This window comes from Curtobacterium sp. MCLR17_043 (assembly GCF_003224215.1).
GTDB lineage: Bacteria > Actinomycetota > Actinomycetes > Actinomycetales > Microbacteriaceae > Curtobacterium > Curtobacterium flaccumfaciens.
This window is the reverse complement of the sequence record NZ_QKLH01000015.1, coordinates 1-55,076: the sequence shown is the minus strand read 5'-3', so window position 1 is coordinate 55,076 and position 55,076 is coordinate 1. Positions and strand designations below refer to the sequence as shown.

58 protein-coding genes and 1 riboswitch (1 of these 59 running past the window's edge) are annotated in these 55,076 nt (G+C 72.0%); of the genes, 30 read left to right on the top strand and 28 right to left on the bottom strand.

Translation table 11 applies throughout. The features are described from left to right. Positions 1–2,165: the 5' portion of a DEAD/DEAH box helicase gene (locus tag DEJ03_RS14335; protein WP_146237738.1), read on the bottom strand. The gene continues 1,258 nt to the left of window position 1, outside the view; 2,165 of the gene's 3,423 nt are visible here — the first part of the coding sequence; it begins with the start codon at positions 2,163–2,165; the stop codon falls past the left edge of the window. Positions 2,166–2,601: 436 nt separating this feature from the next. On the opposite strand from DEJ03_RS14335, the gene DEJ03_RS14325 reads away from it, so the two are divergent. Beyond that, entirely contained in the window at positions 2,602–3,603 is a 1,002-nt protein-coding gene (locus DEJ03_RS14325) for an AraC family transcriptional regulator (protein ID WP_110865116.1), read from the top strand. 43 nt (positions 3,604–3,646) lie between these two features. Here the strand turns inward: DEJ03_RS14325 and DEJ03_RS14320 are convergent, their stop codons facing one another. After that, the gene (locus tag DEJ03_RS14320) at positions 3,647–5,059 is read right to left on the bottom strand and encodes an amino acid permease (protein WP_110865115.1); all 1,413 of its coding nucleotides are present in this window, start codon (positions 5,057–5,059) and stop codon (positions 3,647–3,649) included. Between the two features lie 76 nt (positions 5,060–5,135). On the opposite strand from DEJ03_RS14320, the gene DEJ03_RS14315 reads away from it, so the two are divergent. Then, positions 5,136–5,636 carry a DUF427 domain-containing protein gene (locus DEJ03_RS14315; protein ID WP_110865114.1) on the top strand — a complete coding sequence of 167 codons (501 nt, stop codon included), beginning with the start codon at positions 5,136–5,138 and terminating at the stop codon, positions 5,634–5,636. Between the two features lie 93 nt (positions 5,637–5,729). On the opposite strand, the gene DEJ03_RS14310 is transcribed toward DEJ03_RS14315, so the two are convergent. Continuing rightward, positions 5,730–6,062, bottom strand: a complete 333-nt coding sequence (locus DEJ03_RS14310; protein WP_111233944.1) for a hypothetical protein — start codon at positions 6,060–6,062, stop codon at positions 5,730–5,732. Between the two features lie 90 nt (positions 6,063–6,152). On the opposite strand from DEJ03_RS14310, the gene DEJ03_RS14305 reads away from it, so the two are divergent. The 3 genes from DEJ03_RS14305 to DEJ03_RS14295 all read left to right on the top strand — a co-directional run bounded on the left by DEJ03_RS14305 (position 6,153) and on the right by DEJ03_RS14295 (position 7,546). Then, positions 6,153–6,533, top strand: coding sequence for a hypothetical protein (locus DEJ03_RS14305; protein WP_110865112.1), 381 nt, complete (start codon positions 6,153–6,155; stop codon positions 6,531–6,533). Beyond that, a complete protein-coding gene (locus tag DEJ03_RS14300; RefSeq protein WP_220034143.1) occupies positions 6,533–7,015 on the top strand; it encodes a DUF6264 family protein in 483 nt (160 codons plus the stop codon). The genes DEJ03_RS14305 and DEJ03_RS14300 overlap by 1 nt, the downstream gene beginning before the upstream one ends. Before the next feature lie 96 nt (positions 7,016–7,111). Further along, positions 7,112–7,546, top strand: coding sequence for a hypothetical protein (locus DEJ03_RS14295; protein ID WP_110865111.1), 435 nt, complete (start codon positions 7,112–7,114; stop codon positions 7,544–7,546). A 4-nt stretch (positions 7,547–7,550) separates the two neighbouring features. On the opposite strand, the gene DEJ03_RS14290 is transcribed toward DEJ03_RS14295, so the two are convergent. Together DEJ03_RS14290 and DEJ03_RS14285 are read right to left on the bottom strand one after the other, a co-directional pair. Next, on the bottom strand, positions 7,551–8,171 hold the full coding sequence (locus tag DEJ03_RS14290; RefSeq protein WP_110865110.1) for a hypothetical protein: 621 nt from the start codon (positions 8,169–8,171) through the stop codon (positions 7,551–7,553). Between the two features lie 373 nt (positions 8,172–8,544). Beyond that, positions 8,545–9,999, bottom strand: a complete 1,455-nt coding sequence (locus tag DEJ03_RS14285) for an APC family permease (RefSeq protein WP_071404196.1) — start codon at positions 9,997–9,999, stop codon at positions 8,545–8,547. A gap of 97 nt (positions 10,000–10,096) precedes the next feature. On the opposite strand from DEJ03_RS14285, the gene DEJ03_RS14280 reads away from it, so the two are divergent. Beyond that, entirely contained in the window at positions 10,097–10,525 is a 429-nt protein-coding gene (locus DEJ03_RS14280; RefSeq protein WP_110865109.1) for a DUF6892 domain-containing protein, read from the top strand. Between the two features lie 37 nt (positions 10,526–10,562). Here DEJ03_RS14280 and DEJ03_RS14275 read toward each other — a convergent pair whose 3' ends face one another. Both DEJ03_RS14275 and DEJ03_RS14270 read right to left on the bottom strand, forming a co-directional pair. Continuing rightward, positions 10,563–11,174, bottom strand: coding sequence for a uracil-DNA glycosylase (locus DEJ03_RS14275; protein WP_110865108.1), 612 nt, complete (start codon positions 11,172–11,174; stop codon positions 10,563–10,565). Beyond that, complete coding sequence (locus DEJ03_RS14270) at positions 11,171–12,373, bottom strand: glycosyltransferase (protein ID WP_110865107.1); 1,203 nt, start codon at positions 12,371–12,373, stop codon at positions 11,171–11,173. The genes DEJ03_RS14275 and DEJ03_RS14270 overlap by 4 nt, the downstream gene beginning before the upstream one ends. A 110-nt stretch (positions 12,374–12,483) precedes the next feature. Between DEJ03_RS14270 and DEJ03_RS18055 the strand changes: the two genes are divergently transcribed. Both DEJ03_RS18055 and DEJ03_RS14265 read left to right on the top strand, forming a co-directional pair. Then, complete coding sequence (locus tag DEJ03_RS18055; RefSeq protein ID WP_146245006.1) at positions 12,484–12,675, top strand: antitoxin VbhA family protein; 192 nt, start codon at positions 12,484–12,486, stop codon at positions 12,673–12,675. Beyond that, the gene (locus DEJ03_RS14265; RefSeq protein WP_181422736.1) at positions 12,672–13,271 is read left to right on the top strand and encodes a Fic family protein; all 600 of its coding nucleotides are present in this window, start codon (positions 12,672–12,674) and stop codon (positions 13,269–13,271) included. The genes DEJ03_RS18055 and DEJ03_RS14265 overlap by 4 nt, the downstream gene beginning before the upstream one ends. A gap of 14 nt (positions 13,272–13,285) precedes the next feature. Here the strand turns inward: DEJ03_RS14265 and DEJ03_RS14260 are convergent, their stop codons facing one another. Next, positions 13,286–13,765, bottom strand: coding sequence for a hypothetical protein (locus tag DEJ03_RS14260; RefSeq protein ID WP_375342296.1), 480 nt, complete (start codon positions 13,763–13,765; stop codon positions 13,286–13,288). On the opposite strand from DEJ03_RS14260, the gene DEJ03_RS18260 reads away from it, so the two are divergent. The 3 genes from DEJ03_RS18260 (at position 13,746) to ligD (ending at position 16,076) form a co-directional block, all read left to right on the top strand. After that, entirely contained in the window at positions 13,746–13,919 is a 174-nt protein-coding gene (locus DEJ03_RS18260; RefSeq protein WP_181422735.1) for a hypothetical protein, read from the top strand. The genes DEJ03_RS14260 and DEJ03_RS18260 overlap by 20 nt on opposite strands. 316 nt (positions 13,920–14,235) lie before the next feature. Then, the gene (locus tag DEJ03_RS14255) at positions 14,236–14,919 is read left to right on the top strand and encodes a G5 domain-containing protein (RefSeq protein WP_110865104.1); all 684 of its coding nucleotides are present in this window, start codon (positions 14,236–14,238) and stop codon (positions 14,917–14,919) included. Positions 14,920–15,053: 134 nt separating this feature from the next. After that, positions 15,054–16,076, top strand: coding sequence for a non-homologous end-joining DNA ligase (gene ligD / locus DEJ03_RS14250; RefSeq protein WP_110865103.1), 1,023 nt, complete (start codon positions 15,054–15,056; stop codon positions 16,074–16,076). Between the two features lie 35 nt (positions 16,077–16,111). Here ligD and DEJ03_RS18045 read toward each other — a convergent pair whose 3' ends face one another. The 3 genes from DEJ03_RS18045 to DEJ03_RS14240 form a co-directional block, all read right to left on the bottom strand. Further along, on the bottom strand, positions 16,112–16,255 hold the full coding sequence (locus DEJ03_RS18045) for a hypothetical protein (protein WP_155896788.1): 144 nt from the start codon (positions 16,253–16,255) through the stop codon (positions 16,112–16,114). After that, positions 16,252–16,413, bottom strand: a complete 162-nt coding sequence (locus DEJ03_RS18040; RefSeq protein ID WP_163343780.1) for a hypothetical protein — start codon at positions 16,411–16,413, stop codon at positions 16,252–16,254. Before DEJ03_RS18040 ends, DEJ03_RS18045 begins: the two co-directional genes overlap by 4 nt. Positions 16,414–16,556: 143 nt before the next feature. Then, positions 16,557–17,600, bottom strand: coding sequence for an ATP-dependent DNA ligase (locus DEJ03_RS14240; protein WP_110865101.1), 1,044 nt, complete (start codon positions 17,598–17,600; stop codon positions 16,557–16,559). 157 nt (positions 17,601–17,757) lie between these two features. Here DEJ03_RS14240 and DEJ03_RS14235 point away from each other — a divergent pair, with 157 nt between their 5' ends. Then, a complete protein-coding gene (locus tag DEJ03_RS14235; protein ID WP_181422733.1) occupies positions 17,758–18,801 on the top strand; it encodes an MBL fold metallo-hydrolase in 1,044 nt (347 codons plus the stop codon). A 21-nt stretch (positions 18,802–18,822) separates the two neighbouring features. On the opposite strand, the gene DEJ03_RS14230 is transcribed toward DEJ03_RS14235, so the two are convergent. The 4 genes from DEJ03_RS14230 to DEJ03_RS14215 form a co-directional block, all read right to left on the bottom strand. After that, positions 18,823–19,455 (bottom strand): FMN-dependent NADH-azoreductase, encoded by a 633-nt coding sequence (locus DEJ03_RS14230; RefSeq protein WP_110865099.1) that lies wholly within the window; start codon positions 19,453–19,455, stop codon positions 18,823–18,825. 141 nt (positions 19,456–19,596) lie between these two features. Further along, positions 19,597–21,198 (bottom strand): putative Ig domain-containing protein, encoded by a 1,602-nt coding sequence (locus DEJ03_RS14225; RefSeq protein WP_110865098.1) that lies wholly within the window; start codon positions 21,196–21,198, stop codon positions 19,597–19,599. Positions 21,199–21,451: 253 nt separating this feature from the next. Further along, positions 21,452–23,302: a hypothetical protein gene (locus DEJ03_RS14220; protein WP_110865097.1), complete on the bottom strand. Its 1,851-nt coding sequence runs from the start codon at positions 23,300–23,302 to the stop codon at positions 21,452–21,454. Between the two features lie 178 nt (positions 23,303–23,480). Next, complete coding sequence (locus DEJ03_RS14215; RefSeq protein ID WP_110865096.1) at positions 23,481–24,383, bottom strand: LysR substrate-binding domain-containing protein; 903 nt, start codon at positions 24,381–24,383, stop codon at positions 23,481–23,483. 105 nt (positions 24,384–24,488) lie between these two features. Between DEJ03_RS14215 and DEJ03_RS14210 the strand changes: the two genes are divergently transcribed. Then, positions 24,489–27,971, top strand: a complete 3,483-nt coding sequence (locus DEJ03_RS14210; protein WP_110865095.1) for a bifunctional proline dehydrogenase/L-glutamate gamma-semialdehyde dehydrogenase — start codon at positions 24,489–24,491, stop codon at positions 27,969–27,971. 141 nt (positions 27,972–28,112) lie between these two features. Next, on the top strand, positions 28,113–29,447 hold the full coding sequence (locus DEJ03_RS14205) for a hypothetical protein (protein WP_110865094.1): 1,335 nt from the start codon (positions 28,113–28,115) through the stop codon (positions 29,445–29,447). A gap of 243 nt (positions 29,448–29,690) precedes the next feature. On the opposite strand, the gene DEJ03_RS14200 is transcribed toward DEJ03_RS14205, so the two are convergent. Both DEJ03_RS14200 and DEJ03_RS14195 read right to left on the bottom strand, forming a co-directional pair. Next, positions 29,691–30,134, bottom strand: coding sequence for a thioesterase family protein (locus DEJ03_RS14200; RefSeq protein WP_110865093.1), 444 nt, complete (start codon positions 30,132–30,134; stop codon positions 29,691–29,693). Next, on the bottom strand, positions 30,131–30,739 hold the full coding sequence (locus DEJ03_RS14195) for a QsdR family transcriptional regulator (RefSeq protein ID WP_071247243.1): 609 nt from the start codon (positions 30,737–30,739) through the stop codon (positions 30,131–30,133). Before DEJ03_RS14195 ends, DEJ03_RS14200 begins: the two co-directional genes overlap by 4 nt. A gap of 59 nt (positions 30,740–30,798) precedes the next feature. Between DEJ03_RS14195 and DEJ03_RS14190 the strand changes: the two genes are divergently transcribed. Beyond that, on the top strand, positions 30,799–31,980 hold the full coding sequence (locus tag DEJ03_RS14190) for an acyl-CoA dehydrogenase family protein (protein WP_110865092.1): 1,182 nt from the start codon (positions 30,799–30,801) through the stop codon (positions 31,978–31,980). 39 nt (positions 31,981–32,019) lie between these two features. Here DEJ03_RS14190 and DEJ03_RS14185 read toward each other — a convergent pair whose 3' ends face one another. Further along, on the bottom strand, positions 32,020–34,098 hold the full coding sequence (locus tag DEJ03_RS14185; protein ID WP_110865091.1) for an alpha/beta fold hydrolase: 2,079 nt from the start codon (positions 34,096–34,098) through the stop codon (positions 32,020–32,022). Further along, positions 34,095–34,991 (bottom strand): patatin-like phospholipase family protein, encoded by an 897-nt coding sequence (locus DEJ03_RS14180; RefSeq protein ID WP_110865090.1) that lies wholly within the window; start codon positions 34,989–34,991, stop codon positions 34,095–34,097. Before DEJ03_RS14180 ends, DEJ03_RS14185 begins: the two co-directional genes overlap by 4 nt. A gap of 113 nt (positions 34,992–35,104) precedes the next feature. Here DEJ03_RS14180 and DEJ03_RS14175 point away from each other — a divergent pair, with 113 nt between their 5' ends. Continuing rightward, the gene (locus DEJ03_RS14175) at positions 35,105–35,914 is read left to right on the top strand and encodes a GAF domain-containing protein (protein ID WP_110865089.1); all 810 of its coding nucleotides are present in this window, start codon (positions 35,105–35,107) and stop codon (positions 35,912–35,914) included. A gap of 41 nt (positions 35,915–35,955) precedes the next feature. Continuing rightward, the gene (locus tag DEJ03_RS14170) at positions 35,956–36,141 is read left to right on the top strand and encodes a hypothetical protein (protein ID WP_027465208.1); all 186 of its coding nucleotides are present in this window, start codon (positions 35,956–35,958) and stop codon (positions 36,139–36,141) included. Between the two features lie 109 nt (positions 36,142–36,250). On the opposite strand, the gene DEJ03_RS14165 is transcribed toward DEJ03_RS14170, so the two are convergent. Together DEJ03_RS14165 and DEJ03_RS14160 are read right to left on the bottom strand one after the other, a co-directional pair. After that, a complete protein-coding gene (locus DEJ03_RS14165; RefSeq protein ID WP_110865088.1) occupies positions 36,251–37,282 on the bottom strand; it encodes an NADPH:quinone reductase in 1,032 nt (343 codons plus the stop codon). 50 nt (positions 37,283–37,332) lie between these two features. Next, positions 37,333–37,695: a helix-turn-helix domain-containing protein gene (locus DEJ03_RS14160; protein WP_071247254.1), complete on the bottom strand. Its 363-nt coding sequence runs from the start codon at positions 37,693–37,695 to the stop codon at positions 37,333–37,335. A gap of 108 nt (positions 37,696–37,803) precedes the next feature. Here DEJ03_RS14160 and DEJ03_RS14155 point away from each other — a divergent pair, with 108 nt between their 5' ends. Beyond that, positions 37,804–38,451 carry an NAD(P)-dependent oxidoreductase gene (locus DEJ03_RS14155; RefSeq protein ID WP_110865087.1) on the top strand — a complete coding sequence of 216 codons (648 nt, stop codon included), beginning with the start codon at positions 37,804–37,806 and terminating at the stop codon, positions 38,449–38,451. Positions 38,452–38,628: 177 nt separating this feature from the next. Here DEJ03_RS14155 and DEJ03_RS14150 read toward each other — a convergent pair whose 3' ends face one another. After that, on the bottom strand, positions 38,629–39,951 hold the full coding sequence (locus DEJ03_RS14150; RefSeq protein ID WP_110865086.1) for an MFS transporter: 1,323 nt from the start codon (positions 39,949–39,951) through the stop codon (positions 38,629–38,631). 136 nt (positions 39,952–40,087) lie between these two features. Here DEJ03_RS14150 and DEJ03_RS14145 point away from each other — a divergent pair, with 136 nt between their 5' ends. Then, positions 40,088–40,945: a LysR substrate-binding domain-containing protein gene (locus tag DEJ03_RS14145; RefSeq protein ID WP_110865085.1), complete on the top strand. Its 858-nt coding sequence runs from the start codon at positions 40,088–40,090 to the stop codon at positions 40,943–40,945. Between the two features lie 169 nt (positions 40,946–41,114). Here the strand turns inward: DEJ03_RS14145 and DEJ03_RS14140 are convergent, their stop codons facing one another. Continuing rightward, positions 41,115–42,362 (bottom strand): hypothetical protein, encoded by a 1,248-nt coding sequence (locus tag DEJ03_RS14140; protein ID WP_146237736.1) that lies wholly within the window; start codon positions 42,360–42,362, stop codon positions 41,115–41,117. A gap of 97 nt (positions 42,363–42,459) precedes the next feature. Here DEJ03_RS14140 and DEJ03_RS14135 point away from each other — a divergent pair, with 97 nt between their 5' ends. Continuing rightward, complete coding sequence (locus DEJ03_RS14135) at positions 42,460–43,428, top strand: aldo/keto reductase (protein WP_110865083.1); 969 nt, start codon at positions 42,460–42,462, stop codon at positions 43,426–43,428. Between the two features lie 148 nt (positions 43,429–43,576). Here DEJ03_RS14135 and DEJ03_RS14130 read toward each other — a convergent pair whose 3' ends face one another. Next, positions 43,577–44,212: an NADPH-dependent F420 reductase gene (locus DEJ03_RS14130; RefSeq protein ID WP_110865082.1), complete on the bottom strand. Its 636-nt coding sequence runs from the start codon at positions 44,210–44,212 to the stop codon at positions 43,577–43,579. A gap of 76 nt (positions 44,213–44,288) precedes the next feature. On the opposite strand from DEJ03_RS14130, the gene DEJ03_RS14125 reads away from it, so the two are divergent. From DEJ03_RS14125 to DEJ03_RS14110, 4 genes are all read left to right on the top strand, one after another. Beyond that, the gene (locus DEJ03_RS14125) at positions 44,289–44,585 is read left to right on the top strand and encodes a GNAT family N-acetyltransferase (protein WP_027465216.1); all 297 of its coding nucleotides are present in this window, start codon (positions 44,289–44,291) and stop codon (positions 44,583–44,585) included. Positions 44,586–44,606: 21 nt separating this feature from the next. Further along, a complete protein-coding gene (locus tag DEJ03_RS14120; protein ID WP_071405394.1) occupies positions 44,607–45,068 on the top strand; it encodes a VOC family protein in 462 nt (153 codons plus the stop codon). An 83-nt stretch (positions 45,069–45,151) separates the two neighbouring features. Next, on the top strand, positions 45,152–45,622 hold the full coding sequence (locus DEJ03_RS14115; protein WP_051596672.1) for a MarR family winged helix-turn-helix transcriptional regulator: 471 nt from the start codon (positions 45,152–45,154) through the stop codon (positions 45,620–45,622). Further along, a complete protein-coding gene (locus tag DEJ03_RS14110) occupies positions 45,619–46,128 on the top strand; it encodes a metallophosphoesterase (RefSeq protein ID WP_110865081.1) in 510 nt (169 codons plus the stop codon). Before DEJ03_RS14115 ends, DEJ03_RS14110 begins: the two co-directional genes overlap by 4 nt. A 103-nt stretch (positions 46,129–46,231) precedes the next feature. Here the strand turns inward: DEJ03_RS14110 and thiD are convergent, their stop codons facing one another. The 3 genes from thiD to thiM all read right to left on the bottom strand — a co-directional run bounded on the left by thiD (position 46,232) and on the right by thiM (position 49,430). After that, positions 46,232–47,824 carry a bifunctional hydroxymethylpyrimidine kinase/phosphomethylpyrimidine kinase gene (gene thiD, locus DEJ03_RS14105; protein ID WP_110865080.1) on the bottom strand — a complete coding sequence of 531 codons (1,593 nt, stop codon included), beginning with the start codon at positions 47,822–47,824 and terminating at the stop codon, positions 46,232–46,234. Then, a complete protein-coding gene (thiE, locus tag DEJ03_RS14100; protein ID WP_258370830.1) occupies positions 47,821–48,570 on the bottom strand; it encodes a thiamine phosphate synthase in 750 nt (249 codons plus the stop codon). The genes thiD and thiE overlap by 4 nt, the downstream gene beginning before the upstream one ends. After that, positions 48,567–49,430, bottom strand: a complete 864-nt coding sequence (thiM, locus tag DEJ03_RS14095) for a hydroxyethylthiazole kinase (protein WP_181422732.1) — start codon at positions 49,428–49,430, stop codon at positions 48,567–48,569. Before thiM ends, thiE begins: the two co-directional genes overlap by 4 nt. Continuing rightward, positions 49,419–49,514, bottom strand: a riboswitch (TPP riboswitch). It overlaps the preceding gene by 12 nt. 68 nt (positions 49,515–49,582) lie before the next feature. Between thiM and DEJ03_RS14090 the strand changes: the two genes are divergently transcribed. The 5 genes from DEJ03_RS14090 to DEJ03_RS14070 all read left to right on the top strand — a co-directional run bounded on the left by DEJ03_RS14090 (position 49,583) and on the right by DEJ03_RS14070 (position 53,990). Then, positions 49,583–50,533: an NUDIX domain-containing protein gene (locus DEJ03_RS14090; protein ID WP_110865079.1), complete on the top strand. Its 951-nt coding sequence runs from the start codon at positions 49,583–49,585 to the stop codon at positions 50,531–50,533. Positions 50,534–50,636: 103 nt separating this feature from the next. Further along, entirely contained in the window at positions 50,637–51,383 is a 747-nt protein-coding gene (locus DEJ03_RS14085) for a phosphotransferase enzyme family protein (protein WP_181422731.1), read from the top strand. Then, positions 51,380–52,456 (top strand): winged helix DNA-binding domain-containing protein, encoded by a 1,077-nt coding sequence (locus DEJ03_RS14080; protein ID WP_110865077.1) that lies wholly within the window; start codon positions 51,380–51,382, stop codon positions 52,454–52,456. The genes DEJ03_RS14085 and DEJ03_RS14080 overlap by 4 nt, the downstream gene beginning before the upstream one ends. Before the next feature lie 113 nt (positions 52,457–52,569). Beyond that, entirely contained in the window at positions 52,570–53,505 is a 936-nt protein-coding gene (locus tag DEJ03_RS14075; RefSeq protein WP_110865076.1) for a DnaJ domain-containing protein, read from the top strand. A 107-nt stretch (positions 53,506–53,612) separates the two neighbouring features. Next, entirely contained in the window at positions 53,613–53,990 is a 378-nt protein-coding gene (locus tag DEJ03_RS14070; RefSeq protein WP_181422730.1) for a hypothetical protein, read from the top strand. On the opposite strand, the gene DEJ03_RS14065 is transcribed toward DEJ03_RS14070, so the two are convergent. Further along, the gene (locus DEJ03_RS14065) at positions 53,984–54,346 is read right to left on the bottom strand and encodes an RNA-binding S4 domain-containing protein (RefSeq protein WP_071405402.1); all 363 of its coding nucleotides are present in this window, start codon (positions 54,344–54,346) and stop codon (positions 53,984–53,986) included. The two genes, DEJ03_RS14070 and DEJ03_RS14065, sit on opposite strands and share 7 nt — an antisense overlap. Before the next feature lie 33 nt (positions 54,347–54,379). Between DEJ03_RS14065 and DEJ03_RS14060 the strand changes: the two genes are divergently transcribed. Further along, entirely contained in the window at positions 54,380–54,637 is a 258-nt protein-coding gene (locus DEJ03_RS14060) for a hypothetical protein (RefSeq protein ID WP_258370829.1), read from the top strand. Positions 54,638–55,076: the final 439 nt, after the last annotated feature.

The window sequence follows — 55,076 nt, the reverse complement described above, 5'->3', positions numbered from 1 at the left end:
GTCGGTGCGACGACCAGGAACGGGGGCGCGTCGGGCTCCGCGGCGCGACGGGCGGCGACCATCGCGAGCACCTGCAGGGTCTTGCCGAGGCCCATGTCGTCGGCGAGCACCCCGCCGATGCCGTGTGTCACCAGGAACGACAGCCACGCGTACCCGGCGTGCTGGTACGGCCGCAGGTCGGCGTGCACGGTGTCCGGCACGGGGACGTCACCCGGGGGAGTCGCCCCGAGCAGCCCCGAGGCGATCGCCTGCCACCGCTCGTCGTGCGAGGTCTCGTCGGCCAGCAGGTCGAACTCGGTCCACAGCCCGGCGTGCAGCGGCGTGACGGCGATCGGCTGGTCGGGCTCCCACTCGTCCAGGTCGCGGGCCTCGTCGATGAGCTCCTTGAGTCGGTCGAACGCGGGGTCGGCCAGCGACAGGTACGAGTTGTCGACGAGCTTGAGCCGTCGCTGCCGACCCGCGAGCGCGGTGAGCAGCGGCGTGAAGGGGATCTGCTTGCCGTTGACGCTCACGATGATGCCGAGGTCGAACCAGTCGTGCTTGTCCGACGGCATCGTCGTGACACGGATGTGCGGCCGCCCGCTCAACCGCTCGTAGTCGAGCCGCTCGCCCTGCACGACCGTGCGGACGCCGAGCGACGGCAGCTCGGGCAGGAACTCGTTCGCGAACACCGCGACGTCGGCCCCGTCGATGGTGCCGTCCTGGAACCAGTCCAGCCCGCCACCGGGTCCGGCAGGGCGGACGGGAGGCCCGGCCTGCGTCGCGTCGTCGTCCGGCGTCGTCGACGTGGTCGGCTCCACCGCCGCGGCCGGGTCCGCGACGGGAGTGTCGTCGGTGCCCGCCGGATCGTCGGCGGCACGGAGCCCGGACAGGTCGGGGAGTGGGCCGTGCAGGGACACCGGGTCCTTCCTGCCGTCGACGTGCCAACGCCAGTGCAGGTGCACGCGGTCGTCGGTGCGCGGGGCGCGGGCCGGCTCGAAGGTCGCGGTGAGCACGAGCTCCGGCGGGGTGCGTTCCGGCAGCTCCACCGAACCGTCGGAGCTGACCAGCCCGAGGGCGCCGCGCAACCGGGGCGACCAGTCGGCCAGGAACTCGTCGACCTCGGCGGTCGGCACGGTGATGCGGCTGCCCTCGACGAGCATGCGGCGCTGGTCCTCGGGCACTGGCGCCGGGGTCGGTGCGACGGCGACCGTGAACTCGGGGCTCTCGCGGAACACGTAGACGCCGTGGTCGCCGATCATCCGCGCTGCTCCGGGCACCACGGGCCGGCCGTCGAGCACGGCACTCGCGCCGATCACCACGGCGTCGTCGTGCCGGGCGACGTCGAGCAGCACCTGGGCCTGCGTCCCGAGCGCCGCACCGCCCTCGCGCTTCCCGGTGACGAACGCGATGTCGAGCGCCGCGGCCTGCTGCAGGAGCGGCCAGAGCAGGGGGCTCCGGAAGTCGTCGAGGTGCAGCCAATCGCTCTCACCCGGCAGGCCCGCGAGCTGCCCGGCGCGGTGCAGGGCGGCGAGCTGCAGGAACCAGGCGTGCTGCTCGGCACCGACGCCGAGCCGGTTCTGCGAGTAGGGGAGCGTGCCCCAGGTCAGCTGCCCGCGCACCCAGTTGCCGGCGTCGCTGCGGGTCACCGGACGGACCCCGAGCCGCACGCTGCGGGACGGCGCCGGCAGGGCGCGGCCGGCGGCACGGGCGCGCGAGGCGAGCTTGGCGGGGACCGCGTCACGCAACTCGAACTGCAGTCCCATCCGGGTGCCCTGCGGGGTGGGCGCGCGCTCGTCGTCACCGGCGAGGCGGGCGAGGTCGTGCCTCCAGTCCGAGGGCGGCGGAGCCGGCGTTTCCGGGCGTGGGCCGGCGTTCGCGGCGAGGGCACGCGCGTTGATGGTGAGGAGCGCGGCCGCGACGTGCTTGCAGTCGCCGCCGAGCGGGCAGCTGCAGGTGCTGCGGACCGGGCGGACGAAGTCGCCGCGCGCCGGGGTGGTGTCGACGCGGAGTTCGTACGGGTCGTCGGCGGTGCCGGACACGGCCGCGGTGACCGTGCCGTCGTCGTCGTGCCAGGTGGCGTCGTCGACCAGGCCGGCGCGGACGACGTCGCGTGCGCGGCCGAAGGTCTGCGGCCCGACGAAGCGGATGACGTCGACGGCGTCGATCATCGGGGCAGCAGGCACGGGACCATCGTGCCAGTCACCACCGACGATCTCAGCCGCCACCCTGTGCGACGAAGATCTGGCAGGACTACCGTCCAACTCGGAGCGCGACGACAGCGGTCCACGGAATCGATTGGAACTTCATGCCGGACCGACTGCGGTGGGTACGCGACTCAGCCGACCACTGGAACGGGTGGATCGACGCCGAGGTCGTGTGCGACATCACCCGGACCGACACGTACACCGTCGATTCCCCGGACCACTCGTTGACCGGCGGGCACTCGTCCTTCGAGAGCGCGGCGGCTCAGGTGCACGGCTGGGTTCGCTGGACCGGCCGTTAGGCCGCAGAGCGCAACCCGGTTGTACGTCCACCCGCTGCTCCCTAGCGTGAGAGAGCAGGCCGGGGGTCACCCGGAGGTGACCACACCGCTCTGCTCCAGGAGAGAGAGGTGTTCCCATGACCGACACGACCGAGTCGCAGGCGCCCGCTCCGGGTTCCGATCCTGCCGCACGCCCCGCTTCGCCGCGTTCGCTCGTCGCCGTGGCCGGCCAGGACACCGACGATGCCATCAGCTCGCTCGCCGGTATGTACGCGGGCAAGGCCTGGTACTCCCGGGCCCTCGACCAGGACTACTGGTTCAAGTACGTCGGTGTCGGTGACGAACGACTGAGCGTCCGCCGTTCCCAGATGCACGGCTACCTGCGCGGCGACGTCGCCACCGAGGGCGAGGTCGTCGTCCAGTGGCTCGAACGCGGCGAGGCCCGCGTCGACGTCGGCCGCGACGAGGTCCGCATGCAGCCCGGCGTCCCCACGCTGTTCCCCGTCGAGCGCCGGTTCGAGATGGAGTACCAGGACTGGGACCAGCGCCTGGTGCACCTGCGCCGGGACCTGGTGCTCGACGTCGCCGCCGAGGACCACCTGGTCGACGGCACCATGGCGTTCGACACCACGACGGCGCCTGACTCCGCAGCCCTCGGCCTGTGGCGGACCGCCGTGTCCGGCGCGCTCCGTGCGCTGCGCGAGGAGGGCGACGAGTCCCTCGCCTGGCACGAGGCGCAGCGTGACGTCGCCCGGGCCCTGTTCCGCATGTACCCGCTGCAGGCCGAACGGTTCCCCGCGGGCTACGGCACCCGCAGCGACGGACGGCTCCGGGCCGCGGTCGAGTTTATCCAGGCGCACGCCCACCAACCGCTCACCGTCGCCGACATCGCGCAGGCGGCCGGGCTGAGCATCCGCGGGATCCAGGAGTCGTTCCAGCGGGCGTTCGAGCGCTCGCCGATGACGTACCTGCGCGAGGTGCGGCTCGGACGGGTGCACGAGGAACTGCGGATCCTCGACCCGCAGGCAACTTCGGTGGCGGACGTCGCCCGGCGGTGGGGCTTCGCGCACATGGGGCGGTTCGCCTCGGTGTACGCGAACCGGTTCGGGGAGTACCCGCGGGAGACGTTGCGGCGTTGAGGGGCGCGGGCGTCGGCTGTGCTCGGCGCTTCCTCGGCCGTGCTCAGCGCTTCGCCGGCTCGGCCAGCTTGCTGTGCTTCCGTGAGTACCCGAAGTACACACCGAGCCCGATCGCGAACCAGATCGCGAACCGCACCCACGTCTCCCACTGCAGGAACGTGACGAGCCACAGCGACGCGATGACGCCGATGATCGGGATGACGGGCATGAACGGCAACCGGAACTGGCGGTCCAGGTCGGGCTGCCGGTAGCGCAGCACCACCACGGCCGAGCACACCACGACGAACGCGAGCAGGATGCCGATGTTCGTGAGCTCGGCGACGACACCGATCGGCAGCACCCCGGCCAGGATCGCCGATGCGATGCCGAGGATCCAGGTCACCCGGGTCGGCACGTGCCGCTTCGGGTCGGTCTTCGCGAACCACTTCGGCATCAGGCCGTCGCGGCTCATCGAGAACCAGACGCGCGAGGCACCGAGCATGAACGTCACGAGCACCGTGACGATGCCGACGATGGCACCGATCGCGATGACGTTGGCGACACCGCCGAGCCCGACGGACGCGAACGCCGACGAGAAGCCCGACGCCGGGTCGATGTCGGTGTACTTCTGCATCCCGGTGAGCACGAGCGTCGCCAGGACGTACAGCACCATCGAGATGCCGAGGGACAGCAGGATCGCCTTCGGCATGTGCTTGCGGGCGTCGGTGGACTCCTCGGCCGCGGTGGACATGGCGTCGTAGCCGAACACGGCGAAGAACACGGTCGCGGCACCGGTCATCACGCCGCCGAAGCCGAACGGGAAGTACGGGGAGTAGTTGGCGCTGTTGATGTGGAACACGCCGAGCACGACGATGAGCACGACGAGCGCCACCTTGATGCCGACGGCGACGAACTCGAACCGGGCGGCGCTCCGGATGCCGCGCGTGAGCACGAACGCGGTGAGCAGGCACAGCGCGATCGCGAAGACGTCGATCACGTGGCCGTCACCGGTGCCCGGGGCGCCGAGCATCCACGCGGGCAGGTCGATGCCGAACTGACCGACCAGGAACCCGACGTAGCCGGAGATGCCGATCGCGACCACCGCCACGATCGCCGTGTACTCGAGCAGCAGGTCCCAGCCGATGAACCACCCGACGATCTCGCCGAGCACCGCGTAGCCGTACGTGTACGCGCTGCCCGCCTTCGGGATGAGCCCCGCGAACTCGGCGTACGACAACGCGGCGGCGGCGCTCGCGACCCCGGCGACCAGGAAGCTGATCAGCACCGCGGGCCCGGCGACGCCGTTCGCGACGGTGCCGGCGAGGGTGAAGATGCCGGCGCCGATGATGCCGCCGATGCCGATCGCGGTGAGCTGCCACAGACCGAGGTGCCGTTTCAGGCCGCCCTCGCCCCCGGCCTCGTCATCGATCGTGTCGATGGGCTTCCGTCGAAACAGGGTGCGTGTCGTCGTCGTCACCCGCCCATGGTGCACCCGGAGGCGATTGCGCGCACGCACGCGGCTGCACCGCAGGCACCGGGCGTACACCTGGAGCATGCGCCACCCGAAGAGGACCGAGCCCGGCCCCGGCCAGGAATCCGTCTGGGACTACCCCCGCCCACCCGCCGTCGAGCGGGTCACCGCCCGCGTCGTCGTCCGTCTCGGCGGCACGGTCGTCGCCGACACGACCGACGCCGTCCGCGTGCTCGAGACCTCGCACCCGCCGGTCTACTACCTGCCGATCGCTGACCTGGCCGAGGGTGCGTTGGTCAAGGCGCCGGGATCGAGCATGTGCGAGTTCAAGGGCCTGGCGCGCTACTTCGACGTCGTCGGTGGTGACGGGACGGTCGCGAGCCGCGCCGCCTGGAACTACCCGACGCCCGTGCCCGGCTACGAGTCGCTGCGGGAACGCGTCGCGATCTACCCGTCGGCGATGGACTCGTGCGAGGTCGGCGGCGAACGGGTCCAGGCGCAGGACGGCGACTTCTACGGCGGCTGGATCACGGCGGACATCGTCGGGCCGTTCAAGGGCGCGCCCGGCACGCTCGGCTGGTGACCCGGCGTCGTCAGGCGGGGCGGCCCTGACCCGGGCCGACCCGTTTCGCGAGCGACGGGGCGGACGCGACCCGGGCCTCCCGGCCGGACCGCGTCAGCGGTTGGCGTACGGCGACCAGAACGGCGGCGGGAACGCACCCCCGGTCACGATCACGAGCACCTGCCAGACGAGCATGACGAGCCCAGCCGTCCCGATCACGATGCCGATCCACGACCAGACCTGCACGGCCCGGCGACGACCGGCGATCCGGATCGCCCGCCAGCCACTGAGCACGCACACCAGCCCGAACACCGCACCGAGCAGCACGTGCTGCACGGTCGACTGTGCAGGCACGATGATGCCGAGGTAGAACGCGACCGGTCCGAGCGCCACCGCGAAGGTCGCCGGGGCTGCCGGCGGTTCGTGGTCTCGAGCGACTGCTCCCATGGACCGCATGTTAGCGAGTGAACCTCGCTTCGAACACGTCCGAGTCGCGCAGCGCGGGCGCCCGGTCGCGGGAACGGGCACCATGGAGGCATGCGTTCCTTCTTCCGCGTCCTGCTCGGCCTGGCCCTCGTCGTCGCGGGCACGAGTCACCTCACCTTCGCGCGCAAGGAGTTCACGGCGCAGGTGCCCGACTTCGTCCCCCTGGACGACGACACGACGGTGCTCGCGTCGGGGGTCGCGGAGATCACGCTCGGCTCGGCCCTGGTGCTCGCCCCGAAGCCGGCCCGCCGCTTCGTCGGCTCGGCCGCGGCGCTGTTCTTCACGGTGATCTTCCCCGGCAACCTGTCGCAGTGGGTGAACCGTCGCGACGCCTTCGGTCTGGACAGCGACGAGAAGCGCTTCGTCCGCCTGTTCGGTCAGCCCGTCCTGATCGCGCTCGCCCTCTGGTCGACGCGCGGCCGGCGCTCCTGATGGGCGCGCCCGCGCGGCAGAGTGGCCCGGCCCCAGGGACGGGTCCCGGGTCGGGTCACGGGTCGGGTCCTGTGTCGGGTCCGGATCCGCTCGGGTCCGGCCCGGCGCGCTTCGGTCGGGAGGCCCGGCACCCCCTGGCAGGACGCGCTCGGGTCGCCGACGTGGTCGCCTCCACCGCCCTGCTCGTCGTGCTGACGGTCGGCGCGTTGGCAGCGGGTTGGGGGATCAGACTGATGTCGCTCGCGTTCGTGTCCTGCGCGGCGCCGGGCAACACCTGCAACGAGACGCTGGGGGACTCGGTCGTCGTCGTCGGACCGATCATCGTGGCGGCGGTGCTGGTCGCGACGATCGCCGTCTGCGTCCTGCGGCTCGTGCGGCGTCGGCTGACCTGGCCGGTGGTGCTCGTCGGCATGGCGGCGATCGTCGCGGTGTTCTTCGCCTCGCTGCTGCTCGTCGACAGCTCGGTCACGCACGGCATCTGAGGGACTCTTCCTCCACAGGCTGGGTTCGTGGAGCGGCTCTCCACAGAACCCGGACCGCGCCTCGGGTGGGGGCTTCCGGTTCGCCACGCTGGAGCCATGCCTGACACCGAGATGCTCGACCGCCTGATCCGTGAACCCGTCCGCACCGACGACGACGTCGTCCGACTCGTCGAAGCCGTCGTCGAACGGCCGCTGCGCCGGCAGTGCTGGGTGCTGTTCCTCGACGACCGCGGGATGTCGATCCCGTTCCTGTTGCCGATCGCCGACCTGCCGTACTCCCCGGACGAACACGTCGACGACTTCGCGGCCCTGATCGCCGACATCGTGGCGCAGCTCGGGGCCGTCGACGTCGTGCTCGCGTGGGAACGCCCCGACGCCGACCGGCTCTACCCGGTGGACTGGGAGTGGGTCGACGCCTGCGCCTGTGCCCTCGACGAGCAGTCGGTCCGGCTCCGCGCCCAGGTCGTCGTGCACTCCGGGGGAGCCGCGATCGTCGAGTTCGACGAGGAGACGCAGGCGGTGGCCTCGTGAGCGGTCAGCCCTGGGGAGCGGCGTCCGGCACGTCCTGGCCGGTGAGCTCCTCGACGATCGCCTTCGCCTGCGGCCACGACTTCGCGTAGTGGTCCGGATCGGAGTTGATCTGCACCGCGTGCGCCATCTGCGTCGGGCTCATCGTCTTCCAGCCGGGGACCTTCACGAGCTTCGTGTAGAACATCGTCGCGGCCGTGTACGGGTCCATCCGCTGCTCGTACGTGCCCCAGGCGCCGTTGTCGCGCTGCTGGAACAGGCCGCGGCTGTCCGGGCCCGCGGCGTCGCCGTGGTCCAGGTTCACCAGGCTCGACTCGCCGATCGCGGTCATCACCCCGACGGCCTGCGTGTGGGGGCCGATGCCGAGCGCCTGGGCGGCTTCGATCACGTGTGCGGCGTTCACCAGGCGGTTCTGGCAGAAGCCGCCGACGGGGCCGGCCGGCACGACCATCCCGCCGATCGTCTTCGAGGCGACGGCCGGGCACGCGGGCGTCGGGGTGGCGGCGCTCGACTTCGCGATGCCGGCGAGCGAGTTGACCGCGATCACCACGAGGACGACCACGCCGATGCCGACCGCCACGATCCCGGCGCCGAACACCGAGGCGAGGGTGATGCCGACACGGCGCATGACGGGACCTCTCGAGGGGCTGGGCGGGTGCTGGGCGGGCGGAGCGGGAAGAGCAGCACGAGCGTACGGGCGCCTCCTGGGAAGCCTGCGGCGGCCCGCCGTGATCGCCCGTTCGGGGGTTCGGCGTTCGGCGTTCGGGGTTCGCCGCGGGTTGCTCGCCGCGGGGAAGGTGCCTCCCCGGCAACGAGTGACGGTTCTGGTTCACGAAGCGGGGGCTTCGCGAACCAGAACCGTCACGGGTCACTCGGGCGCGGCGGTCACCGGTCGCGTCGGTCGGCCCGTCGACCCCGACGCAGGCGCCAGCCTCCGGCGGACAGCGACAGCGCGGCGATCACCGCGATGACGACGGTCCAGATGACACTGGTCGCGTCCATCAGACGTCGCGGTGGTCGTGCGGCGGGCGCTGCACCTTCGTCGGCTCCGTCACGAGTCCGGTCGGGGCCTTCTCGGCCTGCTTCCGTCCGTGGGTGAACCAGGTCAGGATCCAGAGCAGCACGCCCAGGGCCAGCAGCGCGCCGGCGATCTGGTACTGCTGCGGGTCACGACCGGACGAGAACGGCAGGACGAGCCACAGGCACGTGATGATGCCGATGACCGGGATGATGACGCCCGCGCGGAAGTGCTTGTGGTCGACCTTGTCGCGGCGCAGCACGAGCACGGTCACGTTCACGACGGCGAACACCGTCAGCAGCAACAGCGAGGTGGTGCCACCGAGGACGACGACGATGGGGGAGTCCGGGTCGAGCGAGACCCACCCGATCAGCAGCAGCGAGATGAGCGTGGTGAAGACGATCGCGGTCGACGGGGTGCGACGGGCGGGGGAGATGCGGGACAGGAAGCCCGGCAGCACGCCCTGCTTGCTCATGCCGTAGAGCAGGCGCGACGCCATCATCATGTTGATCAGGGCCGTGTTGGCGACGGCGAACATCGAGATGAAGGGCAGCAGGTCGGCGATCGGGAAGTCCGGCGCGGCGGTCTGCACGACGGTGACGAGCGGGGTCTCGTTGCCGGCCAGTTCACCGATCGGCACCACGGCCACGGCGCAGATCGACACGAGCACGTAGATCACGGCGGTGATGCCGAGACCGGTGAGCATGATCTTCGGGAAGATGCGCGAGGGGTCCTTGGTCTCCTCGGCCATGTTGACCGAGTCCTCGAACCCGACCATCGCGAAGAACGCCAGCGACGTCGCGGTGCTGATCGATAGCAGCAGGGACTTGTCCTCCGGCGTCTCGAACATCACGACCCGCGAGAAGTCCGCGTTGCCGCCCGCGATCGCCCAGAACCCGATCAGGATCACCATGACGAGACCGGACAGCTCGACGAGCGTCAGCACGACGTTCGTCTTGACGCTCTCGCTCACCCCGCGGAAGTTGATGAACATCACCGCGAGCATGAAGCCCATCGCGATGAGCATCACCACGCCGTTCGGCAGCTCGATGCCGAACCCGGCGCCGAGGTTCGCCGCGAACGCCCGCGATGCCGTCGACGCCGACGTGATCCCGGAACACATCACGATGAACGTCACGATGAAGGTGACGAAGTGGATTCCGAACGCCTTGTGCACGTAGAGCGCGGCACCGGCGGTCTGGGGGTACTTCGTCACGAGTTCGAGGTACGAGAAGGCCGTCAGCAGCGCGACCGCGAACGCGATGAGGAACGGGAGCCACGCTGCCCCGCCGACCTCGGCCGCGACCTGGCCGGTGAGCGCGTAGACACCCGTGCCGAGGATGTCGCCGACGATGAAGAGCAGCAGGAGCTTGGGACCGATGACCCGGCGGAGCTCGTGCTGCTCCTGCTGTGGGCGGTCCGTCTTGGTGGTGGCCATGCGTCACCCTTGCGCGCGGAATGCCTTTCTGTCCAGTCCCACAGGAAGGTTTCTCGCGATCGCAACACGGTCGCTCGGCGACGGATACGCTCCGGCCATGGACCAGCAGTCGAACACCACCGAGGAGCCCATCGAGTTCGCGGACTTCAACGCGAAGCTCCTGGTGCTCGACGTCCTCTGCTACGACCTCGACGTCCTGGACCCCTACGACCCGGACGCCGAGGACGAGACCGACGAGGACCTCGACGTCGACGGGCAGGACGACCGGGCGCGCGAGTACTACGACGACCTCGACCTGCTGCCGTCGCACCTGTCGCTCGTCACCGAGATCACCGTGGACTCCGACCTCGAGGTCCTGCAGGACGTCCACCCCGGCTGGGACGGCTCGGACGACCGCTTCGACCCGCAGAACTGGGACGACCTGCTCGACCTGCCGGAACTCCGCACCGTGTACGCCGCCGCACCACTGCCCGCCCACGTCGCCGAGCGGCTCGCGGCCAAGGGCGTCGAGGTCCGATCCGCCTGAGCGGGACGCGACCGGGACGGACCGGGCGGACCGACGGCTAGCGGTCCAGCGCTCGCAGCTGTTCGGTGAACTGCTTCGCGCCGCCCTGCGCCGGGTGCCGCACTGCGGTCGCCTCGATGCCGGCCAGCGCGAGCGCTCCCTGCGCCTTGCGACCGACGGCGACCACCCGGACCCGGTCCATACCGCCGAGGGCCTCCAGCAGCGCGAGGGCGACGGGCGCGCCCGAGCGGACCTCGGCGGGCCGCGGCGTGCGGTTCGTCAGCCGGTCCGGCGCCACGAAGGGGTGGTGCGGGAAGATCGCCCACGCAACGGGGAGCGCACCGCGCCAGCCCTCCAGCGCGGCGTGCACGACGCGCGACGAGGCCTCCCACGGTGCCGTCGGCTCCAGCGGGACGCCGTACTCGGGTCCGAGCTCGCGCATGCTCGTGAACGGCACACCCGTGTTCGTCATGCCGCGCCACCCCGGTGCCTCGGCCACGAGCAACGTGTCGGCCCCGGGCCCGGACTGCTCCAGGTACCGCGTCAGGTTCGCCCGTCGCAGTCGTCCCTCGGGCGTTCCGACGTCGTAGAGCGCCTCGGCGTCCGACTCGACGGGCACGGCGTCGAGCGCGGCCCAGAACGCCGCGAACCGCCCGCCCGTCCCGCTCACGAGCGCCCGAGCACCCGGCGGTAGACGTCCTCGAGTCCCGCGGCCGACCGCTCCCAGCTCAGGCGCTCCGCGTGCTCCCTCCCCGCCGCGGCGAGCCCGGCAGCGTAGGGCGCATCGGTCAGGATCCGCTCGATCTCGTCCGCCCACTCCTGCGGGTCACGCGACTCGAGCACGACGCCCGTCTCCCCGTCGACCACCGCCTCACGCAGGCCCCCGGCAGCGGCGGCCACGACCGGCACCCCGGAAGCGGAGCCCTCGAGCGCGACGAGCCCGTACGTCTCGGAGTGGGACGGCACGAGCACGGCTGCCGCGCCACGGAACAGGAACGCCAGATCGGCACGCGACTGCGGCCCGATGAAGGTGACGTGGTCGGCGATGCCCCGCGCGTCGGCGAGCCGACGCAGTTCGTCCACGTAGTCGCCCGCCTCACTCGAGACGTCGCCCGCGATGACCAGGGTGGGGCGGGCCTCCAGGCTGATGTCCGCGATCGCCTCGATCGCCAGGTCCAGGCCCTTGAGCGGCTGCACGCGCGCCGCCGCGACCACGTAGGGGGTGGCGGCGCGGCGCGCACCGACGGCGGCCGGGCGGAAGACGGACCCGTCGACCCCCGGCGGCACGATCCAGATGCGGGCGTCGTCGCCCCCGAGCCGGGTGCGCACGGTCGAGGCCTCGGCCTCGGACACCACGACGACGGCGTCCGACTCGCGAGCGAGCAGCTCCTCGCCGGCGATGCGGCCGGCGGACTCGGGGCGTTCGCCCTCGGACAGCGGCGTCGCCGGGTCGGCGGCGATTGAGTGGAACGACTGCACGTGGGGGATGCCGCGCTCGCGGGCGACGGGCAGCGCGGCGGCGCCGGAGAACCAGTGGTGCGAGTGCAGGACGTCGAACGGCCCGAGCTGCTCCAGCTCGTGGCGGAACGGTTCGATGAACGCGTCGTGCTCGCCCTTCGGCACCGGCTCGGCCGGCCCCGCGGACAGGAACCGCAGGCACACGCCCGGCACGAGCGACACCGAGTCCGGCTGCGTCGGGGCGGACCGGCGCGTGATGATGTCCACTTGGTGGCCCAGGTCGGCCAGCGCCTCGGCCTGGTGCCGGACGACGACGTTCATGCCGCCGACCTCGCCCGAACCGGGTTCGTCTCCGGGGGAGGTGTGCAGCGACACCAGCCCGATGTGCAGGGGTTCGGTCGTCGCGCTCACCGCTCAACCCTAGCCGCGCGGCCTCCGCTGCGACGGGCGTGCGGGTGCCACCACGACGGGCCGTCCTGGCGGGTCTGGAACACGTGACCGCCCCGGCGTAACATTGGTGCATGCCCAAGCGAATGGTTCGGACCGTCTCCGGCTCGGAGCGCGTCAAGCGGACGCGCGCCGTCGCCGCGGTGATCCACTCCGGGCGACTCGAAGGATTCAAGGACAACCCCGAGTGGATCCGGTACATGGACCGCTTCGCGAAGGGCGAGATCAGTCGCGAGGAGCTCCGGGCTTTCGCGCACCGTCGGTGAGTCTTCGACCCGACGGCGGGTACTACGACGACCAGTACGTCCTCCGCAACAAGTTCGGGGCCACGAGCCGTGACCAACTCGCGGAACTCGAGGTCCCCGAGGTGCAGGACCGGGAGTTGGACCTCCTGCTCGGTGAGGTTCCCGGACTCGCGGGGCTCCTGCCATCGGAACGGGTGCGCCGTATCCACGCCCATCTCTTCCAGGACGTCTACGTCTGGGCAGGCCAGTACCGGCTCGACGGCATCGCGAAGAATCCTGACGAACCGTTCCTGGCGCCTGAACTGATCCCCGTACGGATGGCCCGGCTGGACGATGAGCTCGCTTCGCCCAGGATGCCGGAGCGTCCTCTGGACTTCTTGACCGAACAGTTCGCGACGCTCAACTACATCCATCCCTTCATGGAGGGCAACGGGCGAACCCAGCGGGAGTTCTGGCGCGAGTACGCGGCCGAACGTGGTGTCGTGCTCGACTGGCGGAGGGTCACGACAAATGAGAACCATCACGCCGCCCGCCGGTCGATGCTCGGTGACCTGCAACCCCTTCGCGAACTCCTCACGAAGGTGATCTGCACGGCGGCTGCAACGGGCGAGATCTGATCCTTCTCGCGCCGTCAGCGCTGCGACGGGCGTGCGGGTGCCACCACGACGGGCCGCCGGCCCGCCTCGTCCAGCGGGTCGGTGGGGAGGGCCGGATCACCTCCCAGGATCTGCACGCGCTGGTCGCCGTGTCGCTCCCAGAACGCCGCCGTCCACGCGCACAGGGCACCGTCGAGCAGGTCCTCGCGGTGCTTGTGCGTCGGACCGTGCAACACCGACGGGTCGGCGAGCCGCTGCGTCAGCGGATGGGAGTCGAGCAGCAGCGGCGGGTCGAGCGGGGTCTCGCGCAGCCGCCGGACCAGCTCGTCGAAAGCCTCGGCGCGACGGGCACGTGCCTCGGCGGCGGGGATCCGGAGGTCGAGCCGCTTGTACCGGGGTCGTTCCACGTCGTAGCCGAACTCCTCCACCCCGACCAGGGTCGTGTACGGGTAGCACTCGAACATCGCCGGACCGGTGCGTCGTCGCATCGACTCCGTGTCGGAGACGTACCCGATGCCCTGCGTGGTCAGCCGGTCGAGCAGCGCTGCGCCGGCGCTCGCCGCCGACGCCTGGTTGGTCGGGTTCGCCGCGACCTTCCACCGGCCGTACCGCTGCCCTGACCTGCCGCTCGGACTCGCGGATGCCCGTCGGGTTCGTCACGACGAGTGAGGCGTCCACGGCGATCAGGGATCGTGGCCCGACGTTCCCGGCGATCCAGTCCATGACGGCGTCGACCCCGCGGGCCCAGCCGGCGTCGGTGATCGTGCCATCGTGGTCCATCGCGACCAGCCCGGTCTCGTTCGCGGCCTTCCGTTCGGAGCCGAGCCCCCACGCGAGGTCGATGCCGAGGTACGCGTTCACCCGCCCATCCTGCCCGGTGGACGGTTCATCCTCACAGCGCGGCTGCCCCGGAGTGGGGGTGCAGCGGTCGACGGAGCACGGGGCACCCTGGATCGTCGTACCGAACTCGAGGGGATGTCGCAGGATGCGCTGGTCAGCACTACCGACGAAGGCGAAGGCTTCGGTCGTCGTCGCGATCGCAGCGGTGATCTGGGTCGGGGGCGTGGGTACCGCCGGTGCTGTGGTGGGCGCCGCCGTGACGAGTGCGAGCCAGGACTCTGCTTCCCCGCGAGCCGTCGCCGACGCCACGACGACGACCCCGACACCCAGTTCGACGCCGACGCCGACGCCGACTCCGACGCCGGTCGTCGAGGTGTCGGAGGTCTCGAAGGACTTCCCGATCCACTTCCGGAAGACCACCATCGACGATCCGGCCCTCGCGAAGGGTCAGACGCGGCTGCAGACAGCGGGCGTCGACGGCGTGCTCACACGGACGTACCGCGTGACCACCACCGACGGCGTCGAGACGGACCGAGTCCAGGTCTCGAAGACCGTGTCGACCGCCCCGGTGACCGAGGTGACCGCGGTCGGCTCCTACGTCGAGCCGGCTCCAGCCCCCGCGGCTCCCGCGCCTGCGCCAGCCGCTCCCGCCCCTGCTCCCGCGCCCGTCGAGCAGGCGCCCGCGCCGTCGCACGACTTCATCACGCCCGGGGCGTTCTGCGCCGATGGGCAGGCCGGAGTCGTCGCCCAGGCCGCGAACGGCAACTCGTACACCTGCGGCGGCAAGGGCCCTGACGCGAACGGCCACCTGCACTGGAACGTGATGTGAAGTCTGCCCGCAAGACACCGGTGTCCGCGCGCTGAACACCGCCCTGCGCGTGTTCGACCGGCGAACACCGGTGTTCTGCGGAGGTGCACACCCGGCTGCGGGCGGGCGGCCGGCACGCGTGTACGGTCCGCTGCATGGCGAGCGAAGCGACGACGGTGCGGGTGCCCGGTCCCGACGGTGACCGCGAGGTCCGGATCAGCAGCCCCTCTCGGGTGCTCTGGCCCGAGGCAGGCATCACGAAGCTCGACCTGGCGGAGTACCTCGTCACGGTGGGCGACGCCTTCGTCCGGGCGAACGGCGACCGGCCGATCTCGCTGCAGCGGTTCCCGGGCGGCGTCGACGGCGAGCAGTTCTTCTCGAAGAACCCGCCGAAGGGAGCCCCCGACTACGTCCGCTCGGTGACAGTGACCTACCCGAGTGCCCGGTCGCACCCGCAGCTCGTGATCGACGAGCCGGCCGTGGCGGTGTGGGCCGCACAGATGAACACGGTGGTCTTCCACCCGTGGGCCTCTCGTGCCGAGGACAGCGACCACCCGGACCAGCTCCGCATCGACCTCGACCCGCAGCCCGGCACCGACTTCGGCGACACCGTGCCGGTGGCCGAGGAACTCCGGAAGGTCCTCGACGAGGTCGGCCTGACCACCTGGATCAAGACGAGCGGCAACCGCGGCCTGCACGTGTTCGCGCCGATCCGCCCCGAGCACGAGTTCCTCGAGGTCCGGCACGCGGTGATCGCTGCGGCGCGCGAGCTCGAACGCCGGATGCCCGACCGGGTCACGACGGCGTGGTGGAAGGAAGAGCGAGGGCAGCGCATCTTCGTCGACTTCAACCAGGCGAACCGCGACCGCACGATGGCCGGCGCCTACAGCCCCCGTGCCCTGGCGCACGCGTCGGTGTCCACGCCGATCGCCTGGGACGAACTGCGCACCACGGACCCGACGACCTTCACGATCCGCACGGTGCCGGAGCGGCTGCGGACCACGGGCGACCCGTGGGAGTCGATGGGGGAGCAGCCGGGCAGCATCACACCGCTGCTCGAGTGGTGGGAACGGGACCTGGCGAACGGCGAGGGTGAGTTGCCGTTCCCGCCCGACTTCCCGAAGATGCCGGGGGAGCCGCCGCGCGTGCAGCCCTCACGGGCAAAGAAGCCGAGCTGACGGCGAGCAGCCGAGCAGCCGGGCCGAGCGGAGCCTCAGGCTGCGGAGGAGACGTCCCGCTGGCGGTCCGGGTCCTCGACGCGCGTGGTGTGCGTCGGCAGCCCGATGCTGGCGGTGTGCAAGCGGGTGAGCCGCGACCAAGTGCCGCGGTGCACGTCGGTGATGCCGTCGACGATCACGAGCCGAGTCCGACCGTGACGAGTGCGAGCGCGGTGGCGGTCACGCCGGCGATGGCGCTGATGACCGCGCTGAGCTGCAGGACGCGCTGGCGACGTGCCTCTCGGACTTCTGTGAAGGGGCTCCGCCGAGGGTGGCGGACAAGCGTGCTGGTGCTCATGTCGATCCGCTCCGATCCGGGCATCCAGACTGGACGCCTCGTGCTGCTGAGATCATCCTGGCACGGCTTCGCTAGTTCGGCTAACTACTTTTCCCCGAACGTGACAGAACAGCGACAAACGGACACCGCAGTGCGTTCCGTCGTCAGGACAGCACGTTGTTCAGGTCGTACGCACTCGGCACCTCGAGCTGCTCGAACCCGCACGACGTCGCGTCACGGTCGGGCCGCCACCGCTCGAACTGCACGGTGTGCCGGAACCGGTCGCCCTCCATCTGGTCGTACCGGACCTCGAGCACCAGCTCCGGCGCCAGCCGGACGAACGACGTGTCGCGACCCGACGAGAACCGCGACCGTTCCCCGTCACCGGTGACGGGCCTCCCGTCCGCATCGCGGAGCACGACGGGCTCGAGCTCGTCGATCAACGCGGCCCGGCGCTTGTCGGAGAAGGCGGAGACGCCGCCGACCTGGCGGAGCTCGCCGTCCGCGTCGTACAGCCCGACGAGCAGCGACCCGACGCCGGAGCCGCTCTTGTGCACGCGGTAGCCGATGGCGACGACGTCGGCGGTGCGGTGGTGCTTGATCTTGAGCATCGAGCGCTTGTTCGGTTCGTACGGCCGCGCTCGGGGCTTCGCGACGACGCCGTCGAGCCCGGCGCCCTCGAAGGTGGTGAGCCACTCGCGCGCCTGCTCGACGTCGAGCGTGGTGCGGGTGACGAAGAGCGGGTCGGTCATGGCGTCGCCGAGCTGCTCCAGGCGCTCGCGACGCTCGTCGAAGGGTCGGTCCACCAGCTCCTCGCCGTCCACCGCCAGCAGGTCGAAGGCCACGAACTGCGCCGGCGTCTCGGCGCTGAGCTTGGCGATCCGTGAGGCCGCCGGGTGGATGCGCTGCGACAGCGCCTCCCAGTCCAGGCGCTCGGCACCGGGCTCGCCGGAACGCAGGATCACCTCGCCGTCCAGGACGACCGGGTGGTCACGGCCGCCGAACTGCGCGCGGAACGCCTCGACGAGCTCGGGGAAGTACCGGGTGAGCGGCTTGGCGCCGCGGCTGCCGATCTCGACGTCGTCACCGTCGATGGTCACGATCCCCCGAAAGCCGTCCCACTTCGGTTCGTACCGCAGCCCGCCCTTCGTGCTGTCCGGGTCGGGGACGGTGGTGACGGCCTTGGCGAGCATCGGTGCGATCTCCATGGGTCCTGTCTACTCGCGGGAGTCGGCGGGGCTGCGCACTTCGTGAGCAGGAATGGTCGGGTTCGGCTCGACGACCCGACATCTTCTGCTCACGATGCGCGGCCGGGAGGCCCGGATCACCCCGGGCAGGTCGGCCAGCGTCGGTAGGGTGGCCGGCGTGACGACCGTGCCCCCGCCGGCAGCGCCGGCCCCGGAACCGATCAGCCCCGTGCAGGCCGCCGCGCTCCGCGACGGCGTCCTGCCACCCGTCGAGCAGGTCCGGCCGGGCATCTGGACCCTCGCGGTGCCGTTCCGGTTCGGGGTGCCCGACGCGACCCTCGTGTACGTCGTCGAGGGGGCGGACGGCTCGCTCGCGGTGATCGATCCCGGGTGGTCGGCCGACGGCGGGCTCGCCGAGCTGCGGGACGGTCTCGCCACGATCGGACGGAACTTGGACGACGTGTCGCTCGTGGCCGTGACGCACCTGCACGCCGACCACCTGGGTGCCGCGGCGGCCATCCGCCGGGCGACGGGTGCACGTGTGGCGATGCACGGCCTCGAGGTCCGTGCGCTCGAACGGGAACGCGCCGACGCCGAGCGGAACGACGCCGACATCGCGACGTGGGGGCTGCCCGAACACCTGCGGGCCGGGGTCGTCGAGGCGTGGGGCAGCGGACGCCGGATCGGGATGGGCCGGATCGAGGCGCCGTACGCCGACGTGCTGCTCGAGGACGGCGACCTGCTGCCGATCCCCGGTCGGACGATCCGCGCGCTGTGGACCCCGGGGCACACGAGCGGGCACGTGTGCTTCCTCGACGAGGCCGACGGCCTGCTGTTCTCCGGCGACCACGTGCTGCCGCGGATCAACTCCGGCATCGGCCTCGGTGGCCGGACCGGGACGAACCCGCTCGGCGACTACCTGGCGTCGCTCGCGCGGCTCGGCCCGTACGCCGATCTCGAGGTCTGCCCGGGGCACGAGTACCGGTTCCGTGACGTCGTCAGCCGCGCGCGGACCCTGACCCGGCACCGGGAGGAACGCTCGCGCCACGTCGCCGCGGCCCTCGACGCACTGGACAGTCCGACGCTGTTCGAGGTCGCCGCCCGGGTGCCCTTCAGCGGCGGGATCGAGTCGATGACCGGGTTCCTGCTCGCGAGCGCGCTGACGCAGACGGCCTTCCACGCGGAGCTGCTCGGGCGGGCCGACGAGGTGCGACCCGCCTGACGAGCGCCGCAGCCGCGCGGGTCAGCCGAGTGTCGTCGCCAGGCGCTCGATCGTCGTCTTCGCGTCGGCGAACTCCGCGGCGGCGTGGTCGGCCAGCGGTGCGAGGTCCGGCAGCCGGTCGGCCAGGGTCGCGCTGACGGTGATCGGGTACAGCTTCATGCCGAGCGCGGTGCCGAGCACGATGTGCAGGACGGGGGAGCCGTGGTCCCAGCCCTCGGTCGGGGTGCCGGCGTCGTAGGTGGCGCCGCGGCTCACCACGGTGACGACAGGGCGTCCGGCCAGGGGCTGCACGCCGCCGGTCAGGATGCCGGGCACGTGGATGCGGTCGATCCAGGCCTTCAGGGTCGACGGCACGGTGTAGTTGTACAGCGGTGCACCCACCACGACGACGTCGGCGGCCAGGAGCTCGTCGATGACCTCCTGACGCAGGGCCTCGGCCTCAGACGCGACGGCCTCCTCGGCGGTGCGGTCGGCGGCGGCCCAGTGCAACGCCGAGGTCTCCAGGTGGGGGAGCTGGTCGACGTGCAGGTCCCGCCGGACGACCGTGTACTCCGGGCCGCGGGCGCGCCAGGCGTCGGCGAAGGCCGCGGTCAGTGCGCGCGAGCGGGAGTGGGACAGGTCGGCCGAGGAGTCGATGTGCAGCAGCGTGGGCATGTCGCCAACGCTACCGGCGCGGACCCGGCCGGGCGCGGATGCGAAACGGCCCCGCCTGCTCCGGTGGAGGAGCAGGCGGGGCCGCCACGGGCCTCCCGTCCACCGCGCGGGCACGCGACGGACGGGAGACGTCTCAGGGTGTCAGCGCTGGGCGCGACGACGACGCGCGAAGCGGGCGCCGATGAGGCCGGCACCGGCGACGAGCAGGCCCAGGGCCCACGGCAGTGCGTCGGTGGTGTCCGAACCGGTGTAGGCGAGCTGGCCGCCGGTGTTGACCGGGGCGACCGGGGCTGCTGCTGCCGGCGGAGCCGGGACGGGCGCGACGATGCCGGTGACGGTGGGCTGGACCTCGACGGCGAAGGACGTGCTGAACGAGCCGAACGCGACGGACAGGTTGTGCACCGAGGCGTGCGGGAAGGTGACGCCGACGACGCCGAAGTCACCGAGCTCGGGGTCCGGAGCGATCACGTCGCTGGCGATGTCCGACGTGACGGTCGGCAGCACCACCTCGTCCTCGTCGGCCAGGACGTCGTTGCCGAACCGGTCGACGAGCCCGCCCTGGACGACGAGCGTGCCGCCCTGCTTGACCGTCGGACGGCCACCCTCGGTGAGCTCGACCGAGAAGGAGTCGTCGGTGGACTCGGAGTCGACCGTGTAGACCGAGCCGTCGGGCGCGATGATCCACGTGCGCTGCTTGTCAGCGGTCAGCTGTGCGCGGTCGATCGTGTAGACCTGCACCCCGAGCGGTGCGCCGGCCTCGACGTTCAGCGACACGTACTGGGTGACCGACTCGGTGCCGCTCGTCGCGGTGACAGCGAAGGTGTACTCCCACGCGTCGGTGGCGACGCCGCTGAGTTCACCGGTCGAGGCGTCGAAGGAGACGCCGTAGGGCAGCTGCTCGTCAGGCTCGGGGATGTACTCGTCGCCGTTCTCGTCGAAGTACGTGGTGTCCTCGAGCTCCTCGTCGTCGAACCAGGCGAGGCTGTACTTCGGCTCCGGGAAGCCCTGCGCACGGAAGGTGTGCGAGAAGGCGTCACCGGCGGCTGTGCTCAGCTCGAGCGGGCTGTCCTGCGTGGCACCGGCCTTGGTGGGCTGGCCATCCTCGCCGAGGAACGCCGGGGTCTGGGTCACGGCGGCGGTGGCCTCGGACTCGACCGTGGAGGTCTCGGTCGCGCCGGGCAGCGTGCCCGTCACGGCGACCGTGATGGTCTTGCGGACGTCGGTCGGGTCGACGACGTAGCTCGCGGCCTTCGACAGGACGTTGCCGTCCTGGTCGGTCCAGGAGTACTTGTACCCCGCCTCGTCGTCGAAGCCGGTGACGACGGCGACGAGTCGGGTGCCGACCTTGGCCGTGCCCTCGATGGTGACGGCGGCGTCGGCGGCCTTGGCCGTGACGTCCGGCTTCGGGGTCTCGGTCGGCTTCGGAGCCTCGGTGGCGGCCGGCGCGGTGGTCTCCGGCGCGGCGGGCTCGGTGGCCTCGGGGGTGGGCGCCGGGGCTTCCTCGGCCGGAGCCGGGGTCTCGGGCGCGGTCTCGACGGGCGGGTCCGTCGGCGTCGGCGTCTCGCTGCCCTCGGCCGGGGTCGGGGCCGGCGTCTCGGCGGCCACGATCGGCTGCGTGGTGACGAGCGTCTCGGCGTTGGCGGCCGTCGCGGTCATGATGCCGAGGCCGGTGGTCAGGCCGACCAGGGCAACGGTGGTGCCGACGGCGCAGGCGCGACGGACGGTGGAGGTGCTGCGGTGCACGGGATCCCCCAGGGATTCGGTCCGGGCTCATCGCCCAGATCATGTGAATTTGCCGAGAATGTCGGCGTTCTCGGATCGTAGCGGGATGACGTTGCCGGGCTGTGACGATTCACCGGAATGTGACCCGGGTTGGGGGTGCGTGCGGGAAACCGCCGGACCCCCGCACGCCCGGCGCGCCCTGTGGGCGTGGGAGGACGGACGGGAGGCGCGGTGCGGGCCCGCACCGCGCCTCCCGTCCGTCCGGGGCCGCGTCTCAGGCGCGACGGCGACGCAGCCGGTGGACCAGCAGACCGCCGCCGGCGGCGAGCAGGCCCAGCGCCCACGCGAGCGGCCCGGAGGCGTCAGCGCCCGTGTAGGCGAGGTGCCCACCGCCGCCGGCCGTCGGGGTCGTGTCGCCGACGGTCGCGACCGACGGCCGCACGTCCACGTCGAACGTGGTCGAGACGTCACCGAGGGCGACCGTGATGGTGTGCGGCGAGGCGTGCGGGAACCCGACGCGGGGCTCCCACTCGCCGTACGGCAGCGTCACTTCGTCGCTGGCCACGCTGCTCGTCACGACGGGCTGCGCGCCGTCGGACTCCTTCGTGCTGTTCCCGAACGCGTCGAGGGCCGTCACCCGGACGACCATCGTCGCCCCCTGGGCCACCGGGACGGCGTCGACCGGGATCGACTTCGGGCTCTCCGCGAAGATCTCGCGCAGGCCCTCGGCGTCGCGGAGCCAACCCTTCGGCGACCCGATCGTGCCGACGAGCAGGCTGAGTTCCTCCGTCGCGGCGGGACGGATGGACAGGTGGACGTACTGGGTGGCAGCGCGGGACCCGTTCATGGCCATGACCTGGAAGTCGTACTCGCCGGCCACCGTCGGGGCGCCGCTCAGGACCCCGCTCGTGTCACCGACGGCGAGGCCGAGCGGTGCGATCGGGTGTTCGTTGCCCGGGACGGGGAACGCCGTCGGGCCGGTCAGCAGGACGTAGTGCAGCTCCGTCGACGACCCCGTCGCGGTGAAGGTGCGCTCGATCTGCTCGCCCGCGGTGGTCTCGATGCGGATGGGTGACTCGGGCGTCGAGGGCTCGGTGAACGTGATGGTGTCCGGGGCGGCGGGCTCGTCGGTGTCCTCGGCGCCGACCACGACCTCGAACGACGTGGAGACGCCCCCTTCGGAGACCGTCACGGTCCGGGTGCCGGTGCCACCGAAGGTCACGGTGTTCGAGGAGTCCCCGTCGTTCCACACCGCCGAGTCGGAGTCGTCCGTGCTCGTGACCGTCGACCGGGGGTAGTCCGGGCCCGGCGTGGTCCGGTTGCCGTACGCGTCGACCGCGAGCCCGGCGAGCGTGAGCGGGGTGTCCTCGGCGACGGGGATGCTCGGCACGATGCGGACGCGGCCCTGACCGGCTGCCTGTTCCCAGATCGTGCCGTCGGTCTCGACCTGCCACAGCCCGTTGTAGTCGGGGGTGGCGACGCCGAACGTCACGCCCACGGGGTCACCGGGAGCGACCGTCAGCTCGACGTACTGCGTGACCTCGGTCGAGCCGCTCAGGGCGACGACCTGGAACCGGAAGGTCCCGGCCTCCTTCGGGTCGCCGCTCAGGACGCCGGTGTCGACGTTGACCCAGTAGTCGGAGGACGGGGCGTCCTGGATGGCGTAGCCGACGGTGCCGTCGCCGCCGGTGGTCTCGAAGGTGCGAGTGAAGGGCGTGCCGCTGGTGGCGGTGAGCTCGATCGGGTCCTCGGCGGTCGACGGTTCCGTGAAGGCGAGGTCGCTGCCGTCGTCGGCCGCGGGTGCCGCGGGTGCCGCAGGTGTCGTCGGTGTCACCGGTGCGGCGGGTGCCGTGGGCTCTGGTGCCGCCGTTTCCGGGACCGCAGTCGGCGTCGTGCCGGTGGACGGGCCTCCCGGCTGCTCGTCGGTGTCGACCGTCGTGACGGGCGCGGCGGGCGTGACGGGCTCAGCCGGCGTCCCGGGTGTCGCCGTGCTCGTGGCGGTCGTGGGCTCGGCCGCGACGGCGGTCGCGGCGCCGATGCCGAACGCCGACGACGCGGTCACGATGGCGACGGCTGCGCCGATGGCAGCGACCCGTCGCGTGGTGGAGGTGCAGGGCTGGTTCATGGGATCCCCCTCGGATGCCGGTCGGGGCACCGGGAGGTGCCCTCATCCAGGAGATGTCTGCGTCGACGAGATCCTGACGGATGCACAGGTCTCGATCCGGTCACGGCGCCGTCTCGCGTGCGCGCTGGCTGGCGTGCGCGTCGGCTGGAGTGCGCCGGATGGCGTGCGCGCTGGCGGATCAGTCGCCGACGGCCGCCGCCGCACGCTCGAGCGCGTCACGGAGTGCGCGGACCGCCGGGGACGACGACCCCGCGGACCGCACCACGGTGAAGATCGTGCGTCGGGGGCCCTCCGGCAGCTCGAGCAGTCGACAGGTCGTCGTCCGGCCGGTCCACATCAGGTCCGGCATCAGGCCCACCGCGTTGCCGGACTCGACCAGGCGGATCTGCGTCTGCAGGTCCGCGGTCTCGTACCGGACGTCGGGCTCGAAGCCCCAGCGCCGACAGACCTGCTCGGCGAAGTGCCGCGACGCGGTGCCGCGGGGTTCCATCACCCAGGGCATGGTGCGGGCGTCCTCGAGCGACGACACCGGGCGCAGGGCCGTGTCGAGCGGGGGCAGGGCGAGCCGGACGGCGTCGGTCGTCAGGTCGGAGCGGTCGAGCCCGGGCAGGTGCGGAGCGGCGTGCGCCGGGTACTGCTCGGCGATGACCATGTCGAAGTCACGAGCCCACGTCTCGTTCAGTGCGGTCTCCGGTTCCCGCTGGACCATCTCGACCCTGACGTCGGGGTGTTCCGTGGCCATCTCGTGCAGGGCGCTCGGCATCAGGGCGAGAGCCGCGGACTGGAACACCGCGACCCGCACACGCCCCTGCACGGACGACAGGGTGTCCTCGACCTGTGACTGCGCGTGCTCGAGGACGTCGAGCACCTGGCCCGCTGCGGCCACCAGCACCTCGGCCTGCGGGGTGAGCTGGAGCCGACGACCGGCTTTGCGGAGGAGCTGCACGCCGGCCTCCCGCTCCAGGGCGCTCAGCTGCTGCGAGACCGCCGACGGGGTGAAGTTCACGGCCTCGGCGACGGCTGCGATCGTGCCGCGGATGGACAGCTCACGGAGGAGCACGAGACGGCGGACGTCGAGCATGGTCCGACGCTAGCCGGATCAGGACCGGAACGGTAGCGGAACTGAACGGTATCCATCAGGAACGCTCACTTCCGCTACCGCATCCCCGACCTCCACACTGAACCCATGACGACGCTGCACGAGGACTCCGCCATCGACCACGACGCCCTGGCGGACCAGTCCGTCGCGCTCGTCCGACAGTGGCTCGCCGAGGCCGAGTCCTACCCGGTCGACGGCTCCGCGAAGCAGCTCGCCGGCGTGCTCGCCGACCCCGCCGGACTCGACTTCGCGGTCGGGTTCGTCGACGGGGTCGTGCGACCGGAGGACCTCGCCGTCGCCGCCCGCAAGCTCCGCCAGATCGCCCCCGATGCCCCGGGGTTCCTGCCCGCCGCGCTCCGCGGACTCGTCCGGCTCGGCGGCGGCATGGCCCCGATGCTGCCGAACGTCGTGGTCCCCATCGCTCGACGCGTCCTCCGGAACATGGTCGGCCACCTGATCGTCGACGCCACCGACTCCAAGCTCGGCCCGGCCATCGCCGGCATCAAGCGCGACGGCGTCCGCCTCAACGTCAACCTGCTCGGCGAGGCCGTCCTGGGCGAGCGCGAAGCCGCCCGCCGACTCGAGGGCACGCACAAGCTCCTGGCCCGCGACGACGTCGACTACGTCTCCATCAAGGTGTCCTCGACGGTGCACCCGCACTCGCCGTGGGCGTTCGGCCACGCGGTGGACGACATCGTCGAGCAGCTCCGACCGCTCTTCCAGCGTGCCGCAGCCGCCACGCCGGCCAAGTTCATCAACCTCGACATGGAGGAGTACAAGGACCTCGACCTCACCATCGCGGTCTTCACGAAGCTCCTCGACGAGCCCGAGTTCCTCGGCCTCGAAGCCGGCATCGTGCTGCAGGCGTACCTGCCCGACGCGCTCGCCGCGATGCAGGAGCTGCAGGAGTGGTCCGCCGCCCGCCGTGCCCGCGGTGGTGCCGGCATCAAGGTCCGTCTGGTCAAGGGCGCGAACCTGCCGATGGAGCAGGTCGAGGCCTCGGTCCACGGCTGGCCGCTCGCCACCTGGCACACCAAGCAGGACTCGGACACCAACTACAAGCGCGTGCTCGACTGGGCGCTCACCCCATCGCGCGTCGAGAACGTCCGCGTCGGTGTCGCCGGGCACAACCTGTTCGACGTCGCGCACGCCTGGCTGCTCGCCGGTGAGCGCGGCGTGCGGGACGGCATCGAGTTCGAGATGCTGCTCGGCATGGCGCAGGGGCAGGCGTCGGCAGTGAAGAACACCGTCGGTTCGCTCCTGCTCTACACGCCGGTCGTGCACCCGGGCGAGTTCGACGTCGCGATCGCCTACCTGATCCGCCGTCTCGAAGAGGGCGCGTCGCAAGACAACTTCATGTCCGCGGTCTTCTCGCTGGCGTCCTCGCCGCCGCTGTTCGCCCGCGAAGAGGAGCGCTTCCGCGCCTCCCTGGTGCCGCTCGCGACGCCCGAGGGCCTCGCAGCGCCGGCATCACACCGGGTCGCCGACCGCTACGCCGCCGTCGGCCGCCCCGGCCCCGGTCACTTCGAGAACACCCCGGACAGCGACCCCTCGGTCGGCGCCGTCCGCGCCTGGGGCGACGCCATCACCGCACGGGTCGCCTCGTCGACGCTCGGCGTCCGCGCCGTCCAGGAGGCCCGGGTCGACTCCGCCACGGCCCTCGACTCCGCGCTCGGCCGCGCCAGGGCCGCCGGTGCGGTCTGGGGGACCTGGTCCGGTGGTGCGCGTGGTGCCGTGCTGCACGCCGTCGGCGACGCACTCGAGGCGAACCGCGCTGCGCTCATCGAGGTCATGGCGTCGGAGACCGGCAAGACCATCGACCAGGCCGACCCCGAGGTGTCCGAGGCGATCGACTTCGCGCACTTCTACGGCACCCTGGCGTCCTCGCTCGACGACGTCGACGGCGCCACCTTCACGCCCGCTGCGCTGACCCTGGTCGCGCCGCCGTGGAACTTCCCCGTCGCGATCCCCGCCGGATCGACCCTCGCCGCGCTGGCGGCCGGGTCCGCCGTCGTGCTGAAGCCCGCGCCGCCCGCCGAGCGCTCCGGCGCCGTGCTCGCCTCGATCATCGAGACCGCGCTCGACGCCCACGGGGCCCCGGCCGACGTGCTCGCGTTCCTGCAGGTGTCGGAGAACGACCTCGGGCAGCAGCTCATCGCGTCCCCGATGGTCGACCAGGTCATCCTCACCGGTGCGTACGAGACGGCCGAGCTGTTCCGCTCGTTCCGCCCCGACCTGCCGCTGCTCGCCGAGACCTCGGGCAAGAACGCCGTGATCGTCACGCCGTCGTCCGACCTCGACCTCGCCGTGAAGGACGTCGTTGCGTCGGCGTTCGGGCACGCCGGCCAGAAGTGCTCGGCCGCGTCCCTCGTCGTCATGGTCGGCTCGGTCGCGAAGTCGAAGCGCTTCCGGAACCAGCTGCTCGACGCGGTGGCCTCGCTCACGGTGGGCTACCCGACCGACGCCGCGACGCAGATGGGCCCCGTCATCGAGCCGGCCTCGGGCAAGCTGCTCGACGGCCTGACGAAGCTCGGCGCGGGGGAGTCCTGGGCCGTCGAGCCGAAGCCGCTCGACGAGACCGGCAAGCTCTGGAGCCCGGGTGTCCGACAGGGCGTCCGCCGCGGCTCGGAGTTCCACCGCACCGAGTACTTCGGCCCGATCCTCGGCATGATGACCGCCGACTCGCTCGACGAGGCGATCGACATCGTGAACGAGGTCGACTACGGCCTGACCTCGGGCCTGCACTCGCTCGACCCGGCCGAGATCGGTACCTGGCTGTCGCGGATCCAGGCAGGCAACCTCTACGTCAACCGCGGCATCACGGGCGCCATCGTCCGCCGCCAGCCGTTCGGCGGGTGGAAGAAGTCGGCCGTGGGCGCCGGCACGAAGGCCGGTGGGCTGAACTACCTGCTCGGGCTCGGGTCGTGGACGCCCGCACCGGCGGTCGCTGCGTCCGGTGTCGCCGTGTCGGATCCGGTCTCGGCGTTCGCCCGGGCTGCCGAGGTCGCGTCGCCGATGCTCGACCGTGCGCTGGCGTCCGACGAGCAGGCGTGGTCGACGCTGTTCGGCACCGCGACCGACGTCTCGGCGCTCTCCGCCGAGCGGAACATCGCCCGGTACCTGCCGTTCCCGGCGGTGCAGGTGCGGCTGGCCGCGGTCGCCGACTCGGACACGGACGCTGACGCCTCCGTGATTGAGCTCGTCCGCGTCGTCGCCGCAGCGCTCCGTGCCGGCACGACGATCGAGGTCTCCACGGCCGCGACGCTGCCGTCGTCCGTCGCCGCGGCGATCCGTGCGCTGCCGATCGTCCGCTCGCTGTCGCAGACGGTGTCCGACAGGGCCTTCGCGAGCTCGGTCGCCTCAGGTCCGTCCACCCGGGTGCGGCTCATCGGTGGCGACACCTCGGCGCTGTACTCGGCCGTCGGTGGTCGTCCGGACGTCGCTGTGTACGGCGGCCCGGTGACCGAGGCCGGGCGGCTCGAGATCCTGCCGTTCGTCCGCGAGCAGGCGGTGTCGATCACGGCGCACCGATTCGGCACCCCTAATGCACTAACCGTTGATCTCATCTAGGCAGGTGCGCGGTTGCGGTAAGCGGGAGCCGAGATCTAGTCGCTGGTCGCCGCGCCGTCGATTCCCTAGGCCGGACCGTGGACGTTGCGTTGAAGAGCGCTGCGCTAGTGCCGGTGCGCTGAACGCTACTAGGATGAGGTCGTGACCGAGAAGCTAAGGACTAGTCAGGTATTCGTTCCGGGCAAGTTGCCGGTTCATACTTACATCCCGCGAGATGAGTTTGAATTGGAGCAGTCGCTCAACGATTACGTTGAGGAGGGTGGCTCCATCCTGACTCTGGCAGGACCCACGAAGACCGGCAAGACAGTTCTCCTGCGCAAGGTCCTGCAATCGCCTGTCTGGATTGACGGTCAGGGTCTGACAAGCGCCGAAGACATGTGGGCCCGCGTCACGGACGAACTAGGGCTCTACCTTCTCGAAGAGCTCACTAACGATGCGACGACAAGCTCGGGGAGCGAGGGGGGTGTCGAGGGCGGACTGCCGTTCCTCACGGCCAAGGCCGTCCTCACCAGTTCCGGTTCTCAAAGCACGGGGACAAAGGTCGCGGCGGAGCGCTTGGCGGGGACAGCTGCCCGTGACGCCCTTAAGGCATCGGGTCGCCCCCTCGTTATCGACGATTTTCACTTCGTAGATCGGTCAACCCAGCGTCAGATCGTGCGTGCGCTCAAGCCGCTGGTGTTGGCGGGGGTTCCGATTGTCTTCGTCTCCATCTCGCATCGAGTGCGCGAAGTCGTCTCCGCTGAGCCCGACATGACGGGCCGAGTCAGCACGCTCGTTGTCCAGTTCTGGACTGTCGATGATCTGGTCGAAATCGCTCGTCGAGGGTTCGTCAAGCTGCACGTGATCGACGCAGATGACTCGCTCGCTAAGAAGCTAGCCGCGCAAGCGTACGGTAGTCCGCACCTCATGCAGCAGTTTTGCCGCGAGCTCTGCAAGTACAACGGCGTCCGCGAGGAGGCGGACGACCCGACTGAGTTGCATGCGCCGGATGACTGGAAGAAGTTTTTCGAGGTTCAGGTAGAGGAAGCCTCGGCCAATTGGGCGACGCGCTTGATTCGTGGTCTGAAGGAGCGGGGGAGCGCTCGGACCAAGTATCGGACGAAGGACGGACTCGAATTGGACGGATACGGGCTGACGCTCGCTGCGATCGCTGCTACTGGCCCGAAGCTTGGAGTGTCGAAGGACGAGATCCGGGCTGCCATCGCAGACCTCGTGGTTGGAGATACTCCGGCGAACAACCAGACCACATCTGTGCTGAAGAACATGTCTCGTATCGCCGCTCTTCGGCTGACCGAGGAGTTGCCCTCAGAGGACGAGCTCGAGCACACGGGCGCGAATGTCGACGTGCAACCAGTCCTCGACTTCGTCGAGGACGGCCCCGCGTCCAGCTTGCATATTGCGGACCCGTTCTTCGCGTTCTACCTCGCCTGGGGCATCCAAGCTCAGCTTGAGGCGGCGGGACGACGGGAGCCGTGACGGTCACCGATCGTCCGGAGAACTGCAGGCGAGTGTCCGGTCTAGCGAGGAGCGCGTGGGGAGTCGACTCCCCTGTGGCTTACAACGCACAGTTCGGGACGCCAAACCACCTGACCGACGGCCTGATCTGACCCCGGACTGCGGCGCTGGCGTTCGGGTCCAGCGCCGCTTGCACAACCGAAGTGCCCCCGAACCACGCGATCGCGTGGTTCGGGGGCACTTCGGTTGTGCGGAGAGTCCCGGTCAGTCGGCGACGGCGGGCTGCTGCGCGATCATCGAGCCGGTCACGAGCTCGCGGAGCTCGGCGGGCAGCGGGATCGGACGGCGGGCGCCTTCGCGGTCGATGATGACGTGCACGAACTCACCGGTGGCGAGCAGGGCGCCGTCGGACTGCCGGAACAGGCCGAACTCCCACGACAGGCTCGTGGTGCCGAGGTGCTTCGAGCGCATCCCGACCTCGATGACGTCCGGCCAGACGGCGGACTCGACGAACCGGCAGCTCGACGACACCAGCACGGCGATCCACTCCGACGAGAACGGGTCGAGCCCGGCGGCCTCGCGGAACCAGTACGTCGACGCGTTGTCCATCGCCGAGTAGTAGATCGTGTTGTTGACGTGCCCGAACATGTCGTTGTCGTTCCACCGGGTGGGGTAGGAGCGGCGGAACGGGTACTCGTCGATGGTCATCGGTCTCCGATCGGTGGTGCGGGTGTGGCGTGCACCGCGTCGGGCCGCAGGACGTACTCGAACGCCGCACGTGCCCGGTCGGGATCAGGGGTCTCACCGGAGATGAACTCGGCGTAGGTGAACGACTCGGAGATCCGGACGAGCAGCCGTGCGAGCTCCTCAGCCGACAACGGTGCCGGATCGAACGTACCGGACGACTCCTGCTGCTCGATGAGAGCGGTCACCCGGGCGACGAAGCGGCTCTGCACGTCACTGTCCGAAGTGGTGAGCAGACGCATCGCCCGAGCGGGTTCGCGCGTCAGGAACGCCCGGAAGTACGGGGCGTCGATCAGGTCGGCGGTGAACCGGTCGAGCACGACGACGAGCCGGGCAGCTCCGGTCGCCCCGATCTCGTCGGCGGCGTGGGTGGCTCCGTCGAGGGTCGGGACTGCGAGGGACCACAGGATCTCGGACAGCAACCGGTCACGGTTGCCGACCCACCGGAACAGCGACGTGCGGTCGACGCCGAGTGCGGCGGCCAACGCCCCCATGTCGATCCGTGAGCCGGCGATGAAGGTGTGACGGGCCTCCCGGAAGGCGCGCAGCGCAGAGTCTGATGTGTACACGCGATCCTCTCTTGCAACGTTTTCGAGAATGATGCATCGTGGTTCCCATGTCAACGACGATGCCCGCGACGCCCCTGCTCGAATCGGACTTCTACGGCTTCCAGCAGCAGCTCACGGCCGAGGAGCGCGCGTCGCTCGGGCAGCTCCGGCAGTACCTCGAGCGCGAGGTCGCGCCCATCGCCGACGCGTACTGGGCGCGCGCCGAGTTCCCGATGCAGGTCATCGCGCCGCTCGCCGAGCTCGGCATGTACGGGCCGGGCGTCCCGCTCGTGCGGCAGTTCGAGAACTCGGCCGTGTACCGCGGCTGGGCGGCCCTCGAACTCGGACGCGTGGACGCGAGCGTCGCCACCTTCATCGGCGTGCAGTCCGGCCTGGCGATGAACTCGATCGCGGTCGCCGGCAGTGACGAACAGCAGCGCGAGTGGCTGCCCCGCATGGCTGCGGGTGAGATCGTCGGGGCGTTCGGGCTCACCGAGCCGTACTCGGGCAGCGACTCCGCGAAGGGTCTGCGCACCACCGCCCGGCGCGAGGGCGACGAGTGGGTGCTCGACGGCGAGAAGCGCTGGATCGGCAACGCCACCTTCGCCGACGTCGTCGTCATCTGGGCGAAGGACGTCGCCGACGGTCAGGTCAAGGGCTTCCTCGTCACCACCGACACCGCGGGCTTCACCGCGACCAAGATCGAGGACAAGATCGCCCTGCGCGGGGTGCAGAACGCCGACATCGTCATGCAGGACGTCCGGGTGCCCGAGTCGCGTCGGCTGCAGAACGCGACGTCGTTCCGCTCGACCGCCGAGGTGCTCCGGCTGACCCGCACCGAAGTCGCCTGGCAGGCCGTCGGCATCGCGGTCGGGGCGTACGAGGCCGCGCTGGCCTACGCCCGCGAGCGGATCCAGTTCGGCAAGCCGATCGCTGCGCACCAGCTCGTGCAGGACCTGCTCGTCAAGTCGCTGTCGAACATCACGGCCTCGATCGCACTCTGCACGCAGGCCTCGGCCATGCAGGACGCCGGGGTCGGTGGCGACGAGCACTCGGCGATGGCCAAGGCGTTCGCCACCGCGAAGATGCGGGAGACCGTCGCCTGGTGCCGCGAAGTACAGGGCGGCAACGGCATCGTGCTCGACAAGGGCGTGGCCCGGTTCTTCGCCGATGCCGAGGCGATCTACTCGTATGAGGGCACGCGCGAGGTCAACACCCTGATCGTCGGGCGGGCGATCACCGGGCAGGCCGCGTTCGTCTAGCGGCCCACCCGGCTCGCCCCGGTTCGCCGGGCGGGTGCGCTACCCGAGCAGCGCCGGCCGCTCCCACTCCTGGTCGAGCACGTGCTGCCCGAGGAACGCGAACACCGTCTCGTACCAGACCACCGCGTGCTGCGGAGCGAGCACCCAGTGGTTCTCGTCCGGGAAGTACAGGAACCGGTGCGGCATCGAGCCGTCCGGTGCCGCGTGGTGCTCCGCGAGTTCGGACCAGAGCCGCAGCCCCTCGCCGATCGGCACCCGGTAGTCCTTGTCGCCGTGGATGACGAGCATCGGTGACGTGATGTCGGCCACGAACCGGTGCGGGTCGTTCGCCGCGATCCCCTCGGCGTCGAAGATCGACGACCAGTACTGCGACGAGTCCGTCGTGCCGTTGAACTGGTCGAGCGCCCACAGGCTCGCGTGGGTGACGATCGCGCGGAACCGGTCGGTGTGCCCGGCGACCCAGTTCGCCATGTACCCGCCGAACGACCCGCCCATCGCGGCGGTGCGGGTTGCGTCGATGTCCGCCCGCGCCTCGACCACGTCGGTGATCGCCATCAGATCGGTGTACGGCGCCTGCCCCCAGGCGTTCCAGCCGCGGTTCACGAAGTCGAGTCCGTAACCGGTGGACAGCGCGGGGTCCGGCAGGAGCACGGCGTAGCCCCGGGCTGCGAGCAGCATCGGGTTCCAGCGCCAGGACCACTGGTTCCACGCGTTGAGCGGTCCGCCGTGGATCCACAGGACGAGCGGGTGCGGCCCCTCACCCTCGGGCACGACCAGCCAGCCGCGCACGCGGGCACCGTCGGCTGCGGTCGTCTCGACCTCTTCCAGGTGGGCGGGCACGTCCGGCAGGGGCGCCGGAGTCGCCAACGGGGTCACCGTGCCGTCCGTCGCGATCCGCACCGGGTGCAGCGGGGCCGCCCAGGAGGCCCGGAGCGCCACGACGACGCCCGTCGCCGCCGCCACGCGCAGGCTCGAGTACGCCCAGTCGTCGTGCGTCAGCTGCTCGACGGCGCCGCCGTCGAGGGGGATGCGGAAGACCGGCGCGCGGCCGTCCTGGTCGGCGACCGCCAGGAGCGCGCGGTCGCCGTGTTCGAACACGAGCTGGCTCGGCCAGCGGTCCCAGTCGGTCGCGACGCGGCGGGCGTCGGAGCCGTCGATGCCGGCGACCCAGACCTCCTGCTGGTTCGCGCCGGCAGGTGTGGAGCGGACGGTGCGGACCCAGGCGATCGTCCGGCCGTCGTGGCTGAGCGCCGGCATCTCGTGGTCGACGTCGACGTCGTCGAACAGCACCGTGCGGTGGCCGTTGGACAGGTCGATGGTGACGAGCGTCGAGCGGTCCCCACGGGCCTCCCGGACGCCGACGGAGGCCAGCAGGACCGAACCGTCGGGCGTGAGCGCCCCGTCGACGTGGTCGAGCGAGCGTCCGGGGGCCGGTGTGCGGTCGACGGGCTGGACGGGCTCGGCGCTGGCGCCGACGGCGTCGCTGCCGGTGTCGCTGTCGCTGTCGGCCGTGTCGAGCGTCAGCACGTGCGTCTGGGCCGGCCCGAGGTCGTGGTCCCAGTACCGGACCGGGTAGGTCTCGTGCAGGATCGCGCGGACCTGCTTGTCCTTCCGGCTCTTCCGGAGCTCCGCGTCGGCCTCGAGCACGGTCGCGGGATCGGAGCCGGCCCCCGGCAGCAGGTCGGCGGTCAGCGCCACGACGTCCGACGAGGCCGCGGTGGCCAGGACCCCACCGACGCCGCCGGCCAGGCGGGTGAGCGGACGGGCCTCGCCACCGTTCGCGGGCAGCACCCAGAGCTGGGTTGTCTCGAGGTCGGTGGCGTCGGCGTCGGGCCGGGCGGAGACGAAGAGCAGGTCGCCGGTGCGGGTGAAGGCGATGCCGCCCTCGCCCTTGGCGGAGCGCGTGAGGCGGACCGGGCGTGCGGCGGGTGTGCCGGCGTCGTCCGTGTCCTCCGCCGGGGCTGCTGGTACCTGCCAGATCGACCGGCGGTACCCGGTGCCGTCGGGGTCGAGGGCACTGACCGTCAGGGCGACGCGGGTGCCGTCGGGGCTGATGTCGATGCCGTCGACGCGGGGGAGCGCGACGTACTGGTCGAGGTCGGAGAACGGGGTGCTCATGCGTGCACGCTCGCCAGGTCCTCGGCCCAGAAGGCGGCGACCTGCTCGGCGACCGCGGTGCCCTGGGCGTGGCCGGCCTCGGCCGACGGTGCCTGGGTGGCGAGCGAGAGCGAGTTCGTGCCGAAGGCCTGCTGGGACGCGCTGTCCGCCACCACGACCTCGACCGACGATCCGCCGGCCCGCAGGGTCTCGACGGCGACGTCGAGCCAGGGCCCGCACGGGGACGGGCCCTCGGGGCCGCAGGCGATGACGAGCACCCGCTCGTACCCGGCGGCGGCGTCGGCGTTGGTGCCCGAGCGGACACCACCGTCGACGTACGGGCGGCCGTCGATGGCGACCGGCGTCCAGACGAAGGGCACCGAGCAGCTGGCCGCGACCGCACGGGGGAGCGGTACGCCGTCGGCCGCCGTCAGCAGGCGGAAGGTGCCGTCGGTGGCGTCGACCGCGGTGACGGCGAGCGGCTTCTCCGGCCACTCGGTGGACGGGAGCGTCTCGCCGAAGGTCGCCGTCCGCTCGTCGTCGCTCTGCCCGCCGACGACCTGCTGAGCGGCCTGGCCGAGTCGAGCGCGGGCGTCCTGCTCGCCGGTCGCACCCTGCAGTGCTGCGCCGATGTGCTGCTGCACGGCCTCGACGTCGATGGGGGCCGGCTCTTCGTAGGTGGTCGGCGCCGGGGTGTGCTGCTGGTCGTAGGCCTGCTGGACGGCACCGTTCCGGACGAACGCGCCGACGACGCTGCCGGCGCTGGTGCCGACGACGAGGTCGGCGGCGTCGAGGTCGACGCCGGCTTCCTGCAGGGCGACGAGGACGCCGACTTCCCACGCGATGCCGGCGACACCTCCGCCACCGAGGACGAGGGCTCTGGATCCGGGAACGGGCGTGCTGACGTCGGTCATGGGTCCTGCTTACCAGCTGCGTGCGACGGGCCGGTGGAGGCCGGTGCGTCCTGTGGAGAACCCGCCTGTGGACAACTCCGTCCGCGTCGGTGGCGTGACCTAGCGTCGTGGTCATGGGGAACCAGCGTTCAGGACGGGTCGGCACGGTCGTGTGGCCGATCGTGGTGGCTGCTGCGCCCACCGCGGCGTTCCAGCTGCCGAACCTGTTCGTCACGCCGGCGGTCCGGCTGTCGCTCGTCGCGTTCGGGCTCGTCGTGCTCGTCGGCGCCGTGACCGTGCAGGTGGTCCGGACCCGGCGCAGCGACGCCGCCCGGTCGGTGGCCGAGGACAACGCCACCGCGGCGGAGCTCGAGCAGTCGACGGCGGTCCGGTACGCGTTCGGCCAGATCGCCACCCGGCTCGTCCGGTTCACCGAGCTGCCCCGGTCCGAGCGCCACGGCGAACTCTCGGTCGTCGCCGACCGCGTCGCCGTGGCCCTGGCGTTCTACCTGCTGCCGAAGGTGCCCGACGTCCGCGCCAACGTGTACCAGCTGTCCACCGATCTGCGGGCGCTCGAGCCGATCGGTCACGGTGGCGCCGGCGACACCGCCGGGGTCTTCCGAGCGGGCACGCCCTACGGCGACCGCAACCTCGAGTGGGTGCTGGTCGGGGGATCACCCCGGATCGTCGGTGACCGCTCGGCCGACGTGGACGTCGACCAGGACCTGCCGGGCTTCGAGCCGCGGTACACCTCGTACGTCTCGGTGGTGATCCGGTCCGACCAGTACTCGTTCGGCATGCTCACCGTCGACTCCCCGGTCCCCGACGCCTTCACCGAACTCGACGCCAAGAACATCGCGATGATGGCCTCGTTCATGGCCGTCGCGTTCTCGTTGACCTACTCGTTCCCCGAGCGCGACCGCAATCCAAGGAAAGGCCCGTGATGCTCACACGCTCTGTCGGACGCTCGACGTACGATGCCCCCATGACGACCGTGAACCCTGCTCCGCCGTCGTTCGGGCGTGCCCGGATCTCCTCGCCGAACTGGAACGACACCACCACCGACGCCGACTACGAAGACCTCGACGTCATCGCCGCCAACATCGAACGCGAGCGCGTTGCGGCCCGGCTCCGGGTCACCGCAGCCATCGCCGCGCGTCTGGGTCGCTGACCCCTCCCGCATCGTCCACGACGAACGGCTCCCACGCATGCGTGGGAGCCGTTCGTTTTAGCCGGAGCCGGAGCCGGAGCCTGAGCCCGAGCCGGCTCCGATGTCGCAGCTACGGCGCCTCGGTCACGTCGATGAGCACCTTGCCGACCGTGTCCTGCTCGACCGCGTCGTGCGCCTGGGCGGTCTGCTCGAGCGCGAAGCGGGTGAGCGGGAGCCCGGCGTCCTCGCCGACCGGCAGCACACCGTCGTGCAGCGCCTCGGTGACGTCCTCGGCCGCCGCGGACAGCGCCTCGTCGCCGATCGTGTAGAGCAGCAGGAACTGGTAGCGGGCGTTCACGCTCATGTTCGGGCGGATCGGCAGGCTCGCCTCGTCGCCGCCGTTGTTCGCGTAGATCGACACGACACCGTGGTTCGCCAGCACGTCGGCGACCAGCGCGGCGTTCTGCGGGATCGACACCTCGACGACGATGTCGACACCGTCCGGCGCGATCGCCCGGATGCGCTCGGCGGCGTCCTCCTCGCGGTAGTTCACGACGTGGTGGGCGCCGGCTGCCGTGGCAAGGGCTGCCTTCGCGTCCGAGCTGATCGTCGTGATGACGGTCGCTCCGGCCCAGCGGGCGAGCTGGATCGCGGCGTGCCCCACGGCACCGGCACCACCGGCGACGAGCACGGTGAAGCCGTCGAGGGCTCCGGGCCCCAGGCGTGCGGGGCCGTCCTCGTGGGTGGTGAGGGCCCGGTGCGCAGTCATCGCGGGGACGCCGAGCGAGGCGCCGACGTCGAACGAGACGCCGTCGGGCAGCGGGACCACGCGCGACTCGGGCACGACCGTGTACTCCTGTGCCGTGCCGGTCGGCCGTGACGCAGCCGCCATGAAGAGCCACACGCGGTCACCGACGGTCAGCCCGTCGACTCCGGGGCCGACGGCGTCGACGACACCGGCGCCGTCCTGGTTCGGCGTGATCTCGGGGAAGGGCAGTCCGTCGCCGTACGTGCCGCCGGCACGGGCCTTCCAGTCGGTCGGGTTGACGCCGGAGACGACGACGCGGACGCGGACCTCACCGGCACCGGGCTCCGGGCTCTCCCGCTCGACGAGTTCGAGGACGCTGCTGGCACCGGGCTTCGTGTAGACGATCGATCGCATGTCCCCAGGCAACCACTCGTCGCCGTCGGGGATTCCGAGTGCGGGGTCGCTCAGCGCGCGTCGTACCCCTCGCGCGCCTCGGCGACGTCGGGCATGTGCGAGGTGGCCCAGTCCTCCAGCGGCACGAGCACCGTGCGCAGCGACCGCCCGAGCTCGGTCAGCTCGTACTCCACGTGCGGCGGGATCTCGGGGAACACCGTTCGCGTCACCATGCCGTCGCGCTCGAGGGCCCGCAGCGTCTGGGTGAGCATCTTCTGCGAGACCCCCTGCACCCGGGCCGCCACCGCCGAGTACCGTGCGGGACCGTCGGCGAGGGCGCCGATCGTCAGCACGCTCCACCGGTCGCCGATGCGGTCGAGCAGCTGCCGACTGGGGCAGTCCGCCGCGTAGGGGCTGTACTCGAGTGCTGACATGGTGTCCTCCGTCACGCACCGCCAGGTGCCTACTTACTCAAAGAGAGTAACTCTTGTACGGTGACTGTCAATGTCACCGACGCCCAGCACGTCCACGAAGGGAACACCATGACCAACATCGTCGTCTTCGGAGGCACCGGCTACGCCGGCTCCGCCATCACCCACGAGGCACTCTCCCGCGGCATCACCGTCACCGCGGTCGCCCGCGACACGAGCAAGCTCGAGCCGGCCGAGGGCCTGACCCTGGCGCAGGGTGACGCGTTCGACGCCGACTTCGTGTCCGAGGTCACCAAGGGTGCCGACGTCGTCATCGTCTCGCTCCACGCCGTGCAGGCCGACGGCAGCGAGCTGAAGGGCAAGTTCCAGCACTTCGTCGACGCCGCCGCTGCAGCCGGTGCGCGGCTCGGCATCGTCGGCGGTGCCGGCTCGATGCGCGTGTCCGAGGACGGCCCCCGCCTCTTCGACACCGACGGCTTCCCGGACGCCTTCAAGGGCGAGGCGAAGAGCCACGCGCAGATCCTCGACGCCCTCCGTGCGTCGGACACCGAGGTCGACTGGTTCTACGTGAGCCCCGCCGCGGCCTTCGGCAGCTACAACCCGGGCGAGCGTCGCGGCACCTACCGCGCCTCGGACGAGGTCCTGCTCGCCGACGCCGAGGGCAACTCGGACATCTCCGGCGCCGACTACGCGATCGCGTTCGTCGACGAGATCGTCACCCCGGCGCACCACCAGACGCGTTTCGGCGTCGCCTACTGAGGCACTTCCCCTCGCAAGACACCGGTGTTCACGCAACACACCGCGGGATCCCGCGGCGTCGAGCGTGAACACCGGTGTCTTGCGTACCGCCCGACGCGACCAACGGGCGGACGGGAGGCGCGGGACGGAGCCGCCACGGGCCTCCAGGCCGGCGGGTGGTCACCGCCAGGGCCCCCGTCAGTGCGCAACGATCGCCGGCACCGGCAGGTGGTGGCGCATCCGCACCGCCAGGTGCAGGCCGCCCCGGCGGGCGAGCACGAGCGCGATCACGGCGGCGGCCGCGGCCGGCACGCCTCCGGCGACCATCATCCCCACGTGCGCACCGAAGCGGTCGACGATCTGGCCCATCAGCGGTCCGCCGATCGCCTGTCCACCGAGCAGCACGAGGACGTAGAGCGACATCACCCGGCCGCGGATCGCCACGTTCGACGACAGCTGCACGAGCGAGTTCGACGCGGTCTGGAACAGCAGCTGCGACATCCCCACCGCCACGAGCGCGACGGTGAACGGTGCGATCGCCGGGATCGACCCCGAGACGACGAGCAGCACGCCCGTCCAGAACACCCCGCCGACGATGGTGCGGAGCCGGACGACGGCCCTCCGGGTGGAGAGCAGCGCACCGACCAGGGCGCCGATCGCCACGGCGGAGTTGAACACCCCGTAGCCGCCGGCACCGACGTCGTACACCTGTGACGCGAAGGCGGACAAGAGCACGGGCATCGTCAGCGCGAACACCGAGAAGAACGCGACGAGGATCACCGGCACGATGATCGTCGGCTTGTGCACGGCGTAGCGGAGGCCCTCCACGAGCTGCCCCTTGCCGCGGGGTGCCGGGGGTGTGCGGTGCAGTTCGGAGACCTTCAGGAACCCGAGCGTCACGACGACGGCGACGCAGGCGATCGCGTTCACGCCGAACGACCACCCCGCGCCGACCGCGACGAGCAGGGCACCGGACAGTGCCGGACCGATCATGCCGCCCAGCTGGAACACCGACGAGTTCACGCTGATGGCGTTCCGCAGGTGCTTGTGCCCGACGATCTCGGTGACGAACACCTGCCGTGCCGGGTTGTCGATCACGGTGACCATGCCGACCAGGAACGCGATCACCCAGATGTGCCACGCCTCGACGACGCCGGCGAGTGTCAGGACGGCGAGCAGCGCGGACAGCACCGCGAAGGCTCCCTGCGTGATCATCATGAGCGCGCGCTTCGAGAACCGGTCGACCAGGACGCCGCCGAGCAGCCCGAACAGCAGCATCGGCGCGAACTGGCAGGCGACCGTGATGCCGACCTGCGCGACCGACCCGGTCAGCTGCAGCACGAGCCAGTCCTGGGCGATGCGCTGCATCCAGCCGGCGGTCATCGCCACCAGGTTGGTCGCCGTGAACAGCCGGAAGTTCGGCACGGACAGGGCGATGAGCGTGTGGCGCCACGGCGGTCGCGTGGCCTGGATCGGGAGCGGTTCGGTGGGCGGGGGGAGGGTCGTCGGTGACGCGCTCACGGTGCGGGGTTCTCCGGACGTCGGTGTGGATCTGGTACCCCAACGAAACTACGTGGCGCCGGGCCATTCGATACCCCTATGGTGGCTATCACTCCATTGCGATGTCGAATGAGGTCGCACCGACGGAAGGCGCGACGTGCTCGATCCGGTCCTGTTGCAGACGTTCCTGGCCGTGGCGGAGACCGGCAGCTTCACACAGGCCGGCACCCGGCTCGGCATCAGCCAGCCGACGGTGTCCCAGCACGTCCGGCGCCTGGAGACCGCGGTGGCGCGCACCCTGGTCGCCCGGGACACCCGCGGCGTCGCCCTGACCGACAACGGGGACGCTATGGCCGGGTTCGCACGGACGATCCTCGCCGCGCACGCCACCGCCGACGCCTACTTCTCCGGCGCGGCCACCCGCGGGCGGCTGCGGTTCGGGGCGGCGGACGACCTCGCCATCACCCAGCTGCCGCGGATCCTGCGGGACTTCCGACGGCTGCACCCGCAGGTGAACCTCGAGCTCACGGTGAACCAGTCGGCACCGCTGCTCCGCCGGGTGCACGCCGGCCAGCTCGACCTGGTGTTCATCAAGCAGACGGCGGGCGAGTCCGCCGAGGGCACCCGGGTCGCCACCGACCAGATGGTGTGGATGGCGCAGGACGGCATCGCCCTGGAACCCGACGAACCCGTCCCGCTCATCGCGTACCAGGCGCCGAGCATCAGCCGGCAGATGGCGATCGACGCCCTCGAGGCCGCCGGCCGCACCTGGCGGATCACCTGCAACACCCGCGACGTCAACGGGGTGCTCGCCGCGGTGCGCGCGGGCATCGGCGTCGCGGTGTTCCCGCACTCGCTGATCCCGGCCGACCTGGTGAAGGTGTCGCAGCGGCTCGGGCTGCCGGACCTGCCTGCAGTGGACTACGTGCTCATCGCGAACCCGACGGTGCAGCGGGAGCCGATCGACGCGCTGACGAACGCGATCCTGTCCCGCGGGGTCGTCCGCGCCGTCTGAGCGCGTGTATCGGCGGCGAGACGCCGGCGTGTTCCGGGATGGAGAGCGCGACGAGACGCCGGCGTGTTGGCTCGACGCCGCCGAGCCGTCGAGACGCCGCGACTTTCGGGGCCGTCTCGACGTCGACGCGGCGTCCTGCCGAGACGACGGCGTCTGAGCGCTCGCGGCGCTACGGGGCGAGCGTCGGGGTCGTGCCGGTGCCGGTGACGTCCGGCAGCGTCACCCCTGCGAGCGGCAGCAGCGCCGCCGCGACCGCCCACAGCAGCACGATCGTGCCGACGCCACCGAGCACGGCGCCGAGCAGCGCGACCGGCCGCTGCCACGTGGCCGTCCGGTCGCGCAGCGTCACGATCGAGAGCACCAACGCGAGCAGTCCGAGCACCACGCCGACGCCGTGCACGATCGCCGGAGCGGTGAACCACCAGGCCGCCAGACCGATCGTCGCGATCCCGGTGACGGCACCGAGCACCGCACCGGCGGTCGCACCGAGCGCACGGCGTGGCTCCGGCACGGCGCCCGCGGTCACGGGCTGGTCGAGCAGTTCGGTCGGGAGGCCCGCCTCGCCCCCGCCGGCATCCTGCGGCACCGGGGTGGCTGCGACCAGGGCCGTGGTCGCCCGGGCCTTCGGGGTCGCGACGGCGGTGCCGCCGGGAGCGGCGGTGGTCGGCGCCGCGTGCAGCACGGCGTCGAACGACCGTGCGGCTGCGGGTGCTGGTGCGGCCGACCGTGCGGCGGCCTGCTGGTGGGCGAAGCGTCGGGGCGTCCGGTAGCCGATCGGGCCGACGGGCTCGGGTTCGGTGCCCTCGACGACCACGTGTTCGAGGCCGGGCACCGAGAACCGGGGCTGTCCGGCGACGGGCACCGCGGGTGTGGCGGTCGGCGGTGCCGGGGCGGCCTCCGGCGACGGGGTGGTGAGCGGTGCGACGAGCGGTGCGGCGTCCGCCGAGGCGGGTGCGGCGGCGACCGGGGAGACCGGCACCACGAGCCCGGAGGCGGGGACGACCGACGACGGCGGCACCGCGGGGGTCTCGAACGGCACGGTGTGCACGTTCGGCGACGTCGGGGCCGGGGGCAGCAGTTCCTGCTGCGGCGGGAAGTCGGGCACGGGGGCGTCGGCCTCGACCAGTGCGGCGATCGACGCGGGCTCGGACGTCGGTGCGTGCGCGGCCGGCGCATGAGCGGCGGGTGCCTGCTCAGCCGCGGCGTTCCCTGCCGGGGCGACCGTGGTCGGTGGGACCGGCGCCGCGTGGGCCGCGCGTGACGAGGCGGGGGTGGGGCGGGCCTCCCGGCCGGAGGCGTTCACGTGACCGGCGGCGGCGACCCGCTCGGGCGCGACCTCGTCGACGGGCGGCGCGGTCACCCAGGCCGGGACGGGCCGACGGGGCCGGTCCGATTCGGGCATGCGATGCGCTGCCACTGCGGCGCTCCTTCCGTCGACTGATCCATGCTCAGTTGTAGCGGCAACCGCTGTGTGGATCGCAGCCCCAGTTCGGGGTCGCCGGTACGTTCGGGTGATGACCGGAATCGAACACCGTCCCCTGGGTCCCTCGGGGCTCGTCGTCTCCACCGTCGGCCTCGGCTGCAACAACTTCGGGCGGCGGGGAACCGCGTCCGAGTCGCAGGAGGGCACCGACGCCGTCGTCGCTGCGGCCCTGGACGCCGGGGTGACGCTCTTCGACACCGCGGACATCTACGGCGGCGTGCCGGGCATGTCCGAGGAGATGCTCGGACGCTCGATCCGTGGCCGACGTGACGAGATCGTCCTCGCCACGAAGTTCGGCATGGACATGCAGGGCGCGATCGGGCCGGACTGGGGCGTCCGCGGGTCCCGCCGGTACGTGCGGCTCGCGGTCGAGTCGTCGCTCCGGCGTCTCGGCACGGACTGGATCGACCTGTACCAGATGCACCGGCCGGACGAGGTGACGCCGATCGAGGAGACCCTGTCGGTCCTCGACGACCTGGTCCGCGAGGGCAAGATCCGGTACGTCGGCCACTCGAACTTCGCGGGGTGGCAGATCGCCGAGGCCGAACTCACGGCGTCGATCGCCGGGACCACCGCGTTCGTGTCCGCGCAGAACGAGTACAGCCCGCTCGCCCGGGACGCCGAGGCCGAGGTCCTGCCGGCGGTGCGGGCGTACGCGCTCGGGTTCCTGCCGTTCTTCCCGCTCTACAACGGGCTGCTCACCGGCAAGTACACGAAGGCGGGCGGTCCGGCCGACGGGCGGCTGACGACCTCGAAGCCGCAGGTGCTCGAGGATGCCCCGTGGGACGTGCTCGACGACTACCAGCGGTTCTGCGACGACCGGGGTGTGACGATGCTGCAGGCGACGTTCGCGTGGCTCCTGGCGCAGCCGGGGCTGTCGAGCGTCATCGCGGGGGCGACGAAGCCGGAGCAGATCACGCAGAACGTCGAGGCCGGCACGACGTGGACGCCGACCGAGGACGACATCGCCGACATGACGACGATCTTCGACCGGGCCTGAGCGGGCCTTCGCGCCGGGTGGTTTCGCGCCCGGTTGTTTCGCGCTGAGCGACAGGTCACGGGCTGCGGAGCCCGTGAGGTGTCGCTCAGCGCGAAACGGCGCCGGCGGCGCGGTACAGCGGCGGTGCGGTGCCGCGCCGCGCCGCGGACTAGCGCGTCGCGGCGGCCAGGGCGTCGCGCAGCTCGGCGGCGGTCATCCGCGGGCCGTAGCCGGGGGTGTCCCGCTGGATGCGCCAGCCCTCGGCGAGCGGTCCGGCGTCGACGACGTCGAAGCCGAACGCGTCGATGAGCTCGGCGACGGTCTGCTTGGCGGAGTCGTCGTCGCCGGCGATGACCAGGGCACGACGATCAGGGGTGCCGGCGGGCGTCGCGTGGCCGGTCAGGTCGTCGGCGCCGATGTGGTTGAACGCCTTCACGACACGGGCGCCGGGCAGGTGGTCCTGCAGCATCTCGGCCGTGGTCGTGGACTGGTCGTCGAGGGCGGCGATGTGGCCGTCGCGCTCCCAGTAGTAGTTGTTCGTGTCGATGACGACCTTGCCGACGAGGGGCTCGACGGGGATCGTCTCGATCGCGGCGAGCGGCACCGTCACGACGACGATCTCGCCCGCTGCGGCTGCCTCGTCGCGGGTCGCTGCGCGTGCGCCGTCGCCGAGTTCCGTGATCAGGTCGGTCAGGGTCTCCGGGCCGCGGGAATTCGCGATGACGACCTGGTGGCCGTTCCGTACCGCGAGTCGTGCGAGCTGGGATCCGATGTTGCCGGCGCCGATGATTGCGATGGTTGTCATGGTGTCCCTGCAACGCTGCCCGCCGTCGTGCATTCCTCGGGAGGCGCGAACGCCCCGCCGGGAGCATGATGGCGGCATGGACCACGAGTTCCGCGACGAGACCGACCAGGACCGCTACGCGATGTACGTCGGCGGCGAGCTCGTGAGCGTGCTCGACTACCGGGTGAACGGTGACGCGGTTGCCTTCCCGCACACCTACACGGTCCCGAAGCACCGCGGCCACGGCTACGCGGCGCAGCTCGTCGAGTACGCCGTCGCCGACGTCGAGTCGTCGACCACGAAGCGCATCGTCCCGATGTGCTGGTTCGTCGGCAAGTGGTTCGACGAACACCCCGAGAAAGCCGACCTGCTCAGCCGCAGCGCCGCGGACTGAGCACCGAACGAAGGGGCTCCCGTGCCCACCATCACCCCGTTCCTCTGGTACGACGACCAGGCCGAACAAGCGGCCGAGTACTACGTCGGACTGTTCCCCGACAGTCACGTCGACAGCGTGAGCCGGATGCCCGACGGCCGTGCGCTCGTCGTCGAGTTCACGTTGCTCGGTGCCCCGTACCGCGCGATGAACGGCGGCCCCGGGCACCCGCACACCGACGCCGTCTCGTTCCAGATCGACGTGGACACGCAGGACGAGCTCGACCGGCTGTGGGACGCCCTGCTCGCCGACGGCGGGAGCCCGACGGCGTGCGGGTGGTTGACCGACCGCTGGGGTCTGGCGTGGCAGGTGACCCCGTCGATGCTGGGGGAGCTGATGAGCGGATCGGGTGATCCGGAGGCCAACGCCCGCGTGTTCGAGGCCATGATGCAGATGGTCAAGTTGGACATCCCCGCACTGCAGGCTGCCGCGGCCGGTCGCTGACCCCACTCTCCGCGGACCCGCCGGTAGTGTGACCGGACCAGAAGACCGCCGGCCGGCGCCGGCACAGACAGGCTGGAGCCACCATGGACCACCCGAGTTCGAGGGTCCGCAACAGCGACATCAGCCGGGCGTACACGGAGCTCGCCCGCATCACCCGTCGGGCGAGCATCCGTGCCCGCGGCTCCGACCAGGTGTTGAGCGTCGTCGACCAGTCCCTCGTCGACTTCGTCGTCCAGCACCCGGGCTGCATGGCCATCGACATCGCCCGCTACCTGCGCCTGAACCGTTCGACGATCTCGCGGCAGCTGTCCGGGCTCCTCGCGACCGGACTGGTGCGGACGACCGACGGCGGCAGCGGCAACGCGAAGCCGCTCGAGGCGACCGACGCCGGCCGCGCCGCGCTCGAGCGGTCGGTGCAGCTGCACCGGGACGCGCTCGACGAACGGCTCGCCGACTGGTCGGACGACGACATCGCACTGCTCGCCGGGCTGCTGGAGCGCCTCGGCGCCTCGGACGAGGCCGGGCTCCCGATGCCGGCACCCACCGAGTCGTGACGACGTCGTTCGTCCTGCTGTCCGACACGCACCTGCCGAAGCGCGCGAAGGACCTGCCGCCCGGACTGTGGCACGACGTCGACGCGGCGGACCTCGTGGTGCACGCGGGGGACTGGGTCGACCTGGCCACCCTCGACGCCGTGCAGGCGCGGTCCAGCCGCTTCGCGGGCGTGCGGGGCAACAACGACGGTCCGGAGTTCGATGACCGGCTGCCGCTCGTCGCCCGGTTCGGCGTCGAGGACCTGCGCTTCGCCCTGGTGCACGAGACCGGGGCGTCGACCGGTCGGGAGCGCCGGATGGACGCCGAGTACCCGGACACCGACGTGCTCGTCTTCGGCCACTCGCACATCCCGTGGGACACCGTGGCACCGTCGGGCATGCGCCTGCTGAACCCCGGTTCGCCGACCGACCGCCGTCGCCAGCCCGACCACACGTGGATGCGCGGCACGGTCACCGGTGCCGAGCTGTCCGTCGAACTGGTGCGGCTGCCCCCGGTCGCCCGCTAGCCCCGGTCGCCGGCCTGTGTCGGCGCGCCCCGTTCCCGAAAGCGACAGATCCCCGCGGAACTTCTCCGGACATCTGTCGCTTTCGCGGGGTGTTCGACGGCCGTCAGTGCAGCAGTGTCGCTTCGGCGGCACCGACCGCACCGCCCGCCGTGACCGCGTCGCCCGCAGCCGCGGTGGCCCCGGCACCAGCAGCCCCTGCCGTCGGCATCCGGAAGAACGCGAGCTCCCACTCCGCCGAACGCCGGAACGCCCGCGCCATCCGCCCCCGCTCGTCGGGTGTCGCCGCACGGGCTGCCTCCTCGACGAGCCGGGTCGCCTCGGCGCTCGACGCCGCGAACCCCGGGTCCCCGTACGCCGCGATCCAGTCCGCGAAGGCGTGCCCGTCCTGAGCGACCCCGAGCTGCGACCCGACCCAGGCGTAGACCCGGAAGCACGGCAGCACCGCGGCGGCGAGCACCGCACGGGAGCCGGAGTCGGCGGCCTCCTGCAGGTGCGCGAGGTACCCGGCACACGTGGGGTGCACGGGATCGTCGGCGTGCGAATCGGCCAGCCGGCGGTGGTGCAGGTCGCGCGCCTCGTCGGCACACCCCTGCGCAGCCGCCGCCCAGAACGCAGCAGCAGCGCCAGCAGCATCGCCAGCGCCAGCGCCAGCAGCATCGCCAGCGCCAGCACCGGGGCCACCGACCCCGAGCGCCGCCAGGTGCCGCTCGTACGCCCGCAGGTAGTGGACGTCCTGCGCCAGGTAGCCCGCGAACACCTCCGGCTCGAGCGTCCCGTCCCGGAGCCCCACCAGGAACGCGCAGCCGATCGTCTCCTGCAGCACCGACGCCGCATCCGCCCACCACACGTCCGTGTACGACAGCGCCGGCAGGGCTGCTCGCGCCTGCGCCCCGTGGTCGACCGGGCCGTTGCCGCTCCCGACCGACAGTGCGTCGGCCCCGCGCAGCGCCGCCGTCAGCCACTCCTTCGCCACGCCGACCGCGAGTTCCCAGTCGCCGTGCCGCGCGGCGAGCGTCGCGATCGCACTGGAGAGCGAGCACCCGGTGCCGTGCGTGTTCGTCGTCGTGACCCGGGGACCGGTGAACACCCGCACGGTGCCGTCCGGTGCCACGAGCACGTCGTCCGAGGTCGGCCCCTCGTCGTGCCCGCCCTTCGCCAGCACCAGGACGTCCCAGCGCGCCGCCACCGCACGCGCCGCCGCCAGCGACGAAGCCGACGCCGACGCACCACGACCGGGCACACCGGACCCGGCCAGTTCCGCCAGCACCACGAGCTCGGCCCGGTTCGGCGTCACCAGGTCGGCGAGCCCGAACAGCGCACCCATCGCCGAGGCTGCGTCCTCGTCGAGCAGCCGGTCCCCGCTCGTCGCCACCATCACCGGGTCGACGACGACCACCGGCGGCCGGTGCTCCCGCAGCCAGTCCGTCACGACCCGCACGACGTCGGCGGTGCCGAGCATCCCGATCTTCACCGCGTCGACCACGACGTCGTCCGACACCGCGTCGAGCTGCTCCCGCAGGAACCCGACGTCCGGCACGTGCACCGACCGCACCCCGTGCGTGTTCTGCGCGACGAGCGCCGACACGACCCCCATCCCGTACCCGTCGTGCGCGGCGATCGCCTTGAGGTCCGCCTGCATCCCGGCCCCGCCCGTCGGGTCGGTCCCGGCGATGGTCAGCACCCGTGGGACGCTCATGCGTCCGCCCCGTGGTGCGTGGCGTCGGCCTGGAGGGACGGATCGCCAGCATCTGACGGCCTCGCCTCCGTCCCGTCGTCGGGTCCAGGGCACCACGCGGCAACGTACGCCGCCGCCGCGGATCCGGGGTCGGCTGCGGCGCAGATGCCCGACACGATCGCGACGCCCGCGGCACCGGCAGCCCGGAGCGGCGCGACGTCGTCGAGGGTCACCCCGCCGATCGCCACGCACGGCACGTCGGTCGCGGCGGCCAGCCGGGCGAACCCGTCGTGGCCGAGCGCCGGCGGGTGGTCCGCCTTCGTCGCGGTGGGGTGTACGACCCCGACGCCGAGCAGGTCCACGGTGCCGCGGGGGAGTCGCTCGACGGCGGCCAGGTGCGCGAGCGTGTTCGCCGTGAGGCCCACGTGGGCGTCCGCGCCGAGCAGGGCGCGGGCGGCGGTGACGGGGACGTCGGACTGGCCGAGGTGCACGCCCGCCACCCGGTGTCCCGCGTGCCGTGCGGCGAGGGCGACGTCGAGCCGGTCGTCGACCACCACCGTCGCACGGTCCCCGACGGCGCCGGCGACGGCCGCGGTGAGTGCCAGCAGGTCACGCGCGGAGGAGTCCTTGTCCCGCACCTGCACGATCCGGACCCCGGCGTGCACGGCGGCACGGACGACCCCGAGCACCCCGATGCCGTGCCGGTCGGCCAGAGCGCCGTCGGTCACCAGGTAGACGCCGAACCCCGCAGACTGCAGCCTGCTCATGCCGACACCGCCCGGGCACCGACAGGAGCGGTCTCGACCGTGATCCGGGCCTCGCGGACGACGTCCTCCGGGGTCAGCGACGCCAACCGGTCGAGGAACAGCGGCTGGAAGGTCCCCGGCCCACCGGCGTCCCGCGCCGCGAGCTCCGCGGCGATCGTGTGCACGGCGGTGGCGGCGACGGCAGCGGCCCCCGCGTCCTCCGGCGCGACCGACGTGAACGCGGCGACGACCGCGCCGAGCGCACACCCACCACCGGTGATCCGCGTGAGCAGGTCGGTCCCGTTCGCCACCCGGACCACACCGATGCCCGGCGCGACCAGCAGGTCGACCGCACCCGACACGGCCACCGCGGCCACGAGCCTCCCGTCCGAAGCAGCGACGGACGCGACCCGGGCGTCCTCCGTGCCCACCGTGCTGTCGACCCCGCGGCCACCGGCCGAGTCGCCGAGCAGGGCGAGCACCTCGGACGGGTTGCCCCGCAGCACCGTCGGGCGCAGCGTGAGCAGGTCGCGTGCCAGGGCGGTCCGCACCGGCAGCGAGCCGACCGCCACCGGATCGAGGACCCACGGGGTCCCCGCGGCACGGGCGGCGTGCACGGCCTCGAGCGCGGCGACCCGCGGTTCGGCGTGCGGGGTGCCGGTGTTCACCAGCAGGGCATCGGCGACGCGGGCGAACGGCCCCGCCTCGGTCGGCACATCGACCATCGCGGGTGAGGCCCCGAGTGCGAGCAGCACGTTCGCCGTGACGTTCTGCACGACGGTGTTCGTGATGCACTGCACCAGCGGCGCCCGGGCACGCACGGCCTCGAGCAGTTCGGCGGTTCGGTGGGCCCAGGCAGGGGAGGGCGCAGCGGTTTCCATGGACGATCCCTTCGCGAGTACGAGCTCGAGCAGGTTCGACGGGTGTGATCTCAGCCGCTGGATGCGGCACCCCGTGTCTCGAGCGACACCGTACACGACGCCCGGTGACCACTTCGAGGCCCGCTCCGGGCACCGTGTGCCAGGGTTGGACCGTGCCAGATGCAACGCCCCCCGGGCCCCCACCCGGCCCCCGCGACCCCGGCGACGCCTGGGCGGTCGGCCCCGACGGCACCAAGGCGTGGGGACGCTTCGGCGCCGCCGGCCTGCTCGTCGACGACGGCGCAGGCCGCGTGCTCCTGCAGCACCGCGTCGAGTGGAGCCACCACGGCGGCACCTGGGGCATCCCCGGCGGCGCACGGCACCAGGGCGAAGCAGCCGTGACCGCCGCCCTCCGCGAGTCCGCCGAAGAGGCCGGCGTCCCCGACGACGCGATCGACTTGCGCCACACGGCGCTGCTCGACCTGGGGTTCTGGACCTACACGACCGTCGTCGGGCGCGCCTCCCGACCCTTCGAACCCGTCATCGCCGACCGCGAGAGCCTCGCGCTGTCGTGGATCCCGATCGACCAGGTCGACGACCTGCCCCTGCACCCCGGCTTCGGCAGGTCGTGGCCGGCGCTCCGCGCCACGATCGCGACCACCCCGCACGTCGTCGTCGACGCCGCGAACGTCGTCGGCAGCGTGCCCGACGGCTGGTGGAAGGACCGAGCCGGCGCCGCATCGCGCCTGCTGGCACAGGTGTCGGCGCTCGCCGCGGGCGGGGTCGCCGCATCGTTGCTCGACCTGCCGTTCGCACGGTGGTGGCCGCGGTGGACCGTGGTGCTCGAGGGGGAGGCCCGGGCCGCTGCGGACGTGGGGGGTGCTGGTGGAGACGGCGGTGCGGACCGCGCTGTCGGCGCCGACCGCGGCGCCGCCACCGGCGCTGTCGGCGTCGTCCGTGCTCCGGCTTCCGGCGACGACGCCATCGTCGAGTCCGCGCAGGCCGCGGTGCAGGCCGGCGACGGGCCGGTCGTCGTCGTGACGGCCGACCGCGAGCTCCGCGACCGCGTCGAGGCCCTCGGCGCGGTCGTCCACGGGCCGTCCTGGTTGCGCGACCAGCTGTAGCCGCCTGGACCGCCGTGTTCCGGATGGTGACCGAGCGGCCGTCGGTCGCTGCCGGTACGCTGGCCCTGACGTCAACGGAGACGCAACACGCAGGAGGTTCCCCTTGGAGCGCATCACCAGGGCCGACGACCGAGTCCACCGCCCCGCCGGGCCGTGGACCCCCACGGTGCACCGGCTGCTCGCCCACCTGCACGAGCAGGGGTTCGTCGCAGCCCCGGAACCGATCGCCCTCGGCGACACCCTCGAGACGGTCTCGTTCGTCCCCGGTGTCGCGGGCGAGTACCCCTGGACCGAGGACATCGCCAGCGAGGCCGCCCTCGTCACCAGCGCCCGCCTGCTCCGCCAGTTCCACGACGCCGCCGCCAGCTTCCCGCGCAGCGCCACCGACGACCTCTGGTCGCAGGCCGACCGTGCCCCCGTCGAGACGATCGTGCACGGCGACTTCGCCCCGTACAACTGCGTGTACGACGGCATCGCCGCCGTCGGCCTGATCGACTTCGACACCGCCCACCCCGGGCCCCGCGTCTGGGACGTCGCGAGTGCCGTCTACCGGTTCGCACCGTTCACCACCGGCGCCGTCGAGGGATCGACCGCCCCCGACCTCGACGAGCGGCTCGCGCGCGCCGCCGAGTTCTGCCGCGCCTACGCCCTCGACGACCGCTCCCGGAGCGTCCTGGCCGAGACGATGATCGCGTCCCTCGTCGCCCTCGTCACGACGATCGAGCACGAGGCCGCCGCCGGCAACCCGAAGTTCGTCAGCGACCTGCAGCACGGCCACTCCGACCTGTACCGCGCCGACGTCGCCTACCTGGAGCAGCACGCCGACGCCGTCACCGCCGCCGTCGCGTGACCACCAGCCCCGCGCGGCTCCGCACGGCGCGCTTCGCGGCGCAGGGCATCGCGGTGCCCGGGCTGCGACCCACCGAGGTCGTCGAGCGGATGCTGGCGGTGCAGGGGCAGGACCTCGGCCAGGTGCTCTGGGCCATCGGGGTCCGCGCTCCCGGATCGTCGCGGGACGACGTCCGCGAGGCCTTCGACCGCGGGGAACTCGTCCGCTCGTGGCCGATGCGCGGCACCCTGCACGCCCTGCGCCCCGACGACCTGCGCCTGCTGCTCTCGCTCACCGCCGAACGGACGCTCCGCACGATCGCCCGACGCGCCGCCGAGCTCGGCATCGACGACGCCCTGCTCGGCCGGGCCCGTGGCGCGACGGTCGCGGCCCTGGGCGGTGGTCGTGCGCTGGTCCGGGACGACCTGTTCGCGGCGTACCGCGCTGCGGGCATCGACCCGGCCGGAGGCCGCGGCTACCACCTGGTCCTGCAGCTCGCGCAGGAGGGCCTCGTCGCCTGGGGTCCCACCGCCCGCGTCGGGCAGGGGCTCGTGCTGCTCGACGAATGGGCACCCGCCACCGCTGAGCCGCCGGACCGCGACGAAGCCCTCCGCCGGGTCCTGCTCGGGTACCTGCGCGGCCGTGGCCCCGCGACCGAGGCCGACGCCGCGAGCTGGACGAAGCTGCCGCTCGGTGACCTCCGCCGAGCGCGGGCCGCGGCGGGGGACGCGGTGGAGGACCTCGGCGACGGGCTCCTGGACGTCGCCGACCGGCCGGCAGCCGCGCGCGTCCCCACCGGGCACCTGCTCCCCGGCTTCGACGAGTACCTGCTCGGGTACGCCGACCGGTCCGCGCAGCTCGACCCCGCGCACGCCGACCGGGTCGTCCCCGGGGCCAACGGCATGTTCCTGCCGATGGCAGTCGTCCGCGGTCGCGTCGTCGGCACCTGGAAGCGCACCGAGCGCCGGGCCGGGCACCTCGTCACCGTCACACCCTTCGGTGCCCTCGACGTGGCATCGGTCCGCGCGCTCGAGGCGGCGGCCGCGCGGTACGCGGCGTTCCTCGGTGCGCCGGTCGGGACCACGGTGGTCTGACGCGACCACCTGCGGACCGTGTGCCGAGGCTGCCTGGCCGCACCGCTCCTCCAGACCGCACCCAGCAACCATGCGGCGGACTCCGACACTGCCTCCGGTAATGTCGCAGGGCCATGACGGACAGCCCGGCCGACGCCACCCCCTACGAAGTCCTCGGCGTCCCCGCGACGGCTGACGACGAAGCGCTCCGCCGTGCCTACCGGCGGGCCGCCCGCGAGACGCACCCCGACCTCGGCGGCGACGCCCAGCGCTTCCGCCAGGTCCAGCTCGCATGGGAGCGCATCGGCACGCCGGCAGCCCGGCGCGCGTACGACGTCGGGTCCCGCGCGTCGGCGTCGTTCGGTGCTTCCGGCTCGACCGGCAGGGGCGACGCCGGTCGCGACGCCTACGCGCCCCCGGCAGCGCGTCGCGACACCCGCCCCCGGGCGCGCTCCCACGGACACCCCGGCGGTCGGTCGCGCGAGGTCTTCCTGCAGGCCGAGCGCGAGTGGGTCGGCCTCGGCGACCCGATCGAGGACCCCTACGACCCCACGCTCATCCGCTCCGCGCCCCGACACATCCGGCGGCTGCTCGCCGAGGCCCTGGCCGAAGAGGCGACCGCCCTGATCGTCTCCGACATGGGGATCGGCGTCACGGTGTGGCACGACCTCGACGCCGGGGCCGAGGGCAAGCTCGACCACGCCGTCCTGACCCCGAGCGGACTCTGGGCCGTCGAGTCCATCGACTGGGGCGCTCCGGTCCGCGTCGAGCACGGCGAGATCGTCGGCGAGACGCTTGCACCGGGGGAGCGACCCGTCAAGGAACTCGTCCGCGCCGCCCGTGCCGTGCAGAAGCAGACCCGGGTGCGGTTCTCCGGGCGGCTGCTCGTCGTGCCGGACGCCGCCGTCACTGAGGACGTGCAACTCGTCGGCTCGCCGAAGAAGCCCACCGCGCTCGTCGTCCGCCGGAGTGCGCTCGCCCAGGTGCTGAACGGTGTCTGGTCGCCGGCCGGTTCCGTCGACGTGTTCGAGATCCGCGACCGCCTGCAGCAGACCGTCCGCTTCGTCTGACCCTGACGCCTGCGGCCTGACGCGTGGCGCTGGCCCCGGGCTCCGGGCTCCGGGCTCCGGGCTCCGGGCTCCGACCGTCACCGTCCGACGCGTCGTACGATCACGGCATGCGCAAGGAGGTCGTCGTCGTGGTCGGCGGGTGGGAGCACGACTGCTGTGGGCCCGCCTACGAACGGCAGACCACGGCGGCGTTCACCGCGTACGGCAGGACGCCGCGGTTCGCCGAGTCCCGGCACCACGACGACCCGTTCGGCATCACGGAGTTCCGTGGTCGGGTGGCCGATCTGCTCGTCGTCGCGGAGGACGGCACCCGCATCCCCGTCCACCGCATCCCGTCCGGTCGCGCGCTGGGCGGATCCGATCCGGACGACAACGGGCGCCTCGAGGTGCCCTGGACCGGAGAACGGATCGAGGTCGAGTCCGACACGTTCGAGATCGTGGTCGATGTCCACGTGCCCGGGTCGGGGCCCGGGAAGCGTCAGTAGCCGCGGAGCTTCTCGAGGTCGCGGCGCTCCCGCTTGCTCGGCCGTCCGGCGCCGCGATCGCGCATCGGGACGAAGCCGGCCTCTTCCTTCGACAGCCGCGGCGGGGTCTTGTCCTCGAAGTGCTTCGCAGCCTCGGGCGCGCTCGTCCGCTTCAGGATGATGCCGGTGACCATGACGATGCGGTCGAAGCCGTTCTGGCGCACCCGTACCTCGTCACCGGGGCCGATCGGCTGGGCCGGCTTCGCGCGCTCCCCGTTCACCCGGACGTGACCGGCCTTGCACGCGGCGGTCGCGGCCGACCGGGTCTTGGTGATCCGGACGGCCCAGATCCAGCTGTCGACCCGGGCCTTCTCCATGCCGACACTCTAGGCGGCCCGTACCCTGGGGCGGTGCATGCGGACGAACAGGCGGCGATCGCCCGGGCCCGTGCCCTCGGGGTGCTGCACGACGCCGCGATCGGGGACCGCCTGGTGGTCCGGGCGCACCACGGTGACGGCGCGCAGGACGCCCTCGGTGACCTGGTCGCCCGGACGCCCGACGCCGTGACGATCGCCACCCGCCGCGGCCCGGTCGAGGTCCGGCTCGCCGACGTCGTCGCCGCGAAGCCCGTCCCGCCGCCCCCGCCCGCGCGGCCCGCGCGGCGCTGACGCGCTCGGCTCGCACCGTGCGGACTTGTCGTGCTGTCGAGCCGGGGTCGCACGGTGCGGACTTCGTCGGCGGGTGCGTCGTCGGAGGCTGGGTGCGGGGTTGTAATGGCGCACGGAGCCACCAGCCCCGCACGGTGTGGCGGAGGCGGCACGGTGCGGGATTCGCGGAGCCGGGGTCGCACGGTGCGGACTTCGTCGGCGGGTGCGTCGTCGGAGGCTGGGTGCGGGGTTGTGGTGCCGCACGGAGCCACCAGCCCCGCACGGTGTGGCGGAGGCGGCACCGTGCGGGATTCGCGGAGCCGGGGTCGCACGGTGCGGACTTCGTCGGCGGGTGCGTTGTCGGAGGCCGGGTGCGGGGTTGTGGTGCCGCACGCAGCCACCAGCCCCGCACCGGCTGACGAACCTCGCACCGTGCGAACCCGGCGCCCCGCCCCCCGCG

Excerpts from the sequence above, each read along its gene's own strand:
- DEJ03_RS14325 (WP_110865116.1), top strand. The coding sequence starts at position 2,602 with ATGACCGACACGACCGAGTCGCAGGCGCCCGCTCCGGGTTCCGATCCT.
- DEJ03_RS14315 (WP_110865114.1), top strand. The coding sequence starts at position 5,136 with ATGCGCCACCCGAAGAGGACCGAGCCCGGCCCCGGCCAGGAATCCGTC.
- DEJ03_RS14310 (WP_111233944.1), bottom strand. The coding sequence starts at position 6,062 with ATGGGAGCAGTCGCTCGAGACCACGAACCGCCGGCAGCCCCGGCGACC.
- DEJ03_RS14305 (WP_110865112.1), top strand. The coding sequence starts at position 6,153 with ATGCGTTCCTTCTTCCGCGTCCTGCTCGGCCTGGCCCTCGTCGTCGCG.
- DEJ03_RS14300 (WP_220034143.1), top strand. The coding sequence starts at position 6,533 with ATGGGCGCGCCCGCGCGGCAGAGTGGCCCGGCCCCAGGGACGGGTCCC.
- DEJ03_RS14295 (WP_110865111.1), top strand. The coding sequence starts at position 7,112 with ATGCCTGACACCGAGATGCTCGACCGCCTGATCCGTGAACCCGTCCGC.
- DEJ03_RS14290 (WP_110865110.1), bottom strand. The coding sequence starts at position 8,171 with ATGCGCCGTGTCGGCATCACCCTCGCCTCGGTGTTCGGCGCCGGGATC.
- DEJ03_RS14285 (WP_071404196.1), bottom strand. The coding sequence starts at position 9,999 with ATGGCCACCACCAAGACGGACCGCCCACAGCAGGAGCAGCACGAGCTC.
- DEJ03_RS14280 (WP_110865109.1), top strand. The coding sequence starts at position 10,097 with ATGGACCAGCAGTCGAACACCACCGAGGAGCCCATCGAGTTCGCGGAC.
- DEJ03_RS18055 (WP_146245006.1), top strand. The coding sequence starts at position 12,484 with ATGCCCAAGCGAATGGTTCGGACCGTCTCCGGCTCGGAGCGCGTCAAG.
- DEJ03_RS14255 (WP_110865104.1), top strand. The coding sequence starts at position 14,236 with ATGCGCTGGTCAGCACTACCGACGAAGGCGAAGGCTTCGGTCGTCGTC.
- ligD (WP_110865103.1), top strand. The coding sequence starts at position 15,054 with ATGGCGAGCGAAGCGACGACGGTGCGGGTGCCCGGTCCCGACGGTGAC.
- DEJ03_RS18040 (WP_163343780.1), bottom strand. The coding sequence starts at position 16,413 with ATGAGCACCAGCACGCTTGTCCGCCACCCTCGGCGGAGCCCCTTCACA.
- DEJ03_RS14240 (WP_110865101.1), bottom strand. The coding sequence starts at position 17,600 with ATGGAGATCGCACCGATGCTCGCCAAGGCCGTCACCACCGTCCCCGAC.
- DEJ03_RS14230 (WP_110865099.1), bottom strand. The coding sequence starts at position 19,455 with ATGCCCACGCTGCTGCACATCGACTCCTCGGCCGACCTGTCCCACTCC.
- DEJ03_RS14220 (WP_110865097.1), bottom strand. The coding sequence starts at position 23,302 with ATGAACCAGCCCTGCACCTCCACCACGCGACGGGTCGCTGCCATCGGC.
- DEJ03_RS14215 (WP_110865096.1), bottom strand. The coding sequence starts at position 24,383 with ATGCTCGACGTCCGCCGTCTCGTGCTCCTCCGTGAGCTGTCCATCCGC.
- DEJ03_RS14210 (WP_110865095.1), top strand. The coding sequence starts at position 24,489 with ATGACGACGCTGCACGAGGACTCCGCCATCGACCACGACGCCCTGGCG.
- DEJ03_RS14200 (WP_110865093.1), bottom strand. The coding sequence starts at position 30,134 with ATGACCATCGACGAGTACCCGTTCCGCCGCTCCTACCCCACCCGGTGG.
- DEJ03_RS14190 (WP_110865092.1), top strand. The coding sequence starts at position 30,799 with ATGCCCGCGACGCCCCTGCTCGAATCGGACTTCTACGGCTTCCAGCAG.
- DEJ03_RS14185 (WP_110865091.1), bottom strand. The coding sequence starts at position 34,098 with ATGAGCACCCCGTTCTCCGACCTCGACCAGTACGTCGCGCTCCCCCGC.
- DEJ03_RS14180 (WP_110865090.1), bottom strand. The coding sequence starts at position 34,991 with ATGACCGACGTCAGCACGCCCGTTCCCGGATCCAGAGCCCTCGTCCTC.
- DEJ03_RS14175 (WP_110865089.1), top strand. The coding sequence starts at position 35,105 with ATGGGGAACCAGCGTTCAGGACGGGTCGGCACGGTCGTGTGGCCGATC.
- DEJ03_RS14170 (WP_027465208.1), top strand. The coding sequence starts at position 35,956 with ATGACGACCGTGAACCCTGCTCCGCCGTCGTTCGGGCGTGCCCGGATC.
- DEJ03_RS14165 (WP_110865088.1), bottom strand. The coding sequence starts at position 37,282 with ATGCGATCGATCGTCTACACGAAGCCCGGTGCCAGCAGCGTCCTCGAA.
- DEJ03_RS14160 (WP_071247254.1), bottom strand. The coding sequence starts at position 37,695 with ATGTCAGCACTCGAGTACAGCCCCTACGCGGCGGACTGCCCCAGTCGG.
- DEJ03_RS14155 (WP_110865087.1), top strand. The coding sequence starts at position 37,804 with ATGACCAACATCGTCGTCTTCGGAGGCACCGGCTACGCCGGCTCCGCC.
- DEJ03_RS14135 (WP_110865083.1), top strand. The coding sequence starts at position 42,460 with ATGACCGGAATCGAACACCGTCCCCTGGGTCCCTCGGGGCTCGTCGTC.
- DEJ03_RS14130 (WP_110865082.1), bottom strand. The coding sequence starts at position 44,212 with ATGACAACCATCGCAATCATCGGCGCCGGCAACATCGGATCCCAGCTC.
- DEJ03_RS14125 (WP_027465216.1), top strand. The coding sequence starts at position 44,289 with ATGGACCACGAGTTCCGCGACGAGACCGACCAGGACCGCTACGCGATG.
- DEJ03_RS14115 (WP_051596672.1), top strand. The coding sequence starts at position 45,152 with ATGGACCACCCGAGTTCGAGGGTCCGCAACAGCGACATCAGCCGGGCG.
- thiD (WP_110865080.1), bottom strand. The coding sequence starts at position 47,824 with ATGAGCGTCCCACGGGTGCTGACCATCGCCGGGACCGACCCGACGGGC.
- thiE (WP_258370830.1), bottom strand. The coding sequence starts at position 48,570 with ATGAGCAGGCTGCAGTCTGCGGGGTTCGGCGTCTACCTGGTGACCGAC.
- thiM (WP_181422732.1), bottom strand. The coding sequence starts at position 49,430 with ATGGAAACCGCTGCGCCCTCCCCTGCCTGGGCCCACCGAACCGCCGAA.
- DEJ03_RS14075 (WP_110865076.1), top strand. The coding sequence starts at position 52,570 with ATGACGGACAGCCCGGCCGACGCCACCCCCTACGAAGTCCTCGGCGTC.
- DEJ03_RS14070 (WP_181422730.1), top strand. The coding sequence starts at position 53,613 with ATGCGCAAGGAGGTCGTCGTCGTGGTCGGCGGGTGGGAGCACGACTGC.
- DEJ03_RS14065 (WP_071405402.1), bottom strand. The coding sequence starts at position 54,346 with ATGGAGAAGGCCCGGGTCGACAGCTGGATCTGGGCCGTCCGGATCACC.